Origin of the sequence: Acidocella sp., from assembly GCF_050253495.1 — a bacterium.
GTDB lineage: Bacteria > Pseudomonadota > Alphaproteobacteria > Acetobacterales > Acetobacteraceae > Acidocella.
The window spans coordinates 1-50,189 of record NZ_JBFWIX010000024.1 but is presented as its reverse complement, the minus strand read 5'-3'; the positions used below and the strand labels follow the sequence as shown (position 1 = coordinate 50,189).

The window sequence follows — 50,189 nt, the reverse complement described above, 5'->3', positions numbered from 1 at the left end:
TTCGGCATGCTGGAGCGCTGCGCCTTGCGCCATGGCAACGTCCACAGCGCCGATGGCTGGCGGGACGTTCTCGACCCCGTCATCGCCCGCTACGCGGAGCGCGACCTTTGCGGCCGGTTCTTCCGGGTCTATACCATACGCAAAAAACCCGGAGGTTTACCCCTCCGGGTTTTTCTCTGCGCTTTGACGAAATGCGCTAATCGCTGGTCAGGCGACAACCATCTTAATGATGGAATCCGGATCCTGCACAGCGCCCGAAGAGCCAGAGCCTTTCTTGATCTGCTGCACAGCATCCATGCCAGCGGTCACTTGGCCGACAATGGTATATTGCCCATCGAGCCAACTGCACGGGTCGAAGCAGATGAAAAATTGGCTGTTGGCGGAATTCGGATCCTGCGTGCGCGCCATGCCCACCGTGCCGGTGAGAAAGCTTGCATCCTGGGTAAATTCAGCCGGCAGGTCAGGTAGTTGGCTTCCGCCCGTGCCTGTGTTGGTCGGATCGCCAGTTTGCGCCATGAAGCCCGCGATCACACGAAAGAATTTACAGCCATTATAAAAACCCTGCGCGGTCAACGTGCGCAACCGCTCGGAAGCCAAAGGGGCCAGATCAGGACGCAATGTGATGGTGACTTCACCATATTTCAGCGTCATTTTAAGGTTATTGGAGGCCGTGGTTTCGGCCATCGCGTCGCTCATGGTAACTCCCGTCAGCAATGTAGCAGTTGTGGCTGTCATAAAGGTGCGGCGGCTGGTCATGCGTTTCCCTTCAATTTTGCCTGTGTTTTCTCATTTGTCAGCTTCGGCACGAAAGAAGAAATATCCCCTCCAAACGAAGCAATATCCTTCACAAAACGAGATGAAATGAATTGGTGGCGCTCGCTGGCCATCAAAAACACTGTCTCTATCTCGGAATCCAGCCGGTAATTCATACCCGCCATCTGGAATTCATAATCAAAATCGGACACAGCGCGCAAACCACGAAAGATCATCCGCGCCCCAACATCTTTGGCAAAATCGATCAACAATGTCGAAAAGGGACGGACCTCAACTTCAATCCCCGCCTTTTTCGCGACAGGCTCAACTTCGGCCTGCACAAGTGCCACGCGCTCTTCCAGGGAAAAAATCGGCCCTTTGCCGACATTCACCGCCACGCCAATGACCAACCGGTCGACCAACTTCGCCGCCCGCGTGATGATGTCGATATGCCCATTGGTGATCGGATCGAAAGTTCCCGGATAAAGCGCGACCCGCTCAATCATCCACGACCTCCTCCTGGTCGGGCTGATCTTCCTCGAGAACGGGGAAAACACTGGTGACCCGCTCATCTTCGTCAAGACGGAACAATGTCACGCCCATCGCCGTTCGGCCTGTCAACCTCACCTGATCCGCCGGCACACGGATGAGACGACCGCCATCAGTCACCAGCATCACGTCGTCACCTGGTTTAACCGCAAAGCTCGCCGCCACGGCATTGCCGTTGCGCTTGGCATTCAGTGTAATATTCGCCACCCCCTGACCGCCACGGCCCGTCACGCGATATTCGTAAGCCGAGGAGCGCTTGCCGAAACCTGAATCAGTAACGGTCAGCAAGATCTCCTCCGCTTCCGCCAATTCATGGATCTTTTCCTCGGAAAGAGACAAGTCGGCCACCGCCTCTTCTCCCTCTTCCACGGCTTCCCCCGCATCTTCCACCACGCTATTGCGCTGCTTCAAGTAAGCGGCACGCTCTTCCACACTGGCTTCGACATGCCGCAACACGCAAAGGCTCATCACCTCGTCAGACTGCGCCAAGCGGATGCCACGCACGCCAGTTGAGTCACGCCCGGAAAAAACACGCAATGTCTCATCCGTGATCTGGAAACGGATACAGCGCCCGCGCTTGGTGGCAAGGAAAACATCGTCCCCGTCCCGGCACGTGGCAACACCAATCAGATGATCGCCTTCATCCAGCTTCATGGCGATGAGCCCCGAGGCACGGACATTTCTGAAATCGGCAAGCTTGTTACGCCGCACATTGCCCGACGAAGTCGCGAAGACCAGATGCAGATTTTCCCACAGTGTTTCATCCTGCGGCAAGGGCAGCACCGTGGTGATCTGATCGGAACCAAGCTCGGGCAAAAGATTGACCAAGGCCCGCCCCTTGGTATTGGCGGCCGCCTCGGGCAGTCTCCACACTTTCTCCCGGTACACTTTTCCGCCCGAGGAGAAAAACAGCACGAACTGATGTGTATGGGCGTTGAAGCTGCGGGTGACAATGTCATCCCCACGTGTTGCCGCCGCCGAACGCCCACGCCCACCACGATTTTGCTGACGGAACACATCCAAAGGCGTGCGTTTAATGAAACCGTCGCGGGTGAGGGTGATCACCATCTGACCCGGTTCAATCAGACTCTCATCGTCAAGATCCGCATCAACATCCTCGATGGAAGACAGGCGCGGGCTGGCGATCTTGTCGCGCGCGATGACAATCTCGCTTTGCATGACCTCCAAGCGGCGGATGCGGCTGCCGATGATTTCCAGATATTCCTTGATCCTCTCGGCAACTTCCGCCAGTTCCGACTGAATCTTCTCGCGTTCCAACCCCGTGAGGCGCGCAAGACGCAATTCCAGAATCCCGCGCGCCTGGGCATCGGTAAGATGGATGGTATGCGCTTCGGAAACAGCATTTCCGGCATCATCCACCAAAGCCAGCAATGGCAGCACGTTCTCCACCGGCCAGCTACGTTCCATCAGCGCCGTGCGCGCCGTATTGGAGTCCGGCGCGGTCCGGATGATCCTTATGACTTCGTCGATATTCGCAACGGCGATACCAAGACCGATCAGCAGATGCGCACGGTCCCGTGCCTTGTTAAGATCGAACCGGGCCCGGCGAAGGATCACTTCTTCCCGAAATTCAATAAACAGGCCGAGAAGCTCCTTGAGGCCCATTTGACGGGGCTTGCCCCGGTCCAGCGCGAGCATATTGATGCCGAAACTCTGCTGCAGCTGGGTCAGACGATAGAGCTGGTTCAGCACCACCTCACCGGTCGCATCGCGCTTGAGTTCGACGACAATGCGCATGCCCTCACGGTCCGATTCATCGCGCAGATCCGCAATGCCCTCGATTTCCTTGGCGCGAACAAGATCGGCGATACGTTCCAGCAATGTGGATTTATTCACCTGGTACGGAATTTCCGTAACGATGATCGCTTCGCGGTCCTTGCGAATTTCCTCGATTACCGCGCGCGCGCGCATGATGATCGAGCCCTTGCCCGTCTCAAAGGCGTTACGGATTCCAGAGCGGCCGAGGATGATACCCGCCGTCGGAAAATCTGGACCGGGCACGATCTTCATCAGCTCTTCCAACGTGATCTCCGGGTTGGAAATCATCGCAAGCACCGCATCCATGATCTCTGTCGGATTATGCGGTGGGATATTCGTGGCCATGCCAACGGCAATGCCATTTGAGCCATTGATCAGCAGGTTCGGGAAAGCCGCGGGGAGAACTCTCGGTTCTTGCTCACTTTCATCGTAGTTCGACTGGAAATCGACAGTATCCTTGTCGATATCCGCCAATAGCAGCATTGCCGGCGGCGCCAAACGCATTTCAGTATAACGAGACGCGGCGGGATTATCTCCGTCGATAGAGCCAAAATTCCCCTGCCCGTCGATCAACGGCAAGCGCATGGAGAAACCCTGAGCCAGCCGCACGCCGGCCAGATATACCGCTTGGTCGCCATGCGGATGGTATTTACCCAGCACGTCACCAGTCATGCGAGCGGATTTACGGTAGGGTTTGTCCGGCGTGTTGTTCGCTTCGTTCATCGCATACAAAATGCGGCGGTGAACCGGCTTCAGACCATCCCGCGCATCGGGAAGCGCGCGCGAAACAATGACGGACATTGCGTAATCCAGATAGGATTTACGCATCTCCTGCTCAATTGAAACAGGCTCCTGCCCCCGGGGAGCCAAGGGGGAGGCGCCGGGCTCGTCAGTCATATCGTTCATGTCAGCTCAAAGAGTCGCGGTTATGGTTGCCGGTGAATAGCACGGACAACGCCAAAGCCTTGATTTTAATCACAAAATTTTTCCGCATTCTGAAGAATTTATAGCATGCGCCCAACGGCTTTACAAATCATCCTCCCCCGCTCCCCGAACACCTGCTTGGCGTTTGGTTTGCAAGCGGCTCGCGCGCAGAATGGCGCGTATATCGGCCAGGGCAATGTCGAGATCACGATTCTCAACAATGTAATCGAATTCCTGGGCGTGGCTGATCTCGGCCGCCGCATGCGCCATGCGGCTAGCAACTTGCTCCGGGCTGTCTCCACGTTTGACCAAACGGTTATGCAAAATCTCCAAGGATGGAGGCTTGATGAACACACCCACCACATCATCGCCAAGCCCTGCCCGCAACTGCCTGAAGCCCTGCCAGTCAATATCGAACATGACATCGCGCCCCGCTCGTAACGCCTCTTCCACCGGCCCACGTGGCGTACCATATGAGCGGCCAAAAACGCGCGCATATTCCAACAACTGGCCCTTTTCCACCATTTCGTCGAAACGTTCCTGCGGGATGAAGAAATAATGCTTTCCTTCCTTCTCGCCGGGCCGGCGCTCACGCGTGGTGACACTCACCGAGAGAGAGAGTTGGTCATCAATCTCCAACAAGGCCCTGGAAAGAGTCGTCTTACCGGCACCTGAGGGAGCCGCCAACACGAGACAAAGACCTCTCCTATTCAATGTTTTGCACCTGTTCACGCAATTGCTCGATAGCAGCCTTCAATGCGAGGCCAATATTCGTCAGCTCGGTCGAAGCCGACTTACTGCACAATGTATTGGCTTCCCGGTTAAACTCTTGCATCAGGAAGTCGAACTTCCGCCCAATGCCTCCCCCCTCCGTCAACAAGCTTCTCGCCGCGGAGATATGAGCGGAAAGACGATCCAGCTCCTCACGGACATCCGATTTGGTCGCCAGCAGCGCGATCTCCTGCGCGAGCCTTTCCTCGGACACCCCCTGAGCCCCAGCCAGCAGTTCCGCGACTTGAGCTGTCAAGCGCGCGCGATGCAACGCCGGTTGCCGAGAGGCTTCCAGGTGCGCCTGCTCATGCAACGTCTCGATCTCCTTGAGGTTAGCGAGAACGATGCCGGCGAGTTTATGCCCTTCTTCCGCCCTGGCTACGGCAAGCCCCTCCAAAGCCTCAGAAAAACAGGCCCGAGCCTCCTCAATGAGGGCCGCCTTTTCCTCTTCTCCTTCATCCTGGGGCGTGACGCTGCGCATCACCCCTGGCAAGGCAAGCAGCAACTCCGCACGCGGCGGCAAGGCACCTGGAATATTATCCGCAAGATCAATGGCCAATTGCTTGACCCGCTCCAACGCCACCATGTCAGGCTGTATCGTCGCCACATTGTCGCGCTTCAGGGTAAGGGTTCCCGAGACATTGCCTCGCCTCAGTTTCTTCGCCACCGCCTCCTTCAGGGTGAATTCGATCTCCTCCAACCCTGGCGGAAGCCGCAGTTTAACATCCAAGCCACGGCCATTCACGCTCCTCAATTCCCATATCAATGCGCAATGGCCACGCTCCCCCTGGGAACGGGCGAAACCCGTCATCGAGACGATCCGTACAGCTTCTGTCATGGACTGGCCTCTTAGCAGTTGAGTGCTAAACTCACCATATGCCGCCTCAGTCTCCTCAACGCCGGCTTACGTGGTGCCTTGGCATGTATGCCAGCGCGTCGACATGGTTGTTCAATGCGGCTCGGGCGGTTGCCACCGAACTCGCCCCCACCACCCTGTACCGAAGCATCTATCTGGAAACATTATGGCATCTCTCAAGGCTTCCAACGGGGCAGGTCATCGTTAAAACCCACCATCTGACCCCCTATCTGGCCAGATTCATGGAGGGAAATTCCGCCAGAATCCTGATCTCCATACGGGATCCCCGCGATGCCGTGACGTCTCTGATGCAGCATATGGGACAAAACTTCCCAAACGCCCTACGGCAGGTTGAGCGATCCGCCTGTTTTTGCAGCCGTTACGCGAAACGCGACAAATCATTCCTTTTTGTTTATGAGGCAAATTTCACCGAACGCCCCGAGACATTCGATCTTCTGGCTCAGGCATTTGATGGTGTATTATCCCCGGCTGCCAGGCAAAAATTATCGCTGAGTTCAACCCGGCAAGCTGTCGAAGCTCAAATCGCACGGCTTGAAAGCCTGCCGACAAGTTGGCGGAACCCTACGAACGGAGATCTCGTTGATACGGAAACTCAATGGCACATCCATCATGGCGGCCGAACTGGCGCGCAAGGACGTTGGCGGAATTTCCTGTCCGACGACGCTGTAAGGGAGATTGAACAGCGCTTGGCCGGGTTTATGGCTGAGTTTGGCTACCCAGCCTCAGCCACCCTTCGCAAAGAATAAAATTCCCTCAATACCCAAAACCAACAAAAACAAAATTCTTAGAATCTTAATAGACCCATAATATTGAAAAATTTTTATTTTATTAGTCAATCTTTAATCATTCGGCCCATATCATCCAGCCAACAAACAACGTATCTACAGATAAACCAAACCACAACTTAGGGTAATTACGAGGTGCAATTCATGGCCAGCAAAATATTGCACGGCATCACCCTTTGGGCTGTTCCACGTTTTCGCCGCTCGCCTCCCGATTCTCTCACCGAGCCCTCACGCACGACTGAGCTGAAGCATGCGCCTGCTAGCACCAATTTCAGGGTGGTGGAGGCCGTCTCCCTTGAAGAAAGCGTGGAAGAGCAAACACGCCCGACGACAGCACATTAAGGCGAATCTGGCGGGAGACGATTTCAGGCGACACCAGCCCGCAGCAGGTCGTGGATATGCAAAACCCCTATGGGTTTGGCGTCTTTTACAACAAACATGCATGTAATCTTGGCATCGCTCATCCGCGCCAAAGCCTGGGCCGCCATACTGTCGGCCGTGATCGTTTGAGGGGGGTGGCGTCGCCCCATGGCCGCATCCACGCGCATATCCCGGAAACCATCCTGGAATGCCCTGCGCAGGTCGCCATCGGTCAAAACACCTGTCAGATTCCCTTCCGCATCCACCACGGCGGCGATGCCAAAGCGCTTGGATGTCATTTCAACAATGCCTTGCGACAACATCATACCTTGGCGTATCAGGGGCATTTCGTCTCCTGTATGCATGATTTGCCCAACGGTCAGAAGCTGTGCGCCCAACTTGCCTCCAGGATGGTATCGCCGGAAATCAAGAGCAGAAAAACCGCGTCTCTCTAGCAAAAGCACGGCCAGCACATCGCCCGCCACAAGCTGCATGGTCGTGCTGGTGGTTGGCGCCAATCCGTTCGGACAAGCCTCTTCCGCCATGGGCAAAAACAACCCAATATCAGCCGCGCGCCCCAGCGCGGAATCCGGTTTGGACGTTATCGCTATCAGCTTATTTCCGAAACGGCGCGTATAGGTGATGATATTGGCTAATTCAGGCGCTTCACCAGACCAAGATAAAGCCAAAACCACGTCCCGCGGCGCGATCATCCCAAGATCGCCATGGCTTGCTTCCGCCGGATGCACAAAATGACTATGAGTGCCTGTACTGGCCAAGGTCGCCGCTATCTTGCGGCCGACATGACCCGATTTCCCCATGCCGGTGACGACCACAGCGCCACCGCTTTGTTCAATCGCCCTCACGGATTGGTAAAAGGCCTCTGAAAGCCCATTGCCAAGCGCCGCGCGCATGGCCGCGAGCCCGTCCATTTCCGTATCAATCGTATGCAAAATACGGTTCAGAGCCGCTTCCCTTTCAGGAAGACGCACATCTTGTTCCGCCATCGGGGTACTCACGGCCTCTGCTCCTTGGCCAGAGCATCAAAAACCATTAATCTCCCGAGCAACCCCTCGAAATCCTTGAGCGCGATCATATTCGGCCCGTCGGAAGGCGCATGGTCAGGGTCAGGGTGCGTTTCAATGAATAAGCCCGCAACACCAACCGCAACGGCGGCACGGGCCAAAACCGGCACAAACTCTCTCTGCCCTCCGGAAGAGCCGCCCTGCCCTCCTGGCTGTTGAACCGAATGCGTGGCATCGAAAATCACCGGCGCGCCATAAGAGGCCATAACCGGCAGCCCCCGAAAATCTGAAACAAGCGTATTGTAGCCAAAGCTGGTCCCACGTTCGGTCAGCATGACATGCGGATTACCGGATTGGATTAGCTTTTCGACAACATTCTTCATATCCCAGGGGGCCAAAAACTGCCCCTTTTTAACATTCACCACCGCGCCAGTGCCAGCAGCAGCCACCAACAGATCTGTCTGGCGGCAAAGAAAAGCCGGGATCTGCAATATATCGACAATTTCGGCGACAGGGGCGCATTGCTCGCGCTCATGCACATCCGTCAGAAGCGGCAAGCCAAGCCGCGCCTTGATGTCCGCGAATATTTGCAAGGAAGCCGCCAGCCCCACACCGCGCATACCGGACAGGCTGGTCCTGTTCGCCTTATCGAAAGAGGATTTAAAAACAAGTCCAATGCCAAGGCGTTCACAGATCTCTTTCAATGCACTGGCGCACTCAAACGCATGCGCAGCACTTTCAATCTGGCAGGGCCCAGCAATCACAGCCAACGGCAACGTATTGCCAAAACGCACCCCAGAAACCGCCACAACAGCGTCGGGCATAATGGCCGTCTTATTCATTTTCATCCTTTATATGGGCGAGCAATTCCATCCGATATACGCATAAAACGGGAAAAAACCAGAACACGCGGCATGGCGTCCTGGTTTGCCCAACTATGTCGTACGCTCTCAGCCCCCTTGATCAGTGGGTCCAGTTTTCCTTGCGATCAACCCTGAAATTATCCGCGTAGGATTTCGGTTTTTTCGCTCGATTCGCAGGAATTTCAATATCGTAGGGAATGCCTTCAGCCTCGGCGTAGGCAATGGCGGCCTCCCTGCTTTCAAAAGTCAGCCGGATCTGCTGACGCATATCATCGGAGCCGGTCCATCCCATCAAAGGGTCACGAAGTTTCGCCTTTTCCGGCTCGTACTGGAGAACCCAGCGATGTGTCCGCGCCATCCCAGACTGCATGGCCGACTTGGGGGGAAGAAAGATACGAGCCCTCATGCAAGTCACTCCTAACTGGTCGGGGCGCCCGGATTCGAACCGGGGGCCTCTTGTACCCAAAACAAGCGCGCTACCAGGCTGCGCCACGCCCCGAACTGCTTCCCGGCATTAGCCGCCGGAAAACGGCTTGGCAATCACCTTATCGCCAACATTGATATTATCCGCCGCCGTCACCCCACCTTTTAGTTCAAGCGTGGCCTTGACCGGCACCCCTGAGGAAATGGTGCTCAATGAATAAGGAACGGTGTTTTCCGCGATCGCCAAAATCGTGCCATCGGCGCCTATAAAAACCATGTCTTCCGGTACGGGACAATTCTTCATCCACATTTCGGAGATCTGTGGTTTCGGCCAGACAAACAACATGCCTTGATCGGCGGGGATATCGGTACGGAACATCTCCCCGGTCGTCTGCTCCTGCTGCGTGGTCGGCAACTCGACGGTAAAATGGTACATATCCCCGGAAGCTGTCTTGATTGTCAGCTGCTCGGTTGGCAGCTTGGGCTGCGGCCCCGTTGGGTCGTCATTCACCGGCTGCGCCAAAGCCTGACTAGCCACCAGCAAACCGGCCACCAAGGCCGGAGTAAAAATCTTCATGCAACCCCTCCGTGCCGTGCCTATGTGCCGAAGAGGCCGGTTCAAGGCAAGCTTGAACCACAAGCTGAAAATATTTTGGCCTATTGCCCCTTCAGCATAGCCTCAAGCCTGATATATGCGGCCTCCGCAGCCTCAGCCATCTCTTGGAGTTGGTTTTGTTTGAAAAAATGCCGAGCCCTTAGCGCGGAAACCCCGGCAAGCAGACCTTGCGCACGAATCAATCTGGCGATTTCCGCCATGTCATGAGTGGTCTCAGCGGAAACCAAATGCTCACCGACAAATTCCAACCCCACCTTGCTGCCAGCCGTCCAACGGCGTTTGGCACGACGCATCGCCCCGCCAACCATATGAAAAACGACCTCGTCCGGCAGATTGAAAAGGGTACCAAGGTCGATCAGAACACCTCCCGCTGATTCGTCCAGAACAAGGCAATTATAGATACCCCGGCTATACCCCTCCCCCACAATCAGTTTCGCGCTTTTAATGACCGGGGTCCGTGCCGTATTCCGTCTATCAGCAAAACTGGACTGAGGTGCGTCCCCCGCCTTGAGCGAGTGGGGATATGATTTGCCAGACAGCATCTCCGATCCTTTGCGCAGCACGTTATGTCCAAGACACGGCTTGGCAGCCAGCGGCACCGCGTCAGATGCTTCATTCATGCAAGCGAATGGTTAATGGAGGCTGAAGCCTGAAAATCGATCTTGATCTAGGTCAATGAGGCCGCGTGGCATTCGGACATAGGCGGAAAATCTATTTTCTGGGACGCCTTTACATGCCGATTTTGGACATTCAAGCCTTCCGGCGCACAACATTGAACACGGCCCCCTTCAAGCATCTGGTCGTGAAGGATTTCATCGCCTCCGGTCAGGCTGACGCCGCATTGCGGGATTTTCCGGCAATCGAGCATGCGGGCCTGCTTCCGGTCGAGGCAACCAAACCTGGCCCTGTTATCAAGGGCTTGGTCGATGAACTAACCCGGCCAGAGCTCACCGCGGCTTTTTCCGAAAAATTCGGAATCGACCTCACCGGGCGCCCGACGATGATAACGATTCGTGGCCGGGCCCAGGAGAGAGACGGGCGCATCCACACAGATAGCGAAGCCAAACTCGTCACCGCCTTACTCTATTTTAACAAGGATTGGCAGGACCAGGGAGGACGTTTACGCCTGCTGCGTAGTGGCACGGACCTGAATGACATGATCACCGAAGTGCCGCCCGCCCTGGGTACCCTGGTCGCGTTCCAACGTACGCATAATTCATTCCATGGGCATGAACCTTATGTCGGCGTGCGCCGCTATATAATGATCAACTGGATGGCGGGCAGCCTCGCCGCTCAACGCGAGTTGATGCGTCACCGCCTGTCCGCCCAAGCCAAGAAATTGCTGAATTATGCCTGAATCCATCAATCCGAGGGCAAACCTTCTCGCGAGTTTCGCAACCGCCAGGTTTCTGGCCTCGCCTTATCGGCACTGGCTCCTGAACGATGCCTTGCCCGACGCCACGCTGGATAAAATCTGTTCCCTTCCCCTTGAGCCCCCGGCGATCATGGATACGCAAGGCCGCCGTGAAACCCATAATTCCAGCCGCTTATTCTTCTCCCACGCGCAGCAGCAACATTTTCCGGTCTGTGCAGCCCTGACGGCGGCATTGCAGAGCCGCGACTGCGTCGCCAATCTTCAGGCTCTGACGGGCGCGACGCTGAAAGGCAGCTTTCTGCGAGTCGAGTACTGCCTGGACACGGATGGTTTCTGGTTAGAGCCCCATACCGATATTGGGGCAAAACTCTTCACAATGCTGATTTATCTAAACGATGCTCCCCCCGGGGAAGACTGGGGAACGGACATCTATGACAATCCAACTCAAAAGCGAGGCCCCGCCCCAGCCGGACACAACCACGGGTTGATCTTCGTACCAGGTCAAAATACTTGGCATGGATTTGAAAAACGACGGATAACCGGTGTCAGACGCACCCTAATTATCAATTACGTGACCCCGGAATGGCGGGCCAGACACGAACTCGCCTTTCCCGCCACCCCTATCGCTTGACCTAGATACTGGGCAAATATGGCACGATCTGGTGCCAGCCTTCCCAGATCATGTGCAAGGCAACGTAAAACACGATGGCGATCCCAATCCAGGCAACCCAAGGGTAGCGCTGCATGATGCGCGCTACCAATCCAGCGGCAATCCCCATCAATCCCACCGAAACCACCAAGCCTATTCCTAAAAGCACGGGATGTTCCCTTGCCGCGCCGGCGACAGCCAGAACATTGTCGAGGCTCATTGAGATGTCCGCGATGATGATTTTCCATATCGCGGCTCCCATGCCGGCCGGTGCGGCTCCTTGCTCCTCGGCCGCCTCCCGACCCTGGGCATAAAGCTCCCGAGCGGATTTCCAGACCACCCAGAGAAGCAATATGCCGCCCGCCAAGGTAAGCCCCACAATGGCCAGCAGCTTCACCGCGACTAGGGCAAAGGCGACTCGGATGACCGTGGCGCCGATAATGCCGATGAGAATGGCAACACGCCGCTGCTCCGGCTTCAGCCGCGCCACGGCTAAGCCGATCACGATGGCATTGTCCCCAGCCAACACCAGATCGATCAATAATATTTGGATCAGGATGGTGGTGAAACTGAGTATGTCCATGCTTTGGAACTGTCCTCGCTCCAGGCGGCTTGTCAACGTGTTTCCACGGCTTTAGGCCATGCCCAAAGTTTGCCGCCAGGAGTAACCCGATGATCCCTCGTTATACCCGTCCCCAGGCCGCCGCCATCTGGACGCAAGAAAACAAATACCGGATCTGGTTTGAAATCGAGGCTTGCGCCTGTGAAGCCATGGCTGAGCATGGCGCTATCCCGATGGAAGCGGCAAGGGAAATCCGTGCAAAAGGCGACGTGGCCATGGCGGCCTTCACCGAAGTCGACACGGCGGAAATCGATGCGATCGAAGCCGAAACCCGCCATGACGTGATCGCGTTTCTGACCTGGCTAGCCAAGAGAATCGGTGAGAACAGCCGGTTTGTTCATCTCGGGCTGACCTCTTCGGACGTATTGGACACATGCTTGGCCATACAATTGGCCCAAGCCGCCGACCTGCTGCTGGAAGATCTGGATAAGGTTCTGGAAGCACTAAAGAAACGGGCTCTTGAACATAAATATACGCTAACCATAGGCCGCAGCCATGGCATCCATGCCGAACCGACAAGTTTTGGTCTTAAGCTGGCTGGGCATTACGCTGAATTTGCACGAAACAAGCAACGCCTGATCACCGCGCGAGAGGAAATTGCGACTTGTGCCATTTCCGGCGCGGTGGGGACATTCGCGCATGTCGACCCGCGGGTGGAAGAATTCGTGGCCAAAAAACTTGGCTTAAAGCCCGAGCCGGTCTCGACCCAGGTCATTCCACGGGACCGTCACGCGGCTTTTTTCGCGGCACTGGCGGTAACCGCCTCCGGCGTCGAACGCTTGGCTACGGAGGTGCGCCATTTGCAGCGCTCAGAGGTCCGCGAAGCTGAGGAATTCTTCCATGCCGGGCAAAAAGGCAGCTCCGCCATGCCACACAAGCGCAACCCGGTGCTGTCCGAAAATCTCTGCGGTCTGGCCCGGTTGGTCCGCGCCGCCGTTATTCCCGCCCTGGAGAATGTCACCCTCTGGCATGAACGCGACATTTCTCATTCCTCAGTGGAGCGTGGCATCGGTCCAGACGCAACGGTGACGCTGGACTTCGCCTTGGTTCGGTTGGCCGGCATGATGGACAAGCTTACCATCTACCCGGAACAGATGGCCGCCAATGTGGAAAGCCTGGGGGGTGTGGTGCATTCCGGCGAGGTTCTGCTGGCCCTGGCCAAGGCTGGCATCCTTCGTGAAGATGCTTATAAAATCGTCCAGCGTAACGCCATGGCGACTTGGACGAAACTTGGCCGGGAGGATGCCAAAACCTTCCGTGAAAATCTTCTCGCCGATCCGGAAGTGGCTGGACGCGTCTCTGAAACCGTCATCGACAAGGCCATGAGCGCTGAAATGCACCACGCCCATGTCGAGACGATCTTCCAGCGGGTCTTCGGCTAAAGCACTCGGCCAGCACGGCGTTTCCTGATAAATATATCTTGGCCTTTGAAAGTTTTTGGGCAATTTGAACGAATGCAGAAAACCGCCTTCTTCCTACTTTTGTCGTTATTCGCCGCATCGCTCATATTTTTGTTCGAGCCTAGCTCGTTCAGCTATGAGCTAGCAGCCAGGCAGGGTTGGAATTGGCCTGAAAACCTGGCTCAGGCTTCCATGCTCGGACAAGGCATGTGGATGGCATTGCTATTCGGAGGCAGCTTTGCGGGATTGCTTCTGGCATTGATCGTCGGGGGCTGCATCGGCATGGCGCGCAACGCTCCTCCTAAACCGTCAAGACCGCACCTTGCCGATCAGAAAGAGGCGGCAACGACCGAGCAATTGCAGGTCGTTTGACCAGCAGGTTCAACCCCCTAAATATGCGGCATGGCTGAAATTTTTCAGGACCACATGCTGGTCTCGACACCGTTGCAGACGGAAATCGCGCATAGATGCCGGGCAGGCCGCTTTCCCGATGAACCGACCGCTGTGGCCAATGATCTAGGGCTTCTGGAGTTGCCTGGCGGCCATGTCACTCGTGTCTGGCTTTGCCATGCGGCGGATTGCGTCCTGCTTGATGATCTTGGACAGATCGTTCTAATCACCCGTCGGCATGCCCCTGGGCAGGGCAAGCAGGCATTACCGGGCGGTTTACTTGACTCGGACGGCGCAAAAGGCGTCGAACAATCCCGCCTAGCGGCCCTTCGGGAAGCAACCGAAGAGACCGGAATTTCGTCCATCCTATTGGCAAAAGCCGAAATCACGCAGCTTGGCCACCGCCGACATGAGCGCCCTTTCGACATACGCCGCGCCTGGAACAACCTTCCCGGCACCCCTGTGCGCAAGGACGAACTTTTCACGGTCTCCACGCTTGGGTTTAGGGTTAAAATCCATGGTGACTTGCACTCTATTCCCCTGGAAGCCGGCGACGATGCCACCGCCATCACAATCCGGCGCGCCCGCGATGTCGGAGCCGATGAGTTAGCCGTGCCAGACCATTACGACATGATCCGCGCCGCGCTTGATGTGTAGCATCATTCTTCATATCGGCTCTGACGGTGTCACGATCGCCGCCAACCGCGATGAGATGACAGACCGCCTCTGGGATAAACCGGCGGAATATTGGCCTGGCATTCATGGCGGCCGTGACAGGCTGGGCGGAGGCACATGGGCGGCCTTGAACCGACATGGCGTTTTTGCCGCATTGCTGAACAGAGATGGAACGCTCGGGCCAGCACCGGGCAAAACCAGCCGGGGTGGTTTACCTCTCCTGGCACTGGCGCATGAGCAAGCCGGCCAGGCCGCGACATACATGGCAACGCTCAACACACGGCATTACCGTAGCTTCAACCTTGTCCTCGCCGATTCACAAGGCGCTTTTCTATTACACGGGCAAGAACACGGCCTCCCCGCGCTTACTCCCCTCTCTCAAGGTGTGACCATGATCACATCGGGGGATCCCAATGACATGAACATACCCCGGATAGCACGGCATTTACCGCGCTTTCGTGCTGCAAATCCGCTGGAATGGCCACATCTTCTGGCCGACCGCGATGGCAGCCGGGCCGAACAGCTGAATATCCCGGCTACTCCTGGAGGATTTGGCACAATATGCGCCATGTCCGTTAGATTGCCGCGCTCTGCTCCACCCGAATATGCTTTTGCCGCCGGTCCACCCGATCAAGCTTCCTTCCATCGTATCTTCTGGCCCTAAAACAAGCTTGCCTCCCCCCGGATGGCTTGCAAAAATCTGACCGAAGTGTCATGTCTCGCCACGAATTTGGAGGGAGTCTCATGATAAGAATACTGTTCTTGATTGTATTCGTTATCTCGCTTTGGGTGCCGGCTTTTAACCGGGTCAATCCGACCCTGTTCGGTTTTCCATTTTTTTATTGGTACCAAATGCTGGTTGTGCTGATCGCCTCAGCCCTGATTTGGATTGTTTATAAGGCTGAAGATAAGGGAGAGGCCGAATAATGAGTCACTCCATTGCAATTATAGTTTTTGTTCTTCTCATCCTTTTCGTCATCGCGCTTGGCTTCATGGCCGGACGTTGGAAACAAGGCAATCTCGCCCATATTGAGGAATGGGGGCTTGGAGGCCGCCGCTTCGGTACATGGATTTCCTGGTTCCTGATCGGTGGCGATGTTTATACGGCCTACACCTTCATAGCTATTCCCGCGCTCATGTTCGGAGCGGGGGCAATTGGCTTCTTCGCTGTTCCCTATACCGTGGTTTGCTACCCGATCCTTTATCTGGTGTTTCCAAAACTATGGAAAGTCGCCCATAAATACGGCTATATCACGGGCCCTGAATTCGTGCGGGGGCGCTATGGCAATCGCTGGCTTGCCTTGGCTATCGGCGTTACCGGCATCGCCGCGACCATGCCTTATATCGCGCTTCAATTGATCGGTATGCAGGTGGTGATTGGCGCGCTCGGTATTCCTGGCCATATCCCCTTGATTGCGGCTTTTGCCGTTCTCGCGGCTTTCACCTGGACATCCGGCTTACGGGCTCCAGCCATGATCTCCATCGTCAAGGATCTGTTGATCTACTTAACTGTCATTGTCGCGGTCATCGCCATTCCCATCGCCATGGGCGGCTTTGGCAATATTTTCGCCAAAGTGCCACCGGCTAAACTGCTTCTAACGCCACCGCCAACAGGCAGCCTCGGTTCTTATTCCGGTTATGCGACCCTGGCCTTGGGGTCGGCCATGGCCTTGTTCCTGTATCCACACACGACCACGGGCATTCTGTCCTCGGCTGGACCCAAGGTTTTAAAACGCAACGCGGCCTTACTTCCCGCCTATACCATTCTTTTGGGCTTGCTGGCTCTTCTGGGGTATATGGCAATCGCCGCGGGTGTGGACAAACTCCCTCAATTCGCAGCTGGCTTTGCCCAATACAAGACGAGCTTTGCCGTGCCTGCCCTGATTCTGAATGAATTCCCGGACTGGTTTGTCGGTGTCGCCTTCGGTGCCATTGCCATCGGTGCCCTGGTTCCAGCCGCGATCATGGCCATTGCCTCGGCCAATATCTTCACAAGAGATATATACGAGCCCTTCATCAGCGGCTCAAAAGGCCAGTCGGAAACACGCATCGCCAAGCTTTTCGCCATGGTCATGGTGATTGGGGCGATGGTGTTTATCGTGGCCATTCCGACCAAGTTCGCCGTGCAGTTGCAGCTTCTCGGCGGCATGTGGGTCATCCAGACATTTCCAGCGATTGTTTTTTCCGTTTTCACCCGCTTTTTCAATGGCTGGGCTCTGTTGATCGGCTGGCTGACCGGCATCATCTCCGCCACTTGGCTGGTTGCGGAAAATTCCTTTGGAGCAACCTGGGTATTCCATATTTTTGGCTATACCGTGCCCAGCTATATCGCCCTGGCCACCGTGCTCTTGAATATGATCGTCGCAACCGTGCTGAGTTTTCCGCTTAACGGCATCGCGAACGACCGGCACAAGGATGAAACGCAGGCTGCTGATTACGCATAAGGCCGGCATCCTGGACTGAACCGAAAAACCTTCCAATTCGGAGACGAGTTGGGAGGTTTTTCACGGCATGCCGTATCGACCAACACAAGAAAATAGGCATAAAATTTTTATTTTTGTGCCGCCAAGCACAAAAATAAGGCATTTTATAAAAACAATAAAATGATCGAAAATTTATTGCTGTTTAATGGTATATACCCTCGAACTGCACCATACTGTCGAAGTACATAAAAAACAGGCAGGCAGTTTTTATCAATGGCGTTACGAAAAAAGATCTCGATATTTTGCTTCGCCGTCATTGCCAGCATGGCACTCTGGAAACCCGCTTTCGCGCAAACTCCCTCCCCGTTCGCTGAATGGCAATATTCATACGGCTTGCAATTACAGCGCCTTTTTGAGCCAACCGTTCCTAAATGGCAGGTCGAACTTGGTCTCGGTTCCCAGTTTGCCCCCGCAGCGGAAGGGTTGAAGCGTTATACCGTCCAAGGCGGTCCCGCGATCGACATACGCTATAAGGATATTGCTTTTCTCTCAAGCGGCGAAGGGTTAGGTGCCAATCTGTTCAGCTTCCGACATATCAGTGTGGGTGGCGCGATCAGTTATGATATGGGCCGCTCGCCCCATGTCGATGGCCGGGACCTGAACGGCCTGGGCACCATTCACCCCACGCCCGAGCTTAAATTCTTTGCAACCTCCGTGCTTTCCAAGAGTTTCCCGCTTACGATTCGCATCGACATCAGAAAACAGCTAGGCGCATCCTTTGGATATATCGGTGACATTGGCGCCTATATGCCGATGCCGGGGAGTTCTCAGAAATTTGCCTGGTTCTTTGGCCCAACCGTTACGTTCGCAGACGGACGTTACATGAACACCTATTTTGGGATCAGCCACAACCAAGCCGCCAGTTCACGCTACCCCTATTATAAGGCTCACGGAGGCTTCAAATCCACCGGTGTCGGCCTTTCAGCCAATTATTTCGTAACCTCGCACGTTATGGTGGACGTGAGCGCCGCCTACTCACGCCTGCTTGGCAGCGCTGGCGACAGCCCGATCACCCAAACCAGGGATGAGGGGACTGTCTCCTTGGCGGCCATTTATAAATTCTGACCCCTCATAAATGAGGCAATCGCTTAAAATATCCTGTCGATGATTTCCTCTCCGATACCAAACCCGGCTCCCATCTCAAGTGCCCGGCCAAATCCGGAGTTCAAAAAACCTCCCAACATTCCGCCCGCCTGCTGGGGATAGGCCGGCTGAGCCGGATACCCTTGCGGGTTTCCCCATGGTGAGGCTTGCGGCTGCTGGGCTTGATTTGCGACAAAACCATGCAGGGCCTGCAATAGATTGGAAACCTGATTTTGCTCAGCCTGGATCGCCAAGGCTATGCTTTTGAGATCCAAAAACCATTCGCGCGCGTTCTGGTCGCCTGCCTGAGCGGCCGTCTGGAGCTTTTGGGCCATGGTTTGCAACTCCATAACCGTCTGCCGGGCTTGAGCTTGTAGCTGATTATATTGATTATCAATGGTCTGAATGTCCATCTGACTCTCCTTATACAGCTCACGATATATATGGGATAAGGCCAAAATTCGACGGCTTCTTCGCCATAAGCCGCTCTTGTTGCAATAAATAACGAAGCAGCCTCCTTCTGTTTCAGGCCGCGCGCCTTGTGCCCCGCGCCGCGGCATAGGCAGCGCAAGCTTCGCCAAAAGCCCTGAATAAACGCAGCCTGTCGGGAAAATGCATAACCTCCCACTCGGGATGCCATTGGACCGCTAGCGCGAAATTTTTTGCATTTTCAACCCGCACGGCCTCGATTGTGCCATCCGGCGCCACCCCTTCGACCACCAGGGACGGGGCAAGCTGGTCGATCGCCTGACCATGTAGTGAGTTGACTTTGATCTCCCCTGCCCCCGAAATACAGGCAAGCTCTCCGGAGAGAGTCACATCATGCTGCAAGCGAAATCGGAATTCATTATCACCATCTCCGGCGCGATGATCCATACGGCCTTGCACCTTGTGAACTTCCTGAAACAGTGTTCCGCCTAATGCGACATTCAGTTCCTGCATGCCCCGGCAAATGCCCAGAATCGGCATGCCACGCTCCAATGCCATGCGAAGCAAGGGAAGAGTGGTGGCATCTCTTTCCGGATCATGAGCGTCAGGCGTCGCATCGTAATCGGCGCCATAACAGGTTGGCATTACATTGGAGGGAGAACCGTTAAACATGATGCCATCCAGCCTATCGAGAATGGGCAGCATCGCGTCCCCCTCGGGAGGAAGCAGCACAGGCATCGCATTGGCGCCCAGCATTAAAGCCTGGCCATAACGCGCTGGGGTCGCGTGCTGGATATAGCCGGAAATCAGTTTCGTGCAGGCGGGAATACCGATCAGGGTGGGGTTATGCATCTCATTTCACTCCGCAGGTCTAAAGCTTAAGCGTGGACGCGATAGCGCGACAAGCGCGGCTATTGCAGCACTGCCGAGCATGACAAACGCCATTGGCCGTGCCGTCCCATCCGCCAAGACGCCAACCCCCAGCCCGGCAACCGCCCCCCCAACATATTGAAGTGTCCCAAGCAGCGCGGCCGCCGATCCGGCATGGGCCTGATGGCGGGAAAGCGCACCGACCATGCAACAAGGAAAAAGCAACCCGAACGCGGCTTCGCACAGAAGCAACCCTCCGGCCAAAGGCAATCCGCCGATCGGGAAAACCGCCAGAACAACCAGCAAAATCGAACACACCAACTGCCAAACCACCATCACGGAAATGACCGGCGCAATGCCAAATCTGTTGACCAAAATCGGATTCAACTGACTATACCCAACATAAGCGATTGAATTTATACCGAAAAGTGCTGCATACTGTGTACTGGTCCAGTGGAAGCCGCCTTCAAATATTTGAGGAGAGCCACTCAGATAGGCGAACAGGCAGGCCGCGACGCAAGCTGTGATAATCGCATGCGTCAGGAACGAGCGTTCCCGGAAAATTTCCAGATAACGCGCGAATATCGCGCCTCCCTTGAGATGAGAACGGCGTTCCTGGGGCAAGGTATCCGGCAGGTACCGCCAAGCCATGCCCATCGCGATCACGCCGTAGAGGGTACATAATACAAAGATAAACCGCCAATTGGTAAACATAATGCACACCGCGCCAAGCATGGGGGCGCAAATCGGCGCCAACCCCATTGCCAGCATCAATTTCGACATCATTTTGGCGGCCGCGGGACCATCCACCAAATCGCGCACGACGGCCCGTGGAATCACGACACCGGCGGACGCCCCCAGAGCCGTGAAAAATCTAAAACAAATCAAAGAGCTGGCATTCCAACTCAAAGCGCACCCTAACGAAGCCATAATGTAAAGCGCCAAGCCGGCAAGCAGGGGGACACGGCGGCCAAACCTATCGGAGAGAGCCCCCTGGGTCATTTGTCCAATCGCCAACCCTATAAAATAAGTGGCAAGCGAGTATTGCGGCGCCGCTTGGCTATGAAAATCTTGCGCCAAGGCGGGAAAGGCCGGCAGATACATATCCGTTGAGATGGGTCCGACAGCGATCAGAAATCCAAGCAAGAAAGGTAATTTCGGCGTAACCGGACGGGACATGCCGGCCATTTAACGGTCTTCCGGCACGGGGAGAAGCCTAGCCTCGATATTCCCCGAAGCAACGCGCCGTGGGGGTCTTTTGCCTTGCAGGCTGGTGGTGTAGGCCAGCTTTATGACACGCATCGCCTCCCTAAGCCGTAAGACGAGTGAAACCGATATCATCGTCACCATCAACCTGGACGGAACCGGCCAAACCGACATCGATACGGGCGTGGGATTTTTCGACCATATGCTGGATGCCTTCGGACGCCACGGCCTGTTCGATTTAGCCATCGTGGCCAAGGGCGATGTGCATATCGATGCACATCATACAGTCGAAGATGTGGGAATCGTGCTCGGGCAGGCGATTGCAACCGCCCTTGCCGACAAACGCGGCATCCAACGCTTTGGCCAGGCCGCCGTGCCAATGGACGAAGCCCTGGTCGAGGCCGTGATCGATCTTTCAGGCCGCGCCTTCGTGGCCTGGGGCATAAGCTTTGAACGCCCCATGCTCGGTGAAATGGATACGCAGCTTGTGGAAGAGTTTTTCCGTGCCCTAGCCGGAAATGGTTTTTTCAACCTGCATGTCCGCCAATTGGCGGGCCATAATGCGCACCATGTCGCCGAAGCGGCCTTCAAATCCGTCGCCCGCGCCCTCCGGACGGCCACGACTCTGGAGCCGCGCATCGCCGGGTTGATCCCTTCCACCAAGGGGACGCTATGACATTGAAGGTCGCCGTTGTTGACTACCAAAGCGGTAATCTTGCCTCGGCGGCCCGCGGATTACAGCTAGCTGCGGCGCGCCAGGATGTTCAGGCGGATATTTTCATCACCGCCGACCCCGACCGCCTGAAACAGGCGGACAAGATCGTCCTGCCCGGCCAAGGGGCTTTCCCCGATTGTGCCGCCGGTCTTTCCAGCGTTTCCGGGTTGAAAGACGCCTTACTTGAGCGCGTCTGCGAAGGAGTGCCCTTTCTCGGAATCTGCGTCGGCATGCAACTCATGGCCGAACGTGGACTGGAACATAACGTGACTCCTGGATTTGGTTGGATCAAGGGCGAAATCACCAAGATACAAGCCCGCACGGAACGGTTGCCCCACATGGGATGGAATGAGTTGCATTTCGAGCCCGGCTCCCACCCATTGCTCAACGGGTTACGACCCGGAGATCATGCTTATTTCGTGCACTCCTACGCTCTTACACAAGCGCAACCGGAAGAAGTTCTCGTCACCACGGATTATGGGGGCAAGGTTGTTGCCATGGTGGCTAAGGAGAATCGGGCTGGCACCCAATTCCATGCTGAAAAAAGCCAGGAGGTAGGCCTGACGATCCTCGGGAATTTCCTGCTCTGGTCTCCCTGAGCTACCCTCTTGATCCACCGCGCCTTCCGCGCGAAGAGGCAGACGTGAAACCGACCCTGCCCCCTCCCGCCAGCATGACCGCTGAACTTGTTGAAGCCTTCACGGATGAATCCGATATTCACGCCCTTGCCGAGGCCGCTACCGCCGCTGTGCTCGATGGCGGAGGTTTCGGTTGGGTAAAGCCGCCCACGGCGGCCGCGGTGGAACAATATTATCGCGGCGTGCCCCTCGTGCCTGAGCGTGAATTGATCGTGGGCCGGATGGATGGCGTGATTTATGGCGCCGCCCAACTGCAGAAACCATCCCGCAATAACGAGGCCCAATCCTTTGCGGTTCAGTTGCTACATCATTTTGTGGCACCTTACGCGCGCGGTCATGGTTTGGCCAAACTCATTCTAAAAAAAGCCGAGGAACAGGCCAAGGCCCTTGGTTTTCATGTCTTGAACCTGGACGTTCGGGAATCCCAGCAAGGCGCGATGTCGCTCTATGAGGCTGAAGGGTTTATTCATTGGGGAACGCATCCAGCCTATGCCCGCGTGAAGGGTCAGATCATCTCTGGCCATTTCTACTATAAGGCCTTGAAATGAAACTAACCCTATATCCCGCCATCGATCTGAAAGATGGAAGCTGTGTGCGCCTGCTCCGTGGAGACATGGAGCAGGCCACGGTTTTTAAAAACACCCCTGACATACAAGCCGCCAAATGGCAGGCCGCCGGGTTTCCCTGGATCCATGTTGTTGATTTAAACGGTGCATTTGCCGGGCACACGGTAAATGAAAGCGCTGTTCGCGCCATTCTCGCCGCCGTGTCCGTGCCCGTTCAACTCGGCGGGGGGCTGCGGGACATGGCTGGCATAGAAGCTTGGTTAAAGGCTGGCATCTCCCGCGTCATTCTCGGTTCCGCCGCTGCCAAGAATCCCTCCTTAGTCAAGGAGGCCGCCAAGGCCTTTCCCGGCCAAGTAGCAGTCGGTATCGACGCGAAGGCGGGTATGGTGGCAACGGAAGGCTGGGCTGAAACCTCCAACATCACGGCAACAGCTTTAGCCCGGCGCTTTGAGGATGCGGGAATTACCGCCATCATCTACACTGACATCTCCCGCGATGGCATGAAAACCGGCTTAAATCTGGATGAAACAATCTCCTTGGCGGCCTCCGTCACGGTACCAGTCATTGCTTCCGGCGGTGTTGCTTCTGTCGCGGACATCACCGCGCTGAGGCAAGCGGCTGCATCCCAGCACAACCTCAGCGGTTCAATCCTCGGCCGCGCCTTGTATGATGGCAGCCTGACCCCAGAAGAGGCCTTGGCCGCATGTTGAAATTACGCGTCATTCCCTGCCTGGATGTCAAAGATGGGCGTGTTGTCAAAGGGGTGAATTTCATCTCTCTCCGCGATGCCGGGGATCCCGTGGAGCAAGCCACGTTATACGATCAGGCCGGAGCAGATGAGCTAACTTTTCTCGATATCACGGCAAGTTCCGACAACCGCGACACGATTTTGGACGTTGTTCATCGCACTGCGGAGAAAGTGTTCCTGCCGCTGACCGTGGGGGGGGGGATTCGCAGCGTCCAGGATATGAGACGGCTGCTCCTGGCGGGCGCGGACAAATGTTCGATCAATTCAGCCGCAATCTCCCGACCGGAACTCGTATCCGAAGCGGCTGGAAAATTTGGAAGCCAATGTGTCGTGGTTGCCGTTGACGCCCGTCAAACCAGCCCTGGAACATGGGAAGTGTTCTCACATGGAGGACGAAAGCCAACAGGTCTCGATGTTCTGCAATGGGTTAGAAGGCTGGAGGAGTTGGGAGCCGGTGAAATTTTATTGACATCGATGGACCGGGATGGAACCGGAAAAGGCTTCGATCTGGAGTTGCTTAGGAAAGTTTGCGCCGCGGTCAAACTTCCCGTCATAGCCTCGGGAGGCGTTGGCAAATTGCAGCACTTCGTTGAAGGCGCGCAGGCTGGCGCCACAGGATTACTGGCGGCCAGTGTTTTTCACTTCGGCCAATTCAGCATCGCTCAGGTAAAGCAGGCCCTGGCCGAAGCCCACTTGCCGGTACGGCCTGCCCGCGCAATATAGTTACAGCTCCAGGAGTCGTACCTTCCATCATGGCAAAGAAAATGGCCAAAACCCCAGACATTGCCTCCAAAAAGAAGATCGCAACCAAAAAACCGGCGGCGGCGACACGCGCGGCCAAAGTCCCGCCTCCGACGCATGCGTTGGACGCCAGGGTTCTCGACCGGCTTTGGGGCACCGTTCTCTCACGCTCAACCGCCAACCCAAATGAAAGCCACTCGGCCAGATTATTGTCTCGCGGCACGGAGAAAGTGGCGCAGAAATTCGGTGAAGAAGCGGTTGAATGCGTGATCGAGGCCGTCGCGAAAAATAAAACCGCCCTGATCGGTGAAAGCGCCGATGTCCTGTATCATTTGATGGTAGTCTGGGTCGATGCTGGACTTCGCCCTGAGGAAGTCTGGGCGGAACTTACCCGCCGGGAAAGCATGAGCGGCATCGCCGAAAAAGCCGCCCGCAAGCAGTCACTTCCAGGCTTTCCAACCAAGAAAATCCCGTGAGAAGATGCCATGACTTACGATGACAATAATATCTTCGCAAAAATACTACGCGGTGAGCTGCCGACAAAAAAAATCTATGAAGACGAATATGCGCTCGCCTTTCCGGACATCAGCCCTCAGGCCCCCGTGCATGTACTCGTCATTCCCAAGGGCAAGTATATTTCAGCCACGGATTTTGGCGCCAAGGCCAGCCCCACGGAAATCACCGGCTTTTACCGCGCCCTCTCCCATGTAGCCAAACTGCTTAATGTTGAAGCCAGCGGATATCGCATCATCTGCAACGCTGGCCCCGACAGCCAACAAATGGTGCCACATTTCCATGCCCATATTCTGGGTGGCCGGAAGATGGGGCATATCCTGGCACCAAAAGATTAATACCTCGAACGACCGCCCTGTATAGCGGCCCCCTGCCCCATGGCAGACTGATGCGGCGTTGCATGGCCTGCCGACCGCCGCCATCAACATAGCCTCCAAAACAACTTACCGATCCACCGCGCCTTGCCCACTTTACATTTGCAAACCATCTGGGCAGCATCACTCATGGCCGTCCGGGAGCAGTCAGCGCACGATAGTTTTTAAGTGATTTTCGGGCACCACCGCCTATCGTGATGCTTGTTTACGCCTTCATGGCCTGGACAACCTGACACGTCATGCGGAAAACTGGATAACCTCGCGAACGAGCGGGTAAATCTCGTTTTCCCACCGGCGGCCGGCAAAAACGCCATAATGCCCCACACCTGTTTGCACATGATGGCGCTTCAGAAGGGGACGCAAACCACTACATAAATCCAACGCCGCGGCCGTCTGGCCAAGACCACAAATATCGTCCCTCTCTCCCTCTATGGTGAAGAGAAACGTCTTGCGAATGGCCGAGGGGCGCACCGGTCTGCCATGATAGATGAGCTCTCCCTTGGCAAGCTGATGCCGCATGAATATCCTATCGACAGTCTCCAAATAAAATTCTGCCGGCAAATCCATGACCGCCAGGTACTCGTCATAAAAATTCCGGTGAATCTCGGAAGCTTGGCTGTCTTCCGCGGCCAAACTGCGAAACTGGCGCAGATGTGCCCCGATATGCTTGTCGAGATTCATCGAAACGAAGGCGGTCAATTGCATAAAGCCAGGATAGACACGCCGCCCCCCGCCACGATAGCGCCAGGGCACAACCCCGATCATTTTATCCTCAAACCAGGATATGTCCTTGGCTTTAGCCAAAAGATTGACTTTGGTGGGGTTGCGCCGCGTATCGATCGGGCCAGCCATCAACGTCATGCTGCGCGGCGTGGCGGCGTTATTGTCCTCTGCCATGATCGAAACGGCGGCAAGCACCGCAACGGTCGGTTGGCAGACCCCCACGACGTGGCTTCGCGGCCCCATCATCTCCAGGAATTTGATAACATGCTCCACATATTCGTCAAACCCAAAACGTCCCGCAGACAGTGGAATGTCGCGCGCATTCTTCCAGTCTGTAATATAGACGTCATGATCCCTCAGCAGCACTTCAACCGTATTACGCAACAATGTGGCAAAATGCCCAGATAAGGGCGCAACGACCAGAACCTTGGGCTGGGGGCGCCCGCTATCTTTCTTGAAATGCAGCAGATTGGCAAAGGGCGTGGCATATACCACCTCTTCACTGATCGCCGCCATGCCGTTACCGGCCTCAACCTCCTTGATGCCATAGCTAGGCCGGTTATGGGTCGTTCCCGCATAACCAAAAACCTCAAGCGCTGCATTCAGATGCCGCAAAAAAATTCCATACGGAGGATGAGGAATCACCGTGCGCAACAAAGTGCTGGTGTTACGTGCAACCCTGCGCAACGGGTCAACAAGGTCAGCCTGCGCTTGATAAATCTGGTAGATCATAGCAGAACCTTAACCTAAGCTCCCAACAAACCCCTCACAAAAATTATCCTTATGTCACAACAGTGCGGTAAAGCATTGTCCAGACCACTTTTTTTTGATAATCATGGGATCATTTTCATTAAAAAGGAAGGGCAAACATGGCCGAAGCGACCTTGCTGATCAGCAGCAAAAATTATTCATCCTGGTCGCTACGAGGTTTTCTGCTCGCCAAGCTCTCTGGCATCTCCTTCAAGGAAGAACGGGTGTCTCCTGATGACCCCCGGGCCAAAGAAGAGTTGCTCATGCGGACCTCCTCCATCCTTGTTCCTTGCTTAATACATGGCGAAGTTAGTGTTTGGGATACAATCGCTATCGCCGAATATTTGAATGAAAACTTCCCCGAAGCGGGAATGCTGCCTCGTGAGACAGCCGCACGGGCCCGTTGCCGTTCAATCTCTGGAGAAATGCACTCGGGCTTTGCCGCCTTGCGTTCTTCCTTGCCCATGAATCTGCGCTTCCGCAAACCCGGCTTCACAGTATGGTCCTCGGCCCAGGCTGACATCGATAGGATCATGTCCATCTGGCAGGATTGCTTGAGCACCTGGAAGGGGCCTTTCCTGTTCGGCCGAACCCCCACAATCTCTGACTGCATGTACGCCCCAGTCGTCACCAGATTTCAATCCTACGATGTGAATGTCGGTCCTGCCTGTCAGGAATATTGCGACACCATCCTATCCTGGTCTCCCATGAAGGAATGGATCGCCGACGCCAAGGAAGAACCCCAGGAAATTATTGAACTCGACCTCGATTTTTGACCTAGTAGGGGCAGCATAGTGGAGGCTGGCAGTGGCTTACCCAAGGAGCGCCAGCCTCCAGGCTTTTCCTCATTACGCAGGCCATGGTGTTGATTGAGGTACGGCACAGAGGCCCTTGGCATCAACGGTGCCAAAATCCGCAGGGGAGGTAATCTCCAAATATTCCATATCCGGAGAGTAATCGAACAAGTAGTGGGTGATGCCCGGCTGCTGGTGAACACAATCTCCCACGGAAACAAGATGCTCCTTGTCTCCATACATGAATCTTGCCCACCCTTTCGTCATGAACACGATGTGGAAATCGGCGATATGCTGGTGCCAACCGGTCCCCTGCTCCGGGGGAAAATCCGGATTGGCTTTCACAAGTTGAGCAATAACCCGCCCTCCCGTGGCATCCGCGACCCCTAGGTCACGATATAGAAAGAAGCTTCTAAGCCCATCTGTCCGCCATGGCGTCTCTTCGGGCTTGATATGGGAGAATAGATTCACAACCGGCTTGTCGAGCATCTGTTCCAATCCCTTCTCGTAAAAGGAAGAGACAAACTCTGCCACAAAAGCCTTCCATATCACCAGAAAATTTTGCGGTGCATCAAACTCTTTGATTTTGGCTCAATCGTCGTCGCGCTCGGCACGGACCAGCACTTCCCTCTTGCCTACATGGTTTGCGGGAGAAACCACCCCTTCCCGTTCCATCTGCTCGATCAGCTTCGCCGCGCGGTTATACCCGATCGTCAGGCAACGTTGCAGGTAAGATGTACTCGCCTTGCGATCCCGGGCGACAATGGCCACCGCTTGGTCGTAAAGTGCATTTTCTCCACCTCCATTTCCGCCCACGGCCGATGCTCCACCGCCAGCAACTCCCTCCTCTTCCTCTGGGGGCTCGGTGACTTCATCGAGATAATTCGGTTCTCCCTGCTCGCGCAGATAATCGACGACCGCCTCAACCTCTTGATCAGACACAAACGGACCATGCACGCGGGTGATACGTCCACCACCGGCCATATATAGCAGGTCACCTTGCCCCAGCAATTGCTCAGCTCCTTGCTCACCAAGGATGGTCCGACTGTCAAACTTCGAAATGACCTGAAAGGAAATACGCGTGGGAAAGTTGGCCTTGATTGTCCCTGTGATCACATCCACCGAGGGGCGCTGCGTCGCCATGATGACATGAATACCCGCCGCCCGGGCTTTTTGAGCCAGACGCTGGACACAAACTTCAATCTCCTTGCCCGCGACAAGCATCAAATCCGCCATTTCATCGATGAACACGACAATGAACGGCAGCGGTTCAAGCGCCAGGGGCTGCTCCTCGAAAACCGGCTTTCCCGTCTCGGAATCAAACCCCGTTTGCACCCGACGTGTCACGACCTCGCCCCGGGCACGGGCTTCATTCACCCGTTCATTATAACCACCGATATTACGGACAGAAAGCTGGCTCATGGCCCGGTAGCGCCGGTCCATTTCCCTCACCACCCATTTCAGGGCCGCGACGGCCTTGGCCGGTTCGGTCACCACAGGGGTCAATAGATGGGGGATGCCGTCGTAAACCGAAAGTTCCAAGATCTTCGGGTCGATCATAATGAGTCGGCATTGTTCCGGCGACAACCGGAATAACAAACTCATGATCATCGCATTTACCCCCACGGATTTGCCCGAGCCAGTCGTGCCGGCAATCAGCAAATGGGGCATGCGGGCCAAGTCCGCGATCACGGGAGCACCGGAAATATCCTTACCCAGCGCCAAGCCCAACGACCCGTTCTGACTATTCCAGTCAGCCGCTCCCAGCAATTCGGAAAGATAAACCGTTTCACGCCTGGCATTCGGCACCTCGATGCCGATGACATTACGGCCTGCCACCACCGCGATACGCACGGCAATCACGGAAAGGGAGCGCGCAATATCTTCGGCCAGCCCAACCACACGGGCCGAACGGATACCGGGGGCCGGTTCAAGCTCATAAAGTGTAACAACCGGCCCTGGCCGGATTTCAACAATTTTTCCCTGAACCCCGTAATCCTGCAAAACGGTTTCCAGCAGGCGGGCATTGTTCTGCAGCGCCTCTTCCGAGGGGCCCGTACTCGCCCGCTGCGGCGCGGGACGCAGCAATTCCAGTGAAGGAGGCTCCCACCCTATTTCGAGCAATGGCAGACGTTGCTGCTGAGGAGGAGCCGGGCGGGGCATCTGGGCCGCCTTTACCGGTGGCTTGGCACGCAAGGGCACAATAGGTTGCTGTGCCTCCATCGCGGCATTGACTTCATCAAGCTGTTCATCATCGTGCACGGGGGCCCATGCACGCATTGGCTCTTCCACGGCGGATGAGGCCGATGCCGTTTGCAACAAAGGCGACAGCCAGGAGGACACGGCCGCGGCGCCGCGCCGCCCCTGCTGCATTGAAGCCGATGCGGCTAAAACGGCTTTCCGGCCGCCAGATCGCCATTCACCGGGGGTGAAACCCAAGGCGAAGCCGATGCTAGCCAAAGCCAGAATCATGGTAATGACCATGACGAGACCATTGCCGACCTTGCCCAAGACCGAACTTCCAGCTTCGGAAACCAGCCGGGACAAAACATCTCCCGCCGCGCCGCCGACACCCGCCGGCGTAGGCCACGGCAATCCGCCGCCTGGAATGACATGAAACGCCATAGCGAGCGAAGCCGCCGCGAATGGCATGCTCAATCCGGCCAGGACAATCCTTGCCTTTAAATGCCCGACCTGCCCGCGAATCCCCAGCCTGTACGACCAAGCCAAAAGCACGAGCACCGGGATAAACCCCGCCACGCCGAAACTCTGCAACATAAGGTCAGCAATTGTGGCACCGCCCAGCCCCGCCAGATTATGGACAGGCGCATCGCTGATCGTATCAAGAGAGGAGTCCGAGGCATTGTAAGAGACCAAAGCCAGAGCCAAAGTCAGGGCGGCTAGTGCGATAAATACCGCGAAAGATTCCGCCGCGCGCCGACGGAACTGCGCCCGGATCGCCGGTGAGATAAAACGTCGCGCCCCCAGATCAACTGCCATGCCTCAATCTATAGATGGCAACGCCTGATTTTCAAAGTTTTTATGCAGCCTTTCCACGTCTCGCCAGATCAAGATGCAGAAAGGCCACGCGCGGGCAAAGTTACCCGAGCCCCGCTAATTGCACGCGATCAATCAGGGCTGCACGAAAGCGGCGCTGATCGTGATCCCGACCTCGTCACCGATCAACGGCACGTAGGTTGTCTGATCAAAATCAGAACGTTTCAGCTTTCCTGACAAATTGAACCCTATTGTATATTGCTTGGTCAGGGGGTTGATACCGCCAGCATTGAATGTGGCTTTCAGCGTTTCGGGGCGCGTCACGCCATGAAACGTCAAATCACCCGTGACCAATGCCGTATCCTCGCCGGTACGGACCACTTTGACGGACTTGAACTCAATAAACGGATATTTCGCGGCATCGAACCATTCAGGCGACTTCAGTTCGCCATCTAATTTGGTGTTCGTGGTGGAGACACTCCCAACCGGCACCTTGATGTCGAAGCTGGTTTTGGACAGTTCCGCCGGCTTCAGCGTCAATGTGCCGGACGCCCCCGTGAAATTGCCATACCATGTGGTGAACCCCATGTGGGAAACGGAAAATAGGATCCGGGTATGGGTAGGTTCCACCTGATAGGTTCCGGCTTTTACGTCGGCGGGATTTATATCAGGCTTCGAAGTCTGGGCCCACGCGAAGGATGGAGCGGCGAGCAACAAAGCGGCGAGCAATTGAGCTTTCACAAGACAACTCCTTGGTTTTAGATTTTGGAAATCTCGGTCTCGGCCTTGGCCATTGCGGGTTCCTTATTGTCCGGCAGCGCCAGCCCTTCCGCCCGCACAAAGGTAATATCGGTCAAACCGATAAAATGCAGCAGCGCGGTCAGATGTGTTTCCTGGTGGTCAAGGCTAGAGGCCGGATTGCCAGGAGCATAAAGGCCACCCCGAGTGGATGCGACAATGACTTTTTTGCCGCCTGGCACCAAACCAACGGGATTGCCATCAGCGCCGTATTTGAAGGTTTTACCCGCCACGAGGAGACGGTCAAACAAGGCCTTCAATTGGCTGGGAATACCAAAATTATACATCGGAGCCCCAATGACGATAATGTCCGCCGCAAAGAGCGTGTCGATCAAGGCGGAGCCCCGGGCAATATCCGCCTTGGTGGTTTCATCCGAGGGCGGGTGCCCAAACATGGCACCGATATGAGCCGGAGATAGATGCGCCAATGGCAACACCGCCAAATCAAGATACGAAACATCCAGCCCTTGGTGAAGCGCCCGCTCATGCCCGACGATCTTTGCCGTCAGGTTGCGCGAAGCTGAGTTTTCACCCAAAACGCTGGAATCAATGTGCCAAAGTTTCATGTTCTACTCCTGTCATGAGCGCCGGAAGCGCTATTGCGAGCATAAATTAGAACTGGCACCACCAACAAAAAAGCCTATATATTAAGATGGATACCATCTACTTTAACGATAGAAGCCGATGATTGAGGGTGTGACTTTCGACCAGTTGCGCATTTTCACCGCCGCCGCTGAGGAACAAAGCTTCTCCGCCGCAGGGCGCAGGCTTCACCGTGCTCAATCTGTTGTCAGTCAGGCCGTGGCCAACTTGGAAAACCAGCTTGGTGTCGAACTTTTCCGCCGAGGGGGGCGCTACCCGGAGTTGACAGCCGCCGGCAACCTGCTCCTGGCCGACGCCAAAGCCATGCTGACTGGCATGGCCATGATGAAAGCACGAGCGCATGGCATGGCCTCGGGGTTAGAGTCCGAGCTTGCCGTTGTTGTCGATGTGATGTTTCCAATGTCCATCCTCACGCAAGCCGCCGCTGCATTTGGAAACAAGTTCCCCTTGACACCTTTGCGCCTTTACGTTGAGGCCTTAGGCGGCGTCGCCCAGGCTGTCCTGAAGCAGCAATGCCAGATTGGCGTCATGGGCACCCTCCCCCTTGTAACGCCGGATTTATTGACCGAGCGATTATTCGCCGTGGATATTGTCTTCGTGGCGGCACCGTCTCATCCGTTGAGCCATCAGAACGCACCGCTTTCGGAATGCGATCTCGCCCGGCATACTCAACTCGTCCTTACAGACCGGACCGAACTTTCCTCCGGACGGGAATTCAAGGTTTTATCGCCCAGAAGCTGGCGCCTGGCCGACCTTGGCGCAAAACATGCATTTTTATTGGCTGGGCTGGGCTGGGGAGGAATGCCTGTTGAGATGGTTGAACGAGACCTGCGCGAAGGCCGCTTGAATGAACTATATGTTCTGGATATGCCCATGCGGGAGCAGATGGCGATGTCAGCCACCTACCGGCTTGACGCCCCTCCCGGCCCCGCGGGGCGCTGGTTCGTCGAACAGCTGAAACTTCTCGCCGGCACTGTACCGGCCACGACAAAGCCAGGAGACGCAACATGAAAACGCTTATCGTACAAATCAAATGCGAGTTAGGACAAGCCTATGACGTTGCGGCTCATATCATAGATAACGTCACGCCATGCCATATCTACTCAACTTCCGGCCCTTATGATCTGCTGGCCATCATCAATCTGGACGACGATCTGGACCCTGGCGTGTTTGTCACCAAGCACCTTCATAAGGCTCCTGGCATCAAGGACACCTCGACAATCATCGCCTTTAATGCCTTTACCCCAGGGGGCTAGCTGCACGAAAAATGTTAACCCCCATCCGCGTCCAAGGAGATGGCAATGATTCCGGCCACGGCGGCCGCCTCGTCATTGTCTGAGGTATCGCCGGAGACGCCGACCACCCCGATCACCGCCCCCCCTTGTTTGATCAAGACACCTCCGGGAACCGGCACCAAGGATCCGCCAATAGCAGCCGTGGCGGCATTGATAAAATAAGGCTGCTGTTCGGCACGCTTCATCAAGGCTCGTGTCCCCATTCCCAACGCCAAAGCGCCATTTGCCTTGCCGAGGGCGATTTCGCCACGCTTCAATGAGGTTCCATCTTGCGCCGCCAAGGCCTTCAGCGCCCCCCGCGCGTCCAGTACCGCCACAACGAGCGGCTTCAATTCCTGTGCTTTCGCGTAGGCCAAGGCCCCATTTATGATTTTTTGCGCATTTTCCAAACTCAGGGGCATCGTCATCCTTCCAGCTCAGTATCCCAGTATAAGAAGTCACGCCAACTTTCGTGCAGATAGTTCGGCGGAAAATGTTTACCCCGCTCCTGTAGTTCAAAACTTGTCGGACGGCGCGGTTCCTGACGAGGAATCATGTTGCATTCCCGAGGCATCTTCGACCCCTTGCGAAGGTTGCACGGCCCACAAGCGGTCACGACATTTGCCCAGCTTGTCCGTCCTCCCTTGGCCCGGGGCACGACATGATCGAACGTCAATTCGGGCGTGACACGCCTCTGCCCGCAATATTGGCAGGTAAACCGGTCACGCAAAAACACATTAAATCTTGTAAAGGCTGGCATGCGCGCCGAGGGAATAAAATCGCGCAAGGCGATCACGCTGGGCAACCGCATGGAAAAGCTCGGCGACCTAACTTCCTGATCATATTCAGACAGCACGGAAACACGGTCTAGAAACACCGCTTTCACGGCATCTTGCCATGCCCAAGTCGACAACGGGAAATAAGACAGCGGACGAAAATCCGCATTCAACACCAAGGCGGGAAAATGCAGCCCGCCGTCAGGCATTACTTTGCCTGTCCCACATAGGAACGAGATTTTGAGGAGCAGCCACGAAACACTGCCACATATGGTAGGGCGTTCGAGTCATAGCCACTTTATGACAAACTCCCCCTTCGGCGGCAAGCATCCCCCAAGTCATGTCGTCCATTTGTCACGATCGCTTTCCGGCTTTTATGCATCGTGTTTGGCACTGGCGGGCATGTGCCAAACACTATTATTCTTACCGCATATGACGATCATATCCCGCTTTGCGCCCAGCCCCACGGGCCTTTTGCATATGGGGCACGCTTATTCGGCCTGGCTAGGCCGCCAAAGGGCAGATACCTGGCTAGTGCGGATGGAAGACATCGACACAATACGCTGCAAGCCTGAATTCGCGGTGGGAATCCAGGAAGATCTCGCATGGTTGGGGTTGAACTGGGACGGACATATTCTCTTCCAAACCAGACATCTCAATCAATATAACCAAGCGCTCACCAGCCTACAGGCTCAGGGTCTGCTATACCCATGCTTCTGCACACGCGCTGAAATCGCCAAGGCTCAATCCGCTCCTCATGCCCATGAAAACATCTATCCGGGCACATGCCGGGCTCTTCCCCTGGCCATACGGACCCAACGCATGGAAGCGGGCCATCCCTATGCCTTGAGGCTGGATACGAAGCGCGCTTGTCACTCCGTCGGGCCACTGCGTTTTTTCGACGAGGCCTTGGGATGGGTCATGGCGGAGCCCTGGCGGTTGGGCGATATTGTCCTGGCCCGAAAGGACGTGCCCACCAGCTATCATCTATGCGTCGTGCATGACGATTCCCTTCAGGGCGTGACCCATGTCATCCGGGGAGAGGATTTACGGGAGGCAACCCATATCCAAGTTCTCCTGCAAGCGCTTCTGGGCTATGAAACACCTGTTTATGTTCACCATAAACTTCTCCTGGGCGCGGACGGAAAGCGGCTTGCCAAGCGGGACAAGGCATTGACATTACAGGCCCTCAGGGTATCCGGCTTGTCACCGGACAAGATCATCGAGCGACTCCGGCAGGCATGAGGCGCATCCTGACGACAGCGGGCTGGGCCGGGCTGTTCATGTGCTTCGGTGCCATCTTATTTGGGCTCTCCACATGGCTCATGCTCTCTCATTCGGCCACATCCAGGCTGATTTGGCTTGTCGCTGGAATTGGCGCCTTGGAAGCCCTGATCCCATGGAGCCTCTGCTTTTGTTTTGGCGTCTTACCGTGGACGCTCCCCCTCAAGGCGCCACCCCCTCTCTTTTCGTTAGGCGATGCAATCGGTGCATTGGCCCGAGCCGCACTTATCATGTTCACCGCCAGTCTGCTTCCCATGTTGGCGCCGTTGAATCTCGGCTTATTCATTGGGCTTCACACCGGCACACTCAAACTCCCTAACTTCAGTTCGCCACTTGCCTTGGAAAGCTCTTTTCTAGCGGGCGAAATAGCAATCTTGCTCTGGCTATCATGGCTGATGCGCCATCTTGGCCCAAAAGCCACCGATGGTTCCCCCAACGGAGTCGCTTGGCGGCCCGCCTCCCTGCAGGGCTATCTCGGCGCGGTAATGGCGTCCATTGGGTTACTGGCTCTCACCCTTCTTATTCTGACATTACTCCCCCCCGATTCCGCCAAGCTTTCGACCATGCGGGCCGCGCGGCTTTTCTCCAGCCCAGCCTGGGCCCTCGCTGGTACATTCGGGGGCATTCTTATCCTGGCCCCGATTGCCGAGGAAATTTTGTTTCGCGGCCTCGCTTTTGCCGGCTTGGCAGCCCACTGGGGCACGGGGCCGGCCATCCTCCTTTCTTGCGCGCTATTCGTCGCCGTGCACGCGCCTGAAAAGCTTCATTACTGGCCAGGATTCGTGGGAGTCGGCGCCTTGGCCTTGGCTGCCTGCTGGCTGCGCCTGCGTTACCGGTCGATCAAACCAGGTGTTTTGATGCATATTCTCTACAATGCCGGCCTGCTTCTGGCGGGGCCGCTGTTACATTGGAGCGGAGGGTAATTTGGCAGGTACATCTGTTTTGGCTAGACTTAAAGAACTATCGGGTTGGAGAAGAATTTCATGGGTGGATTAAGCATCTGGCACTGGCTGATCGTTCTGGTCGTCGCCTTGCTTTTGCTGGGTGGCCGCGGGCGGGTAAGCGCAATGATGGGTGACCTTGGCAAGGGCATTAAGAGCTTCAAGCAAAGCATGGCCGAAGAGGAAGCCGACAAAAAACCTCAAGACGCGAAAATGAACGAGCCCGATGCCTTGAACGCACCGCTGCCTGAACAGAACAAGACGACGATTAATCAAGGCTGAATCATGGTTCCGGCAACGGTGGCCTCAGCTCTGGCGGAAGTTGGACGCCGGATGGATTCGCGCGGGTGGGTACCCGGATCCTCCGGCAACCTTTCCGCCAAGCTTGACGATAATCAGCTCGCCATCACGCGGAGCGGTGTCCATAAAGGACGCTTGGTTGCCGAGACCGACATCATCGCGGTGGACTATGAGGGCAAAGCCCTGATGTCTGACCAAAAGCCCAGCGCCGAGACATTGCTGCACTGCCAGCTCTACCGCCTGTTTCCAGCAATTGGCGCGGTGCTTCATGGCCATTCTGTCGCCGCGACCATATTGTCACTTTCCGGCCCAATTGTTTTTTCCAACTATGAGTTGCTTAAGGCCTTTGGTTTCACCACGCACGAGTTGGACATCACCCTCCCCGTTTATGAGAACGATCAAGATATTGGCCGCTTGGCCAGCGTTATTGAACCAAACCTGCAAAACGAACCGCCAATCGGCTATGTCATAGCTGGGCACGGTGTTTATGCATGGGGCACAAATGTGGAACATGCTTATTGGCGACTGGAAGCGCTTGAATTTCTGCTCGCATGCGAACTGGAGCGGAGACAAATGAAATGAGCCGTCTGAGAATTTATGGTGCAAACGCGCCTGGAAGCATGGTTTTCGATAGCACCGATCCCAAAGAGGTCGCCGAAGAACTCAACAAAATCAATGTCGGTTTCGAACGTTGGAAAAGCCCCGTTGATCTGGCCGCCGACGCGCCCGCTGAAACCATCCTAAACGCCTACCGCCCCTATCTGGATATATTGATGGGTGAAACCGGCGCGGGCTCGGCGGATGTGATCAAATTGACCCCGGAGCACCCGCAAGCAACGGCCATGAGAGAGAAATTCCTTTCCGAACACACGCATAGCGAGCCGGAAATCAGGTTTTTTGTCTCCGGCTCCGGGCATTTCGTCATGCATGCGGATGGTCATGTCTATGATGCATTCTGCGAGCAAGGTGATCTCATCCATGTGCCGGCCGGCATCAAGCACTGGTTTGATGCCGGGCCCAAACCCAATTTCACGGCCTTGCGCGTCTTCACGGACAGTTCCGGCTGGGTGGCGCATTTCACCGGCGACGATATTTCCAGCCGTTTCCCCGTCGCGTGATCCTCTCAATCGTCACCGACATAGAAGGGACCACAACCCCCGTCAGCTTCGTGCATCGGGTTTTATTCCCTTATGCGCGCGCGCGGCTGGAGGCTTTCATCGCCACCACGCCTCCTTCCCCCGCCCTGGCAGGGATCGCCGAACCAAAATTGGAAACCTTGCTCGGCTGGATGGACCGTGATGAAAAAATAACCGCCTTGAAGACCATCCAAGGAGAAATTTGGGCACGCGGTTATGCAGACGGTGATCTGAAAGCTGAGCTCTATCCAGATGTCACCCCCGCTCTCCGGCGCTGGGCACGCGCGGGGGTGCGTCTCTTCGTTTATTCATCGGGCTCAGTCGCGGCACAAAAGCTTCTTTTCAGCCATACCCCGGATGGCGACCTGACCCCTCTCTTCCAGGCTTATTTTGACACAACAATTGGACCAAAACGCGATGCCACCAGCTATGCGGCGATAGCGCGCGCGTTGGGCGGTACAGCTTGCGAAACATTGTTTCTTTCCGACGTCGAGGCAGAGCTGGATGCCGCCGCGGCTTCAGGGTTATCCACATGCCAGCTGCTTCGCGCCCAGGACGGCACCCTTCCCTCTTCCCACCACCAGACAGCCACTGATTTCAATGAAGTGGCGCTCAAATTCGGATTGCCCCGTGCATAAGACACCACGAAACATTCTCCGCGCCATCGCGGGAAAATTAGGAAAAACCCCGCTAGCGCGGGCTTTTTTATGGGGCCTGTTAGCCGCCGCAGCCTTGCCTCCGGTCTACCTGCTGCCAGTTCTGCTGTTTTCCGTGCCGGCCCTTTTGCGCCTGGTCGAACACGCCCCCAACTGGAAGAAAGCCGCGCTCATTGGATGGTTTTATGGGTTTGGCCTTGGGCTTGCCGGTTTGTATTGGATCACTGAACCCATCTTGACCGAAGCCAAGACCTTTTGGTGGCTCGTCCCGTTCGCGGCTCCTTTGCTGGCCGCAGCTGTCGCTTGCTATACGATCATCCCCGTTCTCGCCGCGCGGCTGGTCCCTCCTGGTTTGGGGCGTGTTCTGACCTTCACTGGCGCATGGGTTTTATCCAATCTCGCTCAACAATTCCTGTTCACGGGATTCCCATGGAATTACTGGGGCACCGACTGGGCCATCCCAGGCCTGCTGGGAAATATCTTTCTCCAGCCTGCTTCGCTGTTCAGCGTTTACGGCCTGACATTGCTGACCGTTCTTCTGGCCTCCACTCCCTTATTCGGGAAGAAGGGCTTTGCCGTTCTGCTGATCACCCTGACGATTTGGGCGGGATATGGCTTTTGGAGGCTTCAAGCCCCCGAGCACAACACCTCTACAAACGTGGCTCTAATCCAACCTAACTTCCAGGAACCTCCGGATTATTCACGGCCGGCGCTCATTGCCAATTGGCAGCGTCTTCTGGCCATGAGCCGCGCTGGCATCGATAATGGCGGCAATGTCGTCATCTGGCCCGAAGCCGCCAGCCCCTGGCTGCTAGGGAGCGACGCCACAGCACGGGCGCAACTCGCCGCCGTAACCGGCACAACTCCCATTATCGCGGGCAGCTTGCGCATGGTCAGCAACACGGATTTCCGGAACTCCATTATTGTAACCGACGGGCCTCAGCCTCCCCTTGCCATTTATGATAAATGGAAGCTCGTCCCGTTCGGCGAATACATGCCAAAATGGATTCCCCTAAAGATCATCCCGAGCATGGTTGGGGAAGGCTTTACCCCCGGGAGCGGCCCCAAAACCATCAAAAACATTCCCGGCCTTTCACCTTTCGGGGCCATTATTTGTTATGAGGCTATCTTTAGCGGCCAGATCATCGATGAAAAAGAGCGGCCAGACTGGATTGTCAACGTTACCGATGATGCCTGGTTTGGCGACACGGCAGGGCCAAGGCAGCATTTTGCCAATGTGAGACTTCGTGCCGTGGAAGAAGGTTTGCCCGTCGTCCGGGATGCGAATTCTGGCATATCAGCGGTTATCGACCCATTTGGGCGGGTCACGGCGTCAATGCCGCTGGATTATCAAGGCGTTCTCGTGGCTCCTCTGCCCGAACCCCAGCCAAAGACATTTTATTCACGATTTGGCCTTATCGTACCGTTTAGTCTTTCGATTTTGATTTTCTTTGCAGGATTGCTGTATGGCAACACGCATCGGTTGTTAAAGAAGCCAGGATAGCGTTTTTTTGTCTCTTTAATAATCCAATAGTCGGAGTTTTGTATTGATTTAGTGGTTAACGCCTGTTAACTTCACGATGGCTATCAGGAGATGGCCTTTTTGGTATTCTGCTACCGTTTTCTCGGGGGCGCCTGTCACCACGGAGCGGTACAACAATAATTGGTGGTAACCCCCCAGTTACTCTGGAGAGTTTTTGGTTTATGGCCGAAGAGAATGCTGAACGTCCGGAACGTGAAAGCCGTCCCAGTCCGATCGATGTGCATGTCGGCTCTCGAATCCGCTTGCGCCGCACCTTACTCGGCATGTCTCAAGAGCGTTTGGGAGATGCGCTGGGGCTAACCTTCCAGCAAGTTCAGAAATATGAACGGGGGATGAACCGCGTTGGGGCATCCCGTCTGTTCGATATTTCTCGCGTGCTGGATGTTCCGATCTCTTATTTCTTTGACGATATGCCCGAGGGCATGTCCGAAAGCCCCGTCTCCGGCCCCCGGGGGCGGACATATGGTTTTGCCGAGCAGCAAGAGCCATTCAACTCCGGCATAGACGATCAGCTAACGAAGCGTGAAACGCTTGAATTGGTGCGTGCCTATTACCGCATCGTCGATCCTGCCATGCGCAAGCGCATCTTCGATCTGATGAAGTCCTTGGCTCCGCCGGAAACATCCTTTGAAGGCGGTTGAGAAACATAAGGAGCCGTCCACGCCGGCTCCTTACTTATTATTATCCCTACCCTTCGCCGACCGCCTTCTCTTCAGAGACGATCTCCGCTGCCCGGGCAGCGATCTCGCCTGCGGTGATTGGCGGACCGGGGAAACGTTTCCGCGCAATGCCAAACCAGATCACCGCGAGCAATAAAATCAATCCTATCAAGTAATTGATCAAAATGGCATTGGGCTCGCGGGTCCCAATATAGACCAAAATGCATGCCCCCAAGACCGTGATGGCGGCAAACGGCTTTGAGAACCACCTTAAACGGAAGGGGCCAAACTCAGTCCAGCTTTTTCCTTCCGCGAACAATCCCGCCAAAACAGGCATCGCATAGGAAATATACAAAAACATCGCACATCCCGCCGCGAGAGCCAGAAAGGCGGAGGAATATAACGTCACCAAGACAGCTAAAATAGCCGTCAGCCAAATGGCGGGAACAGGCGCACGATGGGTTTTATCCACATGACGGAGTAATTTATGCCCCGGCAGCCCGCCATCGCGGGCAAACGCATAGACCATGCGCGACGTGGAAGTTAACCCCGCTAAAGCACAAAGGAAATTAGCCAGGACAATGCCCACCAAGATCACCCCTTTCAGCCAGAAGGGAATCTGCATCGCTCCCAGAATGTTATAGCTAATATTGAAACCGCCGCTCGCGGCCTTTTCGGGCTCAGGAATGGCAAGCACAAAAGACGCCGCCATGACCAACCCAAAAACACCTGACCAAAAAATGGCGTTTAAAATACCCTTAGGAACATTCCGCCGGGCATCGACCGTTTCCTCGGATGTATGGGCTGAGCCGTCGAACCCCGTAATCGTATAAAGCGGGTATAATAGTGCCAGCAAAAAGATATAGAAATGGTTATGACTCGGGGGAAAAACACCACCGCCGCCACTGCCGGTAAAGTTAGTAAACGTAAAAAGCCGCGAGAGGTCATAGTTCGGCGCGATATACAGCATGCTGCCAGTCAGCAACACGGCAATAACCAGAATGAGATAACCGGAAAAATCTATAAGCTTTGTCGTCAGCCTGACACCAAAATGGCATAGCAGCGCCTGGGTCAGAGTGATGATCGTAACGGCGAGAACCTGCGGCCAACCGCCAGCGAAAACAGGCCAGAGATTTCCCCAGGACGACGTGTCTATCCCAAAAAGATCACCTAAGATCAAACCTGTAAACAAAAAATAGACACCGACATTGACCGAGGCAATGACAAAGATAAGCCCCAAAAGATTGAACCACGCCGTGAGCCAGCCCCAAGCTCTTCCACCCAGAATCGAAGACCAATGGTAAAGCCCTCCGGCGGTTGGATAGGCCGAGGCTATTTGCGCCATAGAAGCGCCGACGATTAACGCGAACAGAGCACCGACAATCCATCCCACGATCGTGGTAAAAGCCCCTCCCGTGCAAAAACCGGTTTGAAATGAGGTAATGCCACCCGCCAAAATACAGATAATCGAAAAAGAAACGGCAAAATTCGAAAACCCATGCATGCGCCGGGATAATTCCTGCGCATACCCCATTTTATGAAGAACAGCCGAATCTTCCGCCAAAATCTTCTGTTCAGTCTGATCAGACATACAGAGCCCCCTAGCATTTGATTAATCTGACCTGATTAGCCTAGCTTTTCCCGGGAAATTTCACCAAGGAAAACCAGCACCCGCCCAACTTTGCCGACAGATAATTTGGTTTATACTCAAAACTTAGGATGCAAAACGAAGAGAGTTGGAAACATGAGCGATTCTGAACTCACCCTACAGGCCTTGCAGACAATGGCCGACCGGGGAGAAATCGACACGATCATCATGGCCGCTCCAGACATGCAAGGCCGACTGCAAGGAAAACGGGTCATGCCCCGCTTCTTTCTTGAGTCAGTTGCCACAAGCACCGCCGAAGGATGCGCTTATCTGCTGGCAACGAATATCGAATGCCAACCCGTGGAAGGATATAGTCTGGTCTCTTGGGACCAGGGATATGGAGATTTCGTCTTCAGGCCAGATCTCACCACTCTTCGCCTCGCTCCCTGGCAGCAAGGCGCGGCGATCATTCTGTGCGATATAGAACTGCAGAACCATTCCCCCGCCCCCATGGCCCCCAGAACAATCCTGAAGCAGCAACTCAACCGGCTAAAGACACACGGATTTACGGCTTGGGCGGCAACGGAGCTCGAATTCCTGCTGTTCAGAAACAGCTATGAAGAAGCCTGGGACCAAGCCTATCGAGGCCTGAAACCAGCCAATCAATATAACAACGACTATTCAATACTCGGCACCGCCAGGGTGGAGCCCATTATACGGCGGATCCGCAACGCCATGGAAAGCGCCGGCATTCAAGTTGAAAACTCAAAAGGCGAGTGCAACCTCGGTCAACACGAAATCAATTTACGATATGGGCCAGCACTTGAAACATGTGACAAACACGTTGTCTACAAGGAGGCCGCCAAAGAGATCGCAGCCGAAAATGGACATGCGCTTACCTTCATGGCGAAATTTGACGAGCGGGAAGGAAATAGTTGCCATACTCACCTTTCCCTACGGAACGCAGCTAATGAAGCGATATTCCTAGACAATGACGGCCACTCTCCTTCAAAGGTTTTTCGCCAATTCATGGCTGGCCTTCTTCGCCACGCCGCGGAACTAACCCTATTTTTCGCCCCTAACATTAACTCCTACAAACGTTACGCCTCTGGCAGTTTCGCGCCAACCGCCCTGGCCTGGGGGATCGACAACCGTACCTGCGCATTCCGGGTCCTGGGACACGGTCAATCGATACGCGTGGAAAACCGGCTTCCGGGAGGAGACGTGAACCCGTATTTGGCTCTGGCCGCCATGATCGCCGGCGGCTTGGCGGGCATCGAAGGTGACTATGCCCCCGTACCGCTCTTTGAGGGGAATGCGTATGCCGCCGAGTTGCCCAGAATCCCACCCAGCCTTGGCGATGCCGCCTTGCTGTTCGCCTCAAGCGAATGCACGCATGCCGCTTTCGGAACCGATGTGGTCGGACATTACGCCAACATGGCAAAAGCCGAACTCGAAGCGTTCAACTCCGCCATAACAGACTGGGAAAAATTCCGCTCTTTTGAAAGGATGTGACCTTATCGCGGCAAAAAAGCCGCTTGGATGGGAAACGAGCGGGCCATGTCTCGCGCCGCCTTTTTCACGCACTTTAACACCAGCTCGGATAGGCAATGGAAAGACGAGACAATCCAGCCGGCTGTCCTATAAGGTTTTTTGCATGATCACCACGTCCAGCCACCGATCAAACTTGAACCCCACCTTGCGCATCGTGCCCATGTGCAGGAATCCAAGGCTGGCATGAACGCCAATGGAAGCGGTGTTCTCCGAATCGCCTATCAGGGATAACATCTGGGAAAAGCCGGCTTGCTGCGCGGCTTCCACGAGCTTGGCAACAATCGCCTTACCAACGCCTTGCCCCCTGACATCGTCCCGGACATAAACACTATCCTCGACAGTGTGCGCATAAGCCGCTCTGGCTCTGAATGGCCCGTAATAACCATACCCAAGCAGCCTGTCTTCTTCCTCCGCGACGATCCAAGCAAAACCAGACGCCTGATTGTCAAGAAACCGCTTAGCCATCTCCTCCAAAGATGGGGGAATGGCCTCGAAGGACCCGGTTCCATGCAGCACATGGTGGGCATAGATAGCCTGGATTTGCGGCAAATCTTCCGCGCGAGCGTTCCTGATATTCATCACAGGCCCTCTTAGCGCCCCACTGTCGGCATGGCAAATTCTTTACAGCATGGACAGACGGTTAGACTACGGAGCCGTCCTTGAAAATTACACTTTTGTATTTTTTGTCAGCCCTTACGTCCATTGGCTATGTTCGATGGGAAGCCGTTGTACTGGTGACCTATTTTCAGGCATATAGGCCTTGGACCATCGGGATATCTGGTATCCAGCGGGTGCCGCATTGAGTAAGGGTCGAGATCAGAATGAACGACACGCCGCGTAACCCAGGACCAGATTCTGCGGAATACCAGGGCGCCCTCAACCCTGATGTCGCGGCCCTGCACGATGCTCGCCTCGATCTTTCTCCCCAATCAGAAGCGCGCTTGGCGGCGATATTGAATGTCGCCCGATATCACGGCATGGAAATGGACTTGGAAGCGCTCAGGCTTCGCTCTGGCGATGCGGCCCCCTCTCCCCCCGAATTGGTGGAATGGCTTCGTGAGGCGGGATTATGGGCACGCGGCGTACATATGAATTTCCGGCAGCTTTTAAAAATCGACTCTCCTTCGCCCATCGTCCTGCTATTAGACGATGGAGGGGCGGCATTGCTTGTCGGCCGTGACCGCACCCGAAACCTTCTCGTCCTCAAGGACCCCCGGAAACCAATCTCGACACCGCCAATTCTTGTTGATGAGTTACGCCTCAAACAAGTCTGGAGCGGTGCCTCCCTGTTGATTCGCGCCAACCGTCAGGGATCGATCGAAGAACAGCCTTTCAGCCTTGCCCTCATTGCTCGCCTGGTCTGGAGTGACCGCAAGATCCTGCGGGACATCGCCATCGCATCCATCACGCTTACCGTGCTCAGCCTGGTGCCCATTCTCATCGTGATGAGGACCATTGGGCAGGTACTGCAATATCATGGCACCGCCACGCTCAATCTGATCATCATATTGATGTGTGTTGCCATAACCTTCGAGGCAATCCTGAGTTGGAGCCGCAAGATCATGGAGGTGGTTCTCGCCGCAAAACTAGATTCACGACTGAATTTGATGATTTTCGACCGTCTGGTGGCCCTGCCGATCGATTATTTCGAACAGGAACAGGCTGGGCAAATTTCTTATAAAATCGCCCAGATCAATCAGGTCAGGCAATTCCTCACGGGGAAATTGATGAACTCGTTCATTGACGTGTTCATGCTCATTTTATTGCTTCCCATTCTATTTTACATGAGCGTTGTTCTGGCCTGGACCGTGCTGGTAGCCGCCGCGTTGATCGCGGCGATTATTGCTGTGTTTTTAAGACCAATGGCTGTCATGACCGGGAAGATCATCGCCGCTGAATCAGCCAAGGGATCTATTCTGATCGAAACGATCTTTGGCATCAGAACCGTCAAGGCCCTAGCCCTCGAAAACACCCGCTCCGCGCAGTGGGACAACCGTGTCGCGGCGGTGGCTGAGCTTCATGTCGAAGAAAGCAAACTGGCGAACTGGCCCGCAACGCTCACGCTGCCTTTGCAACGTTATTGCTCTTATGGCGTCATACTGGTCGGGGCGTTTATTGCCCTGCATTCAAATTCTTCGGTTGATTCAGCAAATCTCTTCGGGTTCATGCTGCTCGGAGGTCGCGTTGCCGGCCCGCTGGTTAGCCTGGCGGGTCTGATGGACGAGGTTCACCGGGCGCAGGCTTCCATCGCGATGGTCGGTCAGGTTCTCAACCGCACCAATGAACGCCACGCCTTGGCTAACGGACTTCGCCCCCGCTTCGAAGGCGCGATCGAATTTAATGATGTGACATTCCGTTATGAAGGCGCCAAAACGCCCGCATTGGATAAAATGAGCTTCAAAATTCCCGCGGGAACCATGCTTGGGCTCGTTGGCCGCTCTGGGTCAGGAAAATCGACCGTTACCCGGCTTCTGCAAGGCATCAATCGCGACTATACCGGCGCCATCCGAATTGACGGAACCGACATGCGCGAAATCAACCTGCGCCACATCCGCAAGCATTTCGGCATGGTATTGCAAGACAATTTTCTGTTTCGTGGGACAGTCCGCGAAAACATCATCGCGGGACGCCCAGGCTTATCATTTGAAGATGCCGTCCGCGCCGCTCGCTTGGCCGGCGCGGAAGAATTCATCGAACGCCTGCCAAACGGATATGACACTTTCATCCAGGAAGGCTCTCCCAATTTATCGGGCGGGCAGAAACAACGCCTGGCCATCGCCCGTGCCCTGATTTCCGATCCAAAAATTCTTATCATGGATGAAGCCACCAGCGCGCTCGACCCGGAAAGCGAAGCGTTAGTCAACGCAAACATTCAACGGATCGCGGCGGGAAGAACAATGGTCATTGTATCTCATCGTCTTTCCTCCCTGCTGGATTGCGATCTGATCATGGTACTCGATCATGGAAGCACCATCGATATCGGTACTCATGATGAGTTGGTGGAACGTTGCGCCATTTATCGTCATCTGTGGTTCCAGCAAAACCGCCATCTTGCTCCCGAAGGGTTCGACGATGCCTCGTCTCAGCCAGCTATTGCCTAAATCTTCGCGGCAAGAGCCCGCATTGGTCGATACGGAAGAAGAGCTTCCATTTGCCGCTCTGGAATTTCAGTCGCCGACGGCGGCCGTCATCGCCACGCCACTCCCCCTACTCGCCCGCTCCACAAGTTACATATTAACCGCGTTAATCATATGTGTTCTGATTATCGCCGCAGTGATCAAGGTGGATAAACTTGTCGTCGCCACGGGCGTGCTGAACGCGACCACCCCTGACATCAGCGTACAAGCCTTCAATACTGTCTCGATCGTCCGGGACATCAAGGTTAGGCCAGGCGACTTCGTGACAAAAGGTCAGGTTCTGGCTACCTTGGATTCCACTTATACGGCCGCCGACTTGAAATCCATTACCCAGCAAGAACAGAACTATGCGGCACAAGTCGCCCAACTTCAAGCGCAGGAAGACGACAAACCTTATATCCCAGACGCCTCAAATCCCGCATCGGCCTTGATGCTGCAAACCTATAACCAGCAAATGGGCCAATATCACTATACCTTGGAAAATTACGATCAACAGATCAACCAGCTAAAGACCCAGATCAAAGGGTATAATCAACAAGCAGATTACTATCAGCAGCGGCTGAAAATCGCGACCAAAGTCGAAGATATGCGCAAAAAGCTGCAACAATTGCAAGTTGGCAGTCAGCTCGATTCAGAGGCCGCAACTGACGAACGCGTGAGTGTTCAGGCCCAACTAGCGTCCGCAGTCTCTCAAGCCGCGGCCGATGAACGACAATTAGCCTCCGTGCAGGCCCAAAGGGACAGTTTCGCTCAGCAATTCAAGGCTCAAACCTCTACCGATCTTGCAACCGCCTTGAACAATCTCGCACAAGCCAGACAAGAACTGGCGAAAGCCCAGTTAAACAATGAACTCGTCCAACTACAGGCCCCTCAAGACGCCATCGTGCAAAGCGTGGCGCCTGTCTCAGTCGGATCGGTCATGCAGCCGGGCCAGCAACTCATGGAACTTGCGCCGGTCAATGCGCCCTTCGTCGTTGAAGCCGATGTGCCCGCCAATGAGTCCGGTTTCGTGCATGTCGGGGACAAGGTCACGGTCAAATTCAATACGCTAGACGCGTTACAATATGGTGTCGCAAAGGGGACTGTCATTGCCATGAGTCCCGAAAGCATCAATCCGCAAGACCAGCAAAACACCGCCACAATGGGCCCTCCGCTTCCCACGGCTCCGCAAACGCTCTATTACAAGGCTCAAATCTCCTTTGACATCATGAACCTTCACAATGTGCCTCAAGGCTTTAGGCTTGTGCCTGGCATGCCGTTGGAAGCGGACATCATTGTCGGCAAACATTCAATTCTGTCCTATTTCTTCTCTCGTGTCGCTCCCGTAGCCTATGAGAGCTTGCATGAACCATGATCCGACATGAGCCCTAAACTTTCCCTTAGCGACAAGCTCGCAGCGCTGAACCCCCATAAGGCGCTTATCCGCGCGCGCGAATTAAAGGTGCAAGCAGAACATAATCGGGCCTTTAAGCTTTACGTCGGCGCCGCCGAGTCAGGCTTGACCGAGGCAGAGAGAGAAGTTGGCTTATACTACTTAAATGGCGACGGTTCAGGTTTTCGCAGCGCGCCAGAAGCCGCCAGATGGTTGACGCAAGCTGCTGAAAAAGGAGATGCCAAGGCTCAAAGCGCCCTCGCCGGACTTTATGCAACCGGTTTCAAGGCCGAGGCAACAACCGATTTATTCACGGATGCCAAATCCGATAAGGCCGATTTCAAGACGGCTTTGAGATGGGCACTTATGGCTGCTGAGGCTAACGATGCCGACGCACAGGCTCTGGCCGGTTTTTTACTCTCCACGGGCCCAGAGGGGATTCAGGATATTAATCTCGCCAAGCATTGGTACGGTTTGGCTGCGCAAGGAGGAAAGGCGCAAGGGCATCTTGGGCTTGGCGCGCTGCTATTGCTTGAAGCCACGACGGACGAGCTGACCTTTACCGCCATAGATCATATCCGCGTGGCCGCAGAAGCCGATTTAGGCACGGCGCATTATTATCTTGGGGTGATCTATGAACGTGCCATTGGCGTTTATACCGATATGGGACTGGCTGCGCACCATTACGGTGTCGCCGCGCAAAAGGCCATTCGAGGAGCCCAATATCGCTATGGCCTGATGCTGTTCAACGGCATTGGCATCAAACAGAACAAAGTAGAAGGTGAAACCTTTCTGCGCCGCGCCGCGTTAGCCGGCGATGCTGAGGCTGCCGCCTTTGTCGGTAATATATACGCTCAGGGCGGTGACGATCTCCCTCCCAATTATGCCGAAGCTGCTTTATGGTTTCGAATCGCGGCGGAAACCGGGCATCGCGCCGCATCGCGCGCCCTGGGTTTATTATACATGACCGGCGCAGGGGCGGGAGCCGTGCCTCGAGACCCAGATGAAGCCGCAAAATGGCTCAGAATCGCCGCCGAACAGGGCGATACAGTCGCTCAATCAGATCTCGCGGCCATGCTGAGCAAACGTCAAACCAACTCACGTTTCACGGAACCTCCGCCTGTTCACGAATGGTTCGAAAAAGCCGCCGAATCAGGCGATGCCATCGGCGCATATAATTTTGCGGTCTGCTTGGCCGAAGGCATCGGTGTTGAGCGCGATGAATCCCTCGCCGCGCAATGGTTTCACCGAGCGGCGGAACATGTCGTCAATGCTCAATACCGCTATGGCCGCATCCTGGCGGAGGGCATCGGCGTCCCGCAGAATTTCGAAGAAGCCCGGTACTGGCTTCGACAAGCCGCCGATAAGAATATGCTGGAGGCACTGCTGGACTTGGCCGCCCTGCAAATACAAGGCATCGGAGGCCCCCGGGACGATCAAGCTGCCTGCGACCTTCTTGAGCGTGCCGCTGCGCAAGGCAGTGCTGATGCCATGTTTATGCTTGGCGCTCTCTACGGAGGGGGGCATGAAGTGAAAACCGACCGCGCCAAATCTCTCTCCTGGTATCAGCAAGCCGCTGAAAAAAACCACCCCCGGGCCACTTTGATGTTGGGCAAATATCTCCACGCTGGAATCGCCACTGAACCGGACATAGAAGCTGCACGGAAATGGTTTACGCTTGCCGCGGCGGCTGGATTGGACGAAGCTCAAGCGGAACTTGCAACGTTTCCACCGCCCGCCGCGGTTACTGAATAAAAACTTAGATCACAGCAGGCCGTCGTGAGCAAAAAGCAGGATGATCAAAGTTCCGCGACAGCGGCATATCTGCGGGGACTCCAGAACGATGCCGACAGTATCTTCTGGCTCAAACGTGCCGGCCGCCTGGCGCCAAACGACCCTAGAATTGAACTCGAAATTGCCCGCAAAGAATTGTCCCGTGGTAAAAACGGCGCCAAGCGAGCTTACCGCTCCTTTGAACCCACATTCCCCAAGTAAATCGCTGATTTTGCTGTCAGGATCTCAATATTTCCGATATAAATCATGGTGTTGATGGCCGTGAGGGGCGCGTTTGATGGATCACCCAGAGGGTGCGGGTTCGAAGC

General features: G+C 55.4%; 56 protein-coding genes and 1 tRNA gene. 33 read left to right on the top strand and 24 right to left on the bottom strand.

The window, feature by feature from the left end:
* Positions 1–207: 207 nt before the first annotated feature.
* The 5 genes from AB7D48_RS14950 to AB7D48_RS14930 all read right to left on the bottom strand — a co-directional run bounded on the left by AB7D48_RS14950 (position 208) and on the right by AB7D48_RS14930 (position 5,614).
* Positions 208–696 (bottom strand): peptidylprolyl isomerase, encoded by a 489-nt coding sequence (locus AB7D48_RS14950; protein WP_427980720.1) that lies wholly within the window; start codon positions 694–696, stop codon positions 208–210.
* Positions 697–752: 56 nt separating this feature from the next.
* Complete coding sequence (gene coaD / locus AB7D48_RS14945) at positions 753–1,259, bottom strand: pantetheine-phosphate adenylyltransferase (protein WP_427980706.1); 507 nt, start codon at positions 1,257–1,259, stop codon at positions 753–755.
* On the bottom strand, positions 1,252–3,987 hold the full coding sequence (gyrA, locus tag AB7D48_RS14940) for a DNA gyrase subunit A (RefSeq protein ID WP_427980703.1): 2,736 nt from the start codon (positions 3,985–3,987) through the stop codon (positions 1,252–1,254). The genes coaD and gyrA overlap by 8 nt, the downstream gene beginning before the upstream one ends.
* 120 nt (positions 3,988–4,107) lie before the next feature.
* Complete coding sequence (gmk, locus tag AB7D48_RS14935; RefSeq protein ID WP_427980701.1) at positions 4,108–4,719, bottom strand: guanylate kinase; 612 nt, start codon at positions 4,717–4,719, stop codon at positions 4,108–4,110.
* Positions 4,712–5,614, bottom strand: coding sequence for a YicC/YloC family endoribonuclease (locus AB7D48_RS14930; RefSeq protein ID WP_427980698.1), 903 nt, complete (start codon positions 5,612–5,614; stop codon positions 4,712–4,714). The genes gmk and AB7D48_RS14930 overlap by 8 nt, the downstream gene beginning before the upstream one ends.
* An 83-nt stretch (positions 5,615–5,697) precedes the next feature.
* Between AB7D48_RS14930 and AB7D48_RS14925 the strand changes: the two genes are divergently transcribed.
* On the top strand, positions 5,698–6,399 hold the full coding sequence (locus AB7D48_RS14925) for a hypothetical protein (protein ID WP_427980696.1): 702 nt from the start codon (positions 5,698–5,700) through the stop codon (positions 6,397–6,399).
* Between the two features lie 183 nt (positions 6,400–6,582).
* A complete protein-coding gene (locus AB7D48_RS14920; protein ID WP_427980693.1) occupies positions 6,583–6,780 on the top strand; it encodes a hypothetical protein in 198 nt (65 codons plus the stop codon).
* Between the two features lie 23 nt (positions 6,781–6,803).
* Here the strand turns inward: AB7D48_RS14920 and AB7D48_RS14915 are convergent, their stop codons facing one another.
* From AB7D48_RS14915 to AB7D48_RS14890, 6 genes are all read right to left on the bottom strand, one after another.
* Positions 6,804–7,805 (bottom strand): KpsF/GutQ family sugar-phosphate isomerase, encoded by a 1,002-nt coding sequence (locus tag AB7D48_RS14915; protein WP_427980717.1) that lies wholly within the window; start codon positions 7,803–7,805, stop codon positions 6,804–6,806.
* 8 nt (positions 7,806–7,813) lie between these two features.
* Positions 7,814–8,665 carry a 3-deoxy-8-phosphooctulonate synthase gene (gene kdsA / locus AB7D48_RS14910; protein WP_427980714.1) on the bottom strand — a complete coding sequence of 284 codons (852 nt, stop codon included), beginning with the start codon at positions 8,663–8,665 and terminating at the stop codon, positions 7,814–7,816.
* A 121-nt stretch (positions 8,666–8,786) separates the two neighbouring features.
* The gene (locus AB7D48_RS14905; protein WP_427980691.1) at positions 8,787–9,092 is read right to left on the bottom strand and encodes an ETC complex I subunit; all 306 of its coding nucleotides are present in this window, start codon (positions 9,090–9,092) and stop codon (positions 8,787–8,789) included.
* Between the two features lie 16 nt (positions 9,093–9,108).
* Positions 9,109–9,185, bottom strand: a tRNA-Pro gene (locus AB7D48_RS14900).
* 15 nt (positions 9,186–9,200) lie between these two features.
* The gene (locus tag AB7D48_RS14895; RefSeq protein WP_427980712.1) at positions 9,201–9,662 is read right to left on the bottom strand and encodes a DUF192 domain-containing protein; all 462 of its coding nucleotides are present in this window, start codon (positions 9,660–9,662) and stop codon (positions 9,201–9,203) included.
* Positions 9,663–9,766: 104 nt separating this feature from the next.
* Positions 9,767–10,345, bottom strand: coding sequence for a PilZ domain-containing protein (locus tag AB7D48_RS14890; RefSeq protein ID WP_427980688.1), 579 nt, complete (start codon positions 10,343–10,345; stop codon positions 9,767–9,769).
* 113 nt (positions 10,346–10,458) lie between these two features.
* Here AB7D48_RS14890 and AB7D48_RS14885 point away from each other — a divergent pair, with 113 nt between their 5' ends.
* Positions 10,459–11,082: a 2OG-Fe(II) oxygenase gene (locus AB7D48_RS14885; RefSeq protein ID WP_427980685.1), complete on the top strand. Its 624-nt coding sequence runs from the start codon at positions 10,459–10,461 to the stop codon at positions 11,080–11,082.
* Positions 11,075–11,731, top strand: a complete 657-nt coding sequence (locus AB7D48_RS14880) for a 2OG-Fe(II) oxygenase (RefSeq protein ID WP_427980683.1) — start codon at positions 11,075–11,077, stop codon at positions 11,729–11,731. Before AB7D48_RS14885 ends, AB7D48_RS14880 begins: the two co-directional genes overlap by 8 nt.
* 1 nt (position 11,732) lies before the next feature.
* On the opposite strand, the gene AB7D48_RS14875 is transcribed toward AB7D48_RS14880, so the two are convergent.
* The gene (locus tag AB7D48_RS14875) at positions 11,733–12,332 is read right to left on the bottom strand and encodes a YjbE family putative metal transport protein (RefSeq protein WP_427980680.1); all 600 of its coding nucleotides are present in this window, start codon (positions 12,330–12,332) and stop codon (positions 11,733–11,735) included.
* 89 nt (positions 12,333–12,421) lie between these two features.
* On the opposite strand from AB7D48_RS14875, the gene purB reads away from it, so the two are divergent.
* The 7 genes from purB (at position 12,422) to AB7D48_RS14840 (ending at position 18,384) form a co-directional block, all read left to right on the top strand.
* Positions 12,422–13,753, top strand: coding sequence for an adenylosuccinate lyase (purB, locus tag AB7D48_RS14870; protein WP_427980677.1), 1,332 nt, complete (start codon positions 12,422–12,424; stop codon positions 13,751–13,753).
* Positions 13,754–13,825: 72 nt separating this feature from the next.
* Positions 13,826–14,143 carry a hypothetical protein gene (locus AB7D48_RS14865; RefSeq protein WP_427980675.1) on the top strand — a complete coding sequence of 106 codons (318 nt, stop codon included), beginning with the start codon at positions 13,826–13,828 and terminating at the stop codon, positions 14,141–14,143.
* Positions 14,144–14,173: 30 nt separating this feature from the next.
* Positions 14,174–14,818, top strand: coding sequence for an NUDIX domain-containing protein (locus AB7D48_RS14860; RefSeq protein WP_427980673.1), 645 nt, complete (start codon positions 14,174–14,176; stop codon positions 14,816–14,818).
* Entirely contained in the window at positions 14,811–15,500 is a 690-nt protein-coding gene (locus AB7D48_RS14855) for an NRDE family protein (RefSeq protein WP_427980670.1), read from the top strand. The genes AB7D48_RS14860 and AB7D48_RS14855 overlap by 8 nt, the downstream gene beginning before the upstream one ends.
* Positions 15,501–15,580: 80 nt before the next feature.
* The gene (locus tag AB7D48_RS14850; protein ID WP_427980668.1) at positions 15,581–15,763 is read left to right on the top strand and encodes a DUF3311 domain-containing protein; all 183 of its coding nucleotides are present in this window, start codon (positions 15,581–15,583) and stop codon (positions 15,761–15,763) included.
* Complete coding sequence (mctP, locus tag AB7D48_RS14845; protein ID WP_427980665.1) at positions 15,763–17,280, top strand: monocarboxylate uptake permease MctP; 1,518 nt, start codon at positions 15,763–15,765, stop codon at positions 17,278–17,280. Before AB7D48_RS14850 ends, mctP begins: the two co-directional genes overlap by 1 nt.
* Positions 17,281–17,532: 252 nt before the next feature.
* On the top strand, positions 17,533–18,384 hold the full coding sequence (locus AB7D48_RS14840; RefSeq protein ID WP_427980663.1) for a MipA/OmpV family protein: 852 nt from the start codon (positions 17,533–17,535) through the stop codon (positions 18,382–18,384).
* 23 nt (positions 18,385–18,407) lie between these two features.
* Here AB7D48_RS14840 and AB7D48_RS14835 read toward each other — a convergent pair whose 3' ends face one another.
* The 3 genes from AB7D48_RS14835 to AB7D48_RS14825 all read right to left on the bottom strand — a co-directional run bounded on the left by AB7D48_RS14835 (position 18,408) and on the right by AB7D48_RS14825 (position 20,889).
* A complete protein-coding gene (locus AB7D48_RS14835) occupies positions 18,408–18,815 on the bottom strand; it encodes a hypothetical protein (protein WP_427980660.1) in 408 nt (135 codons plus the stop codon).
* A gap of 112 nt (positions 18,816–18,927) precedes the next feature.
* Complete coding sequence (locus AB7D48_RS14830; RefSeq protein ID WP_427980658.1) at positions 18,928–19,683, bottom strand: gamma-glutamyl-gamma-aminobutyrate hydrolase family protein; 756 nt, start codon at positions 19,681–19,683, stop codon at positions 18,928–18,930.
* Between the two features lie 6 nt (positions 19,684–19,689).
* Positions 19,690–20,889 carry a multidrug effflux MFS transporter gene (locus AB7D48_RS14825; RefSeq protein WP_427980655.1) on the bottom strand — a complete coding sequence of 400 codons (1,200 nt, stop codon included), beginning with the start codon at positions 20,887–20,889 and terminating at the stop codon, positions 19,690–19,692.
* A gap of 103 nt (positions 20,890–20,992) precedes the next feature.
* Between AB7D48_RS14825 and hisB the strand changes: the two genes are divergently transcribed.
* Genes hisB through AB7D48_RS14790 form a run of 7 tightly spaced genes read left to right on the top strand, consistent with a single transcriptional unit; the run spans position 20,993 to position 25,166 of the window.
* A complete protein-coding gene (hisB, locus tag AB7D48_RS14820; RefSeq protein ID WP_427980653.1) occupies positions 20,993–21,583 on the top strand; it encodes an imidazoleglycerol-phosphate dehydratase HisB in 591 nt (196 codons plus the stop codon).
* Entirely contained in the window at positions 21,580–22,221 is a 642-nt protein-coding gene (gene hisH / locus AB7D48_RS14815; RefSeq protein WP_427980651.1) for an imidazole glycerol phosphate synthase subunit HisH, read from the top strand. Before hisB ends, hisH begins: the two co-directional genes overlap by 4 nt.
* A 44-nt stretch (positions 22,222–22,265) precedes the next feature.
* On the top strand, positions 22,266–22,808 hold the full coding sequence (locus AB7D48_RS14810; protein ID WP_427980649.1) for an N-acetyltransferase family protein: 543 nt from the start codon (positions 22,266–22,268) through the stop codon (positions 22,806–22,808).
* Complete coding sequence (gene hisA / locus AB7D48_RS14805; RefSeq protein WP_427980646.1) at positions 22,805–23,536, top strand: 1-(5-phosphoribosyl)-5-[(5-phosphoribosylamino)methylideneamino]imidazole-4-carboxamide isomerase; 732 nt, start codon at positions 22,805–22,807, stop codon at positions 23,534–23,536. Before AB7D48_RS14810 ends, hisA begins: the two co-directional genes overlap by 4 nt.
* Positions 23,530–24,297, top strand: a complete 768-nt coding sequence (gene hisF / locus AB7D48_RS14800; protein WP_427980644.1) for an imidazole glycerol phosphate synthase subunit HisF — start codon at positions 23,530–23,532, stop codon at positions 24,295–24,297. The genes hisA and hisF overlap by 7 nt, the downstream gene beginning before the upstream one ends.
* Before the next feature lie 29 nt (positions 24,298–24,326).
* Complete coding sequence (locus AB7D48_RS14795; RefSeq protein WP_427980642.1) at positions 24,327–24,791, top strand: phosphoribosyl-ATP diphosphatase; 465 nt, start codon at positions 24,327–24,329, stop codon at positions 24,789–24,791.
* Between the two features lie 9 nt (positions 24,792–24,800).
* Positions 24,801–25,166 carry an HIT domain-containing protein gene (locus AB7D48_RS14790; RefSeq protein ID WP_427980639.1) on the top strand — a complete coding sequence of 122 codons (366 nt, stop codon included), beginning with the start codon at positions 24,801–24,803 and terminating at the stop codon, positions 25,164–25,166.
* A gap of 273 nt (positions 25,167–25,439) precedes the next feature.
* On the opposite strand, the gene AB7D48_RS14785 is transcribed toward AB7D48_RS14790, so the two are convergent.
* Positions 25,440–26,657, bottom strand: coding sequence for a polyhydroxyalkanoate depolymerase (locus AB7D48_RS14785; protein WP_427980637.1), 1,218 nt, complete (start codon positions 26,655–26,657; stop codon positions 25,440–25,442).
* A gap of 137 nt (positions 26,658–26,794) precedes the next feature.
* Here AB7D48_RS14785 and AB7D48_RS14780 point away from each other — a divergent pair, with 137 nt between their 5' ends.
* Positions 26,795–27,451 (top strand): glutathione S-transferase, encoded by a 657-nt coding sequence (locus AB7D48_RS14780; RefSeq protein ID WP_427980634.1) that lies wholly within the window; start codon positions 26,795–26,797, stop codon positions 27,449–27,451.
* A gap of 72 nt (positions 27,452–27,523) precedes the next feature.
* Here the strand turns inward: AB7D48_RS14780 and AB7D48_RS14775 are convergent, their stop codons facing one another.
* The 4 genes from AB7D48_RS14775 to AB7D48_RS14760 form a co-directional block, all read right to left on the bottom strand.
* Positions 27,524–28,003, bottom strand: coding sequence for a cupin domain-containing protein (locus tag AB7D48_RS14775; RefSeq protein WP_427980631.1), 480 nt, complete (start codon positions 28,001–28,003; stop codon positions 27,524–27,526).
* A 57-nt stretch (positions 28,004–28,060) separates the two neighbouring features.
* On the bottom strand, positions 28,061–30,469 hold the full coding sequence (locus tag AB7D48_RS14770) for a DNA translocase FtsK (RefSeq protein WP_427980628.1): 2,409 nt from the start codon (positions 30,467–30,469) through the stop codon (positions 28,061–28,063).
* A gap of 132 nt (positions 30,470–30,601) precedes the next feature.
* Positions 30,602–31,207 carry a YceI family protein gene (locus AB7D48_RS14765; RefSeq protein WP_427980625.1) on the bottom strand — a complete coding sequence of 202 codons (606 nt, stop codon included), beginning with the start codon at positions 31,205–31,207 and terminating at the stop codon, positions 30,602–30,604.
* A gap of 17 nt (positions 31,208–31,224) precedes the next feature.
* Positions 31,225–31,830, bottom strand: a complete 606-nt coding sequence (locus AB7D48_RS14760) for an FMN-dependent NADH-azoreductase (RefSeq protein WP_427980622.1) — start codon at positions 31,828–31,830, stop codon at positions 31,225–31,227.
* Between the two features lie 145 nt (positions 31,831–31,975).
* Between AB7D48_RS14760 and AB7D48_RS14755 the strand changes: the two genes are divergently transcribed.
* Both AB7D48_RS14755 and AB7D48_RS14750 read left to right on the top strand, forming a co-directional pair.
* Positions 31,976–32,878 (top strand): LysR family transcriptional regulator, encoded by a 903-nt coding sequence (locus AB7D48_RS14755; RefSeq protein WP_427980620.1) that lies wholly within the window; start codon positions 31,976–31,978, stop codon positions 32,876–32,878.
* Entirely contained in the window at positions 32,875–33,123 is a 249-nt protein-coding gene (locus AB7D48_RS14750) for an Lrp/AsnC ligand binding domain-containing protein (RefSeq protein WP_427980618.1), read from the top strand. The genes AB7D48_RS14755 and AB7D48_RS14750 overlap by 4 nt, the downstream gene beginning before the upstream one ends.
* Positions 33,124–33,137: 14 nt before the next feature.
* On the opposite strand, the gene AB7D48_RS14745 is transcribed toward AB7D48_RS14750, so the two are convergent.
* Positions 33,138–33,563 carry a GlcG/HbpS family heme-binding protein gene (locus AB7D48_RS14745; protein WP_427980615.1) on the bottom strand — a complete coding sequence of 142 codons (426 nt, stop codon included), beginning with the start codon at positions 33,561–33,563 and terminating at the stop codon, positions 33,138–33,140.
* 2 nt (positions 33,564–33,565) lie between these two features.
* Entirely contained in the window at positions 33,566–34,126 is a 561-nt protein-coding gene (locus AB7D48_RS14740) for an HNH endonuclease (protein ID WP_427980612.1), read from the bottom strand.
* A gap of 223 nt (positions 34,127–34,349) precedes the next feature.
* Between AB7D48_RS14740 and gluQRS the strand changes: the two genes are divergently transcribed.
* The 8 genes from gluQRS to AB7D48_RS14700 all read left to right on the top strand — a co-directional run bounded on the left by gluQRS (position 34,350) and on the right by AB7D48_RS14700 (position 40,418).
* Entirely contained in the window at positions 34,350–35,162 is an 813-nt protein-coding gene (gene gluQRS / locus AB7D48_RS14735; protein WP_427980610.1) for a tRNA glutamyl-Q(34) synthetase GluQRS, read from the top strand.
* The gene (locus tag AB7D48_RS14730) at positions 35,159–36,124 is read left to right on the top strand and encodes a lysostaphin resistance A-like protein (protein WP_427980608.1); all 966 of its coding nucleotides are present in this window, start codon (positions 35,159–35,161) and stop codon (positions 36,122–36,124) included. Before gluQRS ends, AB7D48_RS14730 begins: the two co-directional genes overlap by 4 nt.
* Before the next feature lie 60 nt (positions 36,125–36,184).
* On the top strand, positions 36,185–36,424 hold the full coding sequence (locus tag AB7D48_RS14725) for a twin-arginine translocase TatA/TatE family subunit (RefSeq protein ID WP_427980607.1): 240 nt from the start codon (positions 36,185–36,187) through the stop codon (positions 36,422–36,424).
* A gap of 3 nt (positions 36,425–36,427) precedes the next feature.
* Positions 36,428–37,024: a methylthioribulose 1-phosphate dehydratase gene (locus tag AB7D48_RS14720; RefSeq protein ID WP_427980604.1), complete on the top strand. Its 597-nt coding sequence runs from the start codon at positions 36,428–36,430 to the stop codon at positions 37,022–37,024.
* Entirely contained in the window at positions 37,021–37,560 is a 540-nt protein-coding gene (locus AB7D48_RS14715; RefSeq protein ID WP_427980601.1) for a 1,2-dihydroxy-3-keto-5-methylthiopentene dioxygenase, read from the top strand. Before AB7D48_RS14720 ends, AB7D48_RS14715 begins: the two co-directional genes overlap by 4 nt.
* Positions 37,557–38,216: an acireductone synthase gene (gene mtnC / locus AB7D48_RS14710; protein WP_427980598.1), complete on the top strand. Its 660-nt coding sequence runs from the start codon at positions 37,557–37,559 to the stop codon at positions 38,214–38,216. The genes AB7D48_RS14715 and mtnC overlap by 4 nt, the downstream gene beginning before the upstream one ends.
* Positions 38,209–39,738 (top strand): apolipoprotein N-acyltransferase, encoded by a 1,530-nt coding sequence (gene lnt / locus AB7D48_RS14705; protein ID WP_427980595.1) that lies wholly within the window; start codon positions 38,209–38,211, stop codon positions 39,736–39,738. The genes mtnC and lnt overlap by 8 nt, the downstream gene beginning before the upstream one ends.
* Before the next feature lie 200 nt (positions 39,739–39,938).
* The gene (locus AB7D48_RS14700) at positions 39,939–40,418 is read left to right on the top strand and encodes a helix-turn-helix domain-containing protein (protein WP_427980592.1); all 480 of its coding nucleotides are present in this window, start codon (positions 39,939–39,941) and stop codon (positions 40,416–40,418) included.
* A gap of 46 nt (positions 40,419–40,464) precedes the next feature.
* Here AB7D48_RS14700 and AB7D48_RS14695 read toward each other — a convergent pair whose 3' ends face one another.
* Complete coding sequence (locus AB7D48_RS14695; RefSeq protein WP_427980589.1) at positions 40,465–42,027, bottom strand: amino acid permease; 1,563 nt, start codon at positions 42,025–42,027, stop codon at positions 40,465–40,467.
* 153 nt (positions 42,028–42,180) lie between these two features.
* Here AB7D48_RS14695 and AB7D48_RS14690 point away from each other — a divergent pair, with 153 nt between their 5' ends.
* Positions 42,181–43,539: a glutamine synthetase family protein gene (locus tag AB7D48_RS14690; protein WP_427980586.1), complete on the top strand. Its 1,359-nt coding sequence runs from the start codon at positions 42,181–42,183 to the stop codon at positions 43,537–43,539.
* Between the two features lie 126 nt (positions 43,540–43,665).
* Here AB7D48_RS14690 and AB7D48_RS14685 read toward each other — a convergent pair whose 3' ends face one another.
* A complete protein-coding gene (locus AB7D48_RS14685) occupies positions 43,666–44,157 on the bottom strand; it encodes an N-acetyltransferase family protein (protein ID WP_427980709.1) in 492 nt (163 codons plus the stop codon).
* 242 nt (positions 44,158–44,399) lie between these two features.
* Here AB7D48_RS14685 and AB7D48_RS14680 point away from each other — a divergent pair, with 242 nt between their 5' ends.
* From AB7D48_RS14680 to AB7D48_RS14670, 3 genes are read left to right on the top strand one after another with little or no spacing between them, the layout of a single operon-like run.
* Positions 44,400–46,679, top strand: a complete 2,280-nt coding sequence (locus AB7D48_RS14680; RefSeq protein WP_427980583.1) for a peptidase domain-containing ABC transporter — start codon at positions 44,400–44,402, stop codon at positions 46,677–46,679.
* A 22-nt stretch (positions 46,680–46,701) separates the two neighbouring features.
* A complete protein-coding gene (locus AB7D48_RS14675) occupies positions 46,702–48,069 on the top strand; it encodes an HlyD family type I secretion periplasmic adaptor subunit (RefSeq protein ID WP_427980580.1) in 1,368 nt (455 codons plus the stop codon).
* 6 nt (positions 48,070–48,075) lie between these two features.
* A complete protein-coding gene (locus tag AB7D48_RS14670) occupies positions 48,076–49,842 on the top strand; it encodes a tetratricopeptide repeat protein (RefSeq protein WP_427980577.1) in 1,767 nt (588 codons plus the stop codon).
* Positions 49,843–50,189 lie beyond the last annotated feature (347 nt).

What these genes read in the sequence shown, in the direction of transcription:
- gyrA (WP_427980703.1), bottom strand. Translation starts at nt 3,987, where the DNA reads ATGAACGATATGACTGACGAGCCCGGCGCCTCCCCCTTGGCTCCCCGG.
- AB7D48_RS14795 (WP_427980642.1), top strand. Translation starts at nt 24,327, where the DNA reads ATGGCAAAGAAAATGGCCAAAACCCCAGACATTGCCTCCAAAAAGAAG.
- hisF (WP_427980644.1), top strand. Translation starts at nt 23,530, where the DNA reads ATGTTGAAATTACGCGTCATTCCCTGCCTGGATGTCAAAGATGGGCGT.
- AB7D48_RS14720 (WP_427980604.1), top strand. Translation starts at nt 36,428, where the DNA reads ATGGTTCCGGCAACGGTGGCCTCAGCTCTGGCGGAAGTTGGACGCCGG.
- AB7D48_RS14700 (WP_427980592.1), top strand. Translation starts at nt 39,939, where the DNA reads ATGGCCGAAGAGAATGCTGAACGTCCGGAACGTGAAAGCCGTCCCAGT.
- AB7D48_RS14780 (WP_427980634.1), top strand. Translation starts at nt 26,795, where the DNA reads ATGGCCGAAGCGACCTTGCTGATCAGCAGCAAAAATTATTCATCCTGG.
- AB7D48_RS14680 (WP_427980583.1), top strand. Translation starts at nt 44,400, where the DNA reads ATGAACGACACGCCGCGTAACCCAGGACCAGATTCTGCGGAATACCAG.
- AB7D48_RS14860 (WP_427980673.1), top strand. Translation starts at nt 14,174, where the DNA reads ATGGCTGAAATTTTTCAGGACCACATGCTGGTCTCGACACCGTTGCAG.
- AB7D48_RS14855 (WP_427980670.1), top strand. Translation starts at nt 14,811, where the DNA reads ATGTGTAGCATCATTCTTCATATCGGCTCTGACGGTGTCACGATCGCC.
- AB7D48_RS14880 (WP_427980683.1), top strand. Translation starts at nt 11,075, where the DNA reads ATGCCTGAATCCATCAATCCGAGGGCAAACCTTCTCGCGAGTTTCGCA.
- AB7D48_RS14715 (WP_427980601.1), top strand. Translation starts at nt 37,021, where the DNA reads ATGAGCCGTCTGAGAATTTATGGTGCAAACGCGCCTGGAAGCATGGTT.
- AB7D48_RS14885 (WP_427980685.1), top strand. Translation starts at nt 10,459, where the DNA reads ATGCCGATTTTGGACATTCAAGCCTTCCGGCGCACAACATTGAACACG.
- AB7D48_RS14890 (WP_427980688.1), bottom strand. Translation starts at nt 10,345, where the DNA reads ATGAATGAAGCATCTGACGCGGTGCCGCTGGCTGCCAAGCCGTGTCTT.
- AB7D48_RS14920 (WP_427980693.1), top strand. Translation starts at nt 6,583, where the DNA reads ATGGCCAGCAAAATATTGCACGGCATCACCCTTTGGGCTGTTCCACGT.
- kdsA (WP_427980714.1), bottom strand. Translation starts at nt 8,665, where the DNA reads ATGAATAAGACGGCCATTATGCCCGACGCTGTTGTGGCGGTTTCTGGG.
- AB7D48_RS14835 (WP_427980660.1), bottom strand. Translation starts at nt 18,815, where the DNA reads ATGGACATTCAGACCATTGATAATCAATATAATCAGCTACAAGCTCAA.
- hisH (WP_427980651.1), top strand. Translation starts at nt 21,580, where the DNA reads ATGACATTGAAGGTCGCCGTTGTTGACTACCAAAGCGGTAATCTTGCC.
- mctP (WP_427980665.1), top strand. Translation starts at nt 15,763, where the DNA reads ATGAGTCACTCCATTGCAATTATAGTTTTTGTTCTTCTCATCCTTTTC.
- AB7D48_RS14685 (WP_427980709.1), bottom strand. Translation starts at nt 44,157, where the DNA reads ATGAATATCAGGAACGCTCGCGCGGAAGATTTGCCGCAAATCCAGGCT.
- AB7D48_RS14950 (WP_427980720.1), bottom strand. Translation starts at nt 696, where the DNA reads ATGAGCGACGCGATGGCCGAAACCACGGCCTCCAATAACCTTAAAATG.
- AB7D48_RS14690 (WP_427980586.1), top strand. Translation starts at nt 42,181, where the DNA reads ATGAGCGATTCTGAACTCACCCTACAGGCCTTGCAGACAATGGCCGAC.
- AB7D48_RS14670 (WP_427980577.1), top strand. Translation starts at nt 48,076, where the DNA reads ATGAGCCCTAAACTTTCCCTTAGCGACAAGCTCGCAGCGCTGAACCCC.
- AB7D48_RS14760 (WP_427980622.1), bottom strand. Translation starts at nt 31,830, where the DNA reads ATGAAACTTTGGCACATTGATTCCAGCGTTTTGGGTGAAAACTCAGCT.
- hisA (WP_427980646.1), top strand. Translation starts at nt 22,805, where the DNA reads ATGAAACTAACCCTATATCCCGCCATCGATCTGAAAGATGGAAGCTGT.
- AB7D48_RS14905 (WP_427980691.1), bottom strand. Translation starts at nt 9,092, where the DNA reads ATGAGGGCTCGTATCTTTCTTCCCCCCAAGTCGGCCATGCAGTCTGGG.
- AB7D48_RS14830 (WP_427980658.1), bottom strand. Translation starts at nt 19,683, where the DNA reads ATGCATAACCCCACCCTGATCGGTATTCCCGCCTGCACGAAACTGATT.
- AB7D48_RS14925 (WP_427980696.1), top strand. Translation starts at nt 5,698, where the DNA reads ATGTATGCCAGCGCGTCGACATGGTTGTTCAATGCGGCTCGGGCGGTT.
- AB7D48_RS14790 (WP_427980639.1), top strand. Translation starts at nt 24,801, where the DNA reads ATGACTTACGATGACAATAATATCTTCGCAAAAATACTACGCGGTGAG.
- AB7D48_RS14875 (WP_427980680.1), bottom strand. Translation starts at nt 12,332, where the DNA reads ATGGACATACTCAGTTTCACCACCATCCTGATCCAAATATTATTGATC.
- purB (WP_427980677.1), top strand. Translation starts at nt 12,422, where the DNA reads ATGATCCCTCGTTATACCCGTCCCCAGGCCGCCGCCATCTGGACGCAA.
- AB7D48_RS14840 (WP_427980663.1), top strand. Translation starts at nt 17,533, where the DNA reads ATGGCGTTACGAAAAAAGATCTCGATATTTTGCTTCGCCGTCATTGCC.
- AB7D48_RS14915 (WP_427980717.1), bottom strand. Translation starts at nt 7,805, where the DNA reads ATGGCGGAACAAGATGTGCGTCTTCCTGAAAGGGAAGCGGCTCTGAAC.
- AB7D48_RS14750 (WP_427980618.1), top strand. Translation starts at nt 32,875, where the DNA reads ATGAAAACGCTTATCGTACAAATCAAATGCGAGTTAGGACAAGCCTAT.
- AB7D48_RS14695 (WP_427980589.1), bottom strand. Translation starts at nt 42,027, where the DNA reads ATGTCTGATCAGACTGAACAGAAGATTTTGGCGGAAGATTCGGCTGTT.
- AB7D48_RS14850 (WP_427980668.1), top strand. Translation starts at nt 15,581, where the DNA reads ATGATAAGAATACTGTTCTTGATTGTATTCGTTATCTCGCTTTGGGTG.
- gluQRS (WP_427980610.1), top strand. Translation starts at nt 34,350, where the DNA reads ATGACGATCATATCCCGCTTTGCGCCCAGCCCCACGGGCCTTTTGCAT.
- AB7D48_RS14740 (WP_427980612.1), bottom strand. Translation starts at nt 34,126, where the DNA reads ATGCCTGACGGCGGGCTGCATTTTCCCGCCTTGGTGTTGAATGCGGAT.
- AB7D48_RS14745 (WP_427980615.1), bottom strand. Translation starts at nt 33,563, where the DNA reads ATGCCCCTGAGTTTGGAAAATGCGCAAAAAATCATAAATGGGGCCTTG.
- AB7D48_RS14785 (WP_427980637.1), bottom strand. Translation starts at nt 26,657, where the DNA reads ATGATCTACCAGATTTATCAAGCGCAGGCTGACCTTGTTGACCCGTTG.
- AB7D48_RS14930 (WP_427980698.1), bottom strand. Translation starts at nt 5,614, where the DNA reads ATGACAGAAGCTGTACGGATCGTCTCGATGACGGGTTTCGCCCGTTCC.
- AB7D48_RS14865 (WP_427980675.1), top strand. Translation starts at nt 13,826, where the DNA reads ATGCAGAAAACCGCCTTCTTCCTACTTTTGTCGTTATTCGCCGCATCG.
- AB7D48_RS14725 (WP_427980607.1), top strand. Translation starts at nt 36,185, where the DNA reads ATGGGTGGATTAAGCATCTGGCACTGGCTGATCGTTCTGGTCGTCGCC.
- AB7D48_RS14770 (WP_427980628.1), bottom strand. Translation starts at nt 30,469, where the DNA reads ATGGCAGTTGATCTGGGGGCGCGACGTTTTATCTCACCGGCGATCCGG.
- coaD (WP_427980706.1), bottom strand. Translation starts at nt 1,259, where the DNA reads ATGATTGAGCGGGTCGCGCTTTATCCGGGAACTTTCGATCCGATCACC.
- AB7D48_RS14730 (WP_427980608.1), top strand. Translation starts at nt 35,159, where the DNA reads ATGAGGCGCATCCTGACGACAGCGGGCTGGGCCGGGCTGTTCATGTGC.
- AB7D48_RS14825 (WP_427980655.1), bottom strand. Translation starts at nt 20,889, where the DNA reads ATGGCCGGCATGTCCCGTCCGGTTACGCCGAAATTACCTTTCTTGCTT.
- hisB (WP_427980653.1), top strand. Translation starts at nt 20,993, where the DNA reads ATGACACGCATCGCCTCCCTAAGCCGTAAGACGAGTGAAACCGATATC.